Below are 57,671 nucleotides of genomic sequence, written 5' to 3'. Positions count from 1 at the left end.
GAGCCTTCCAGATCTTAAGAAGCTTGCCGTCAAGGTGCGTAAATGCACTGGGCCAGGGATTAAGGCCTCTTATAAGATTTCTTATAGCCCCTGCATCCTTGCTAAAATCAATCTTCCCCATATCCTTGGAAAGCTTGCCGCACTTGGTAGCAAGAGCTTCGTCCTGAGGAACGGGTGTGAGTTCGCCTCTTTCTATCTTGGGAAGAGCGTCTACTATGAGCTCCGCGCCAAGATCGGAAAGCTTATCGAAAAGTCCTCCGCCGGTCTCTTCTTCATCAATGGGGATTTCTCTCTGAATAAGAATATCTCCCGTATCCATACCGATTGCCATCTGCATTATTGTAACGCCGGTCTTTTCTTCTCCGTCTATAATAGCCTGCTGAATAGGCGCTGCTCCTCTGTACTTGGGAAGGAGAGAAGCGTGAATATTGACACAGCCAAACTTCGGAATATCCAGGATCTCTTTTGACAAGATCTGGCCGAAGGCCGCAACCACATAGATATCAGCGTCTATATTCTTAAGGTAAGCCACATTATCAGCCTCTTTTATCTTAACGGGCTGAAATACAGGGATGTTGTGCTTAAGAGCACAGTCCTTGACATCAGAGATCTGAAGCTCGCCGCTTCTTCCCTTGGGTTTATCGGGCTGAGTTACGACAAGAACGACTTCATGTCCGGCATCTATTATCTTTTCAAGTGCTGCCCTCGCAAAATCGGGCGTACCCATAAAAACTATCTTCATTCCTGTGCTTCCTCATTCTGTGCGATCAGATCCTCGTTATTAATTAGCTCGCCTTCTACCTTTTCCACATACATATGTCCGTCGAGGTGATCGTTCTCGTGAAGGATGGCTCTGGCAAAAAGCTCCTCACCTTCTACCACAAATTCCTCGCCGTCAAGATTGGTGGCCTTAGCCTTAACGTAGTTGGGTCTCGTAACGATTCCGGATTTGCCGGGAACGGAAAGACATCCTTCGTAGCCTGTCTGCTCTCCGCTTGTCTCAAGAATCTCGGGATTGATGAATACCATTGGTGAATCCCCTTCGGGGGAAACATCGATAACAAAAATTCTCTTAAGTACTCCGACCTGAGGAGCGGCAAGTCCCACGCCGTCAGCCTCATACATAGTTTCTATCATATCCTGTACAAGCTCTTTGATCCTTGGTGTGATCTCTTTTACTTCTTTACAACGGCGTGCAAGTACTTCATCGCCGAATTCTCTTATAGTTCTAAGTGCCATTATGGCCTCCTTTAATTTATATATTGTGTTCCTGCTTATTATAAAACGTTGCCCCCACACTTATCAAATATTTTTGATAAATACGGGGGTTTTGGAAACTAATATCCATTTACGGGATCAAAATCAAATTGCACGGAAACATCCCTTATCTTTCCGGCATCATTAAGTTCTCTTACAAATTTCTCCAGAACATCCTTAAGTTCTACAAGCATTTCATAATCATCGAGTTTAACGTACACGGCTATCCTATAGACATCGTTTATCTTGCCGACAGATGCAAAGGCAGGTCCGATAAACACAGCGTTTCGTATCTTTTGCTGTTCCATAAGGGCCCTAAGTCTGTTTGCAAACTTCATGCCTCTTTCTTCGTCTGAGCTCTGCACCTGAACGCACATCATATGCGAGATCGGAGGGTATCTTAATATATCCCTGTACGCGATCTCCTCTTCGTAGAAAGCCTTGTAATCCTGCTTGGACGCAGTTATTATGCTGTAGTGCTCAGGCTGATAACTCTGTATGATGACATTGCCGGGCTTCTCGCCGCGCCCCGCTCTTCCCGCAGCCTGCGTAAGCAGCTGGAAAGTACGCTCGCTTGCCCTGTAATCCGAGGCATAGAGCGACATGTCGGCCGCCAGAATTCCCACTAAAGTTACATCAGGGAAATCATGCCCTTTAACGATCATCTGCGTTCCCACAAGAACATCGGCTTCCTTGTTGGCAAAAGCCGACAATATCTTTTCATAGCTTCCTTTTGTTCTCGTCGTATCCGCGTCCATTCTGAGGACTTTTGCCTCGGGCCAGAACTTTTTGACCTCGTCCTCTATCTGCTGCGTACCCGCTCTAAACGAAGAAACAAACTTAGATCCGCACTTGGGACATATCTTCTTGGCAGGCTCTTCATAGCCGCAGTAGTGACAGACAAGGCGTCCTCCCCTATGCTCGGATAGTGCGACATCACAGTGCGGACACTTAAACACATGGCCGCAAGCCCTGCATGAGACAAAGCCCGCGTAGCCTCTCCTGTTGATAAAGAGCATCACCTGCTCTTTCCTTGAAAGCCTGTCCTCGATAAGCTCCTGCAATCTTATTGAAAAGATAGAACGATTGCCTTTTCGAAGCTCCTCTCTTAGATCCGCGATCTCAACCATCGGAAGCGTTCCGCCCGTTAGTCTTTTATTAAGCTCAAAGAGCTTGTACCGACCGTTCCGTGCCTTGTAATAAGAATCAAGAGAAGGCGTCGCAGAGCCAAGTACAACACTTGCTCCGTCCGGTACAAGCCTTGCCAGCTCTATCGCAGTTTCTCTCGCATGATATTTGGGCATTGTTTCGCTCTTATAAGTGGTCTCATGTTCCTCGTCGATAATTATTATTCCGAGGTTGGAAAACGGGGTAAAAAGAGCCGATCTCGGGCCTATGATGATATCTATATCGCCCGTCCTTGCTCTCTCCATCTGATCGAATTTCTCGCCCGGAGACATCGATGAATTCACAACGGATACCCTGTCTCCGAAATGCCGATAAAAGCGCATCAGAGTCTGATAAGTAAGCGCGATCTCAGGGATAAGCACTATAGCCTGCTTTCCTCTTCTTATCACATCATCAATAAGCGCGATGTACACCTCGGTCTTACCGCTTCCCGTGATCCCGTGGATCAGGTAGGTATCTCTTTTGCCCTCGTCGTAATCCTTGGAAAAAGAGCTTACAACAGCCTGCTGCTCATCGCTCAAAGTCTTTTTCCCATATCTGTCGGAAGAAGCCGCAATGGGATTTCTGTAATACTCCTCGCTCTCTATCTTGATGATTCCCTTATCGGAAAGAGCCTTAAGTGTTGCCGACGTAACACCGAGCTTACCCGTTATAAGCTCATAAGGTATTCTGTCTTCCGGATTATCGAGAAGTTCTTTTATTATCCTCTCTCTTGCGGACTGTTTCTTTCGAACGCACTCATAGTAGTATTCCGTTGCTTCTCTCAAAGGAAGTCGAAGCGAAACGTATTTATGAACCTGTCTGTTTTGCTTCTTGGAAGAAGGAAGAACCGTTCGAAGCGCCGCTATCATGGTAGATCCGTAGTGATGCTTCATCCATGCGGCAAGTCTTATCGAGATATCCTGCGCGGAGATGTTGTCTTTAACGATCCCCTCTATTTCTTTAATCTTGGCAGGGTCCCAATCCGCTTCGTCGGTAAAAGAAATAACGTAGCCCTTTCTTCTGGTATTTCCTCTTCCGAAAGGCACATAAACAGGATCCCCGATGTCGATACTGCTTCGTAAGCTTTCGGGAACCCTGTACTGAAAAGGTCTGTCGACCTTCTCATGAGATATATCTATTATGACGTTTGCATACTCACATGCTGTCAAAAAATCTCTCCTTTTATCCTATATGATAAGAGATCGAACCCACGATCACTTATCACTGTTTTCTTTTAGTATATCAGCAATGAGATCTCTTTCATCCATGGGATATTTAACTCCCTTGATCTCCTGATAATCCTCATGCCCCTTACCCGCAAGCACGATGATATCTCCGTGTTCACCGTTGTTTATCGCATAACGAATCGCTTCTTTTCTGTCCTCGATCATGATGTACTTACCGTCAGTCTTGTTCATTCCGGTCTCAATGTCCTTCATGATATCAAGAGGCTCCTCAAATCTCGGATTATCGGATGTGATGATCGTAAAGTCAGCGTACTTACCGCTTACTTCACCCATCTCGAAACGACGGAGCTTACTTCTGTTACCGCCACAGCCAAAGACACTGATAAGTCTGTTGGGATGATAATCCTTGAGCGTTGAAAGAAGGCTCTTAAGCGCCATAGCATTGTGCGCATAGTCGATCATAAGAGTGAAGTCATCGGATACCTTGACCATCTCTATACGGCCCTTAACCTTGGCCTCTTTAAGTGCCTTGGCGATCTGCTCATCGTTGCAGCCAAGATGCTTGGCAACCGCGATCGCACAAAGAGCGTTGTACACACTGAACTTACCGGGAGTTCTGACTTCGGCGTGCATGTTTATGATGCCTTCCGTGTCAAAAAATACTCCGAGTTCGCCGGGCTTATGGATATAAGCAAGGTTGATCGCTCTGATATCAACTCCCTCGGAAAATCCGTAGGTCATAGCCTCACATGTATGATCCTTCAAAATATCCTCAACATGCGGATCGTCGCCGTTTAATATGCCCATCTTACACTGCTTGAACAAAAGGCTCTTGCAGTGAAGATAATCCTCAAAATCCTTGTGCTCGTTTGGTCCGATATGATCGGGCTCGATATTAGTAAAGATGCCTATATCAAAGATAAAGCCCTGGCTTCTGTGAAGCATAAGTCCCTGTGAAGATACTTCCATAACCACGCTGTCACAGCCCGCTTTAACCATTCTATCCATATATTCCTGAAGATTATAGGACTCAGGTGTCGTATTCTCTGCATGAATGTGCTCATCGCCTATGATTACTTCGATCGTTCCGATAAGACCGACCTTGTGACCGGCGTTCTCAAGCATGCTCTTAATCAGATAAGTTGTTGTAGTCTTACCTTTGGTTCCCGTGATACCTATAGTTGTGAGCTTATCTGCGGGATGTCCGAAATATGCCGCCGAAATGAACGCCATTGCGTATCTGGTATCGTCCACTCTTACTACTGCCATCTTACAATCTTCCGGAAGATCGACATCATGTTCTGCAACGATCGCCGCTGCTTTTTTTTCATAAGCTTCTTTGGCACATGAATGTCCGTCGAAATTGGCTCCCTTTATGCAAATAAAAAGTGAACCTTCTTCGATTTTTCTGTTGTCATTAACAACGTTTTTAATCTCAACCACTGATGGATCAAGGGTTTGTGATGAATTACCCTCAGTGACCTGTGACTTAATATCACTTATCAATTCACTTAATTTCATAATAAAGCCTCCGTGTTTTTTATTAAAATTATTCTATTTAACCAATTATTTTAATACTTATTTTAGTTAAAAAAGATTAATTCTAATTTTTATAGATTTTTCACATTTTGTTCATATTTTTACGGTATTATAATAATCAAGAAGTAAGTAATTCATTTACTTACTATCTCCCCCTCATAAGAAACCGCAGACACACGCTTCGCGTGTGTTTTTGTGGTTTATGGGGTTTTTTCTTTTTCCGGAGTCTTTTTCAAGGGCCGGAACCCGCGCCAGCATGCGCCTCCTTACGTGAAATCCTCCATAATTATCTGCAGACTCTCTCTTCCCATATAGGAATTGATATCGGGGTGATAAGCTATGCTCACCTTGACCATACCGTCTTCTCTACCATTATTATACAAGTCATCAAGTATGCTCTGTCCATATCTTTCAGTTAGGAAATCGTGCCATCTTTCCATATCCCCGAAATACATCATGTCATATATCTTGCTGCCGTCCGTAACTCTGTACTTACCGCAATTCTTGTTCTTTCCGAGTATTCTTCCCGATAATAAAGCCACATCCTTCTGCGCAAAAGAAGGCTTGGGATTACCCGTTCCAAACGGTTCGAGCTTCTTAAACTCCTTTACAAGATCCATACTTGCCGCGTTTAAAGGCATCACCATATCAAGATGAAGTATCGGCTCGAAGTCCTTATCTTCAAGCTTGCAATCTGCGTTGAGCCTTTCTCTTAGTACATCTATATTCTCAACGGGGAGTGATAACCCCGCCGCCATCTTGTGTCCTCCGAACTTGGTAAAGAGTTCCTTGCACGCAGAGAGTCCCTCGTACATATCATAATTTTCAACAGATCTTCCGGAGCCCTTGGCTCCTCCGTCGAGAGCTTTGGTCAGAATGATCGTGGGTCTGTTGTACTTTTCTTTTATTCTCCCCGCAATAATTCCCGCAATAGATTCATGAACGTCGGGCATATATAGAACTATAACCTTTGGAAGTCCGCTTTTCTCCGCAGCTTCCTGAACAATAGAAACCGCTTCGTCCACTCCGTTCTTGGTCTTGTCCTTGCGGCTGTCATTGAGGCTCTTAAGGTCGCCTGCTATAACTGCAGCCTTTGCTCTGTCTTTTTCCATAAAAAGAGAAAGCGCTCTGTTCGCAAGATCAAGTCTGCCCGTAGCGTTAAGACAGGGCCCTATGATAAAGCCGTAGTGATATCCCGACAGACTTGAAGCATCAAGTCCGTTTACATTGATAAGAGCCTGAAGTCCCGCATTATGTGTATCCTTAATAAGCTTAAGAGATTGCTTTACTATAACTCTGTTCTCATCCTTAAGCTCCATAACATCACAGACCGTGGCTATTCCCGCAAAGATCATCATCTCGGTAAAAAAGTCCGTTCTCTGCTCATCGGTGACTTTCTCATCAGTACTGATATCAGAAAGCACCTGAAGGAACTTATAAGCAACTACCGCTCCGCATATCTCCTTAAACGGATACTCTCCCTCGGCTCTCTTTGGATCTATAACAGCATCCGCGGGCGGAAGAAGCTGATCCTTTTCGCCGCTTTCATTTTCTTCAAACGGAACTTCATGATGATCCGTCACAACAACGGTCATTCCCTTTTCTTTGGCATGTGCGATCTGCTCGGAAGCGGCAATTCCGTTGTCACAAGTGATTATCGTGTCAACACCCGCATCAAAAGCATCATCCACAAGCTTGACACTGAGTCCGTATCCGTCCTTGATCCTGTCGGGAAGGACACAATCCGCATCTGCTCCAAACAATAAAAGTCCCGATAAAAGAATATATGAAGAACAGATACCGTCGACGTCATAATCACCGATAACTCGTATCTTGGCGCCTTCCCTAATCTTATCAAGGATGATCTGTGCGCCCTTCTCCATATCCGCCATTAGTCTTGGATCGTGCAGGAACGAAGGTCCTGCGTTAAGATAGTTGTTTACCGTCTCGGAAGTGCAATCGATGCTTTCCGTTGCCTTAGAATTTATCAGTCTGTTCGCGATAAGTCTCGCTGTAATGTTACTTATATTAAATTCACGTGCCAATCCGTCGAAATCCGCTTTCTTATTGGCAATCATCCATTTCGCCATGAAATATACCCCTGTTCAAACTTAATTCATTATGAACAGTATAACACTGTTTGATATGAAAAAACCGCCTGAAACTTTTCAAGTCTCAGGCGGCTTATTATAATTCTTATCAATCCTTCTTAGCGAAGAATGTCTTGAACTTAGTCTTAAGGTCAAACCACATCGGTGAAGCGATGAAGATTGATGAATATGTACCGCAGATTACACCTACCATAAGAGGAAGAGCGAACATCTTGATATCCGCTACACCAAAGATGTAAAGCGCAAGTACTGTGAAGAAGGTTGTAGCTGATGTGAACAAGCTTCGTGTGATAGTCTGTGACACGCTGTTATTAACAAGCTGAGCCATTTCCTTCTTACCTGTTGCAATGTGCAAGTTCTCACGGATACGGTCGAAAGTAACGATAGTATCGTTGATCGAATAACCGATGATGGTAAGAACAACCGCGATGAATGTGTTACCTACGGAAATTCTTGAAATAGCATATGCAACAACAACTATAAGTGCATCGTGTGCAAGAGCTATGATAGCGGCTGCACCGAACTTGATATCCTTAAATCTGAACCAGATATAGATAAGCATAAGGATAAGTGCGATAAGAAGTGACTTAACAGCATCTACTCTCATCTCGCTGCTTATTGTTGAGCTGATTGTCTCAGCAGCGATGTTCTCAGCACTTACACCATACTTCTCTTCAAACAACTTCTCAACGGCTTTTCTCTGATCGATATCCATTGTAGCGCTCTTGAAGATAACCTGGTTGGTTCCGGAAACTCTCTGATGAAGAACTTCCTTAACTCCTGTTGCCTCTTTGATAGCAGGAATCATGTCGTTCTCAATCTCTGCAACAGTGTACTCTTTATCAAATGTAACATTTGTTGATGTACCGCCTACAAAATCAAGACTGTAGTTAAATGCTCCCTTACCCTGTGAAGAGTTAACAGCCATGAATACGATACCGATAGCAATAACGATGCAAGAGATCGCATAGAAGAGCTTTCTCTTTCCAACGAAATCAAATACCTTAACGGGCTTAGCCTTGCCGTAAAGAACAGGGCTCTGAAGTCCGAGACCGTAGAAGATATTGGTAATAACTCTTGTTACAACAAGCGCTGTGAACATTGAAAGGATGATACCAAGCATAAGAGTCTCGGCAAATCCCTTGATAGGTCCCGTACCGCCTGCTCTAAGAACGATCGCTACGATAAGTGTTGTGATGTTACCGTCAAGGATTGAAGAAAGCGCCTTGTTATATCCGCTCTTTCTTGCTTCATCAACAGCCTTACCTGATGCAATCTCCTCTCTGATTCTTGCAAATACAAGAACGTTGGCATCAACCGCCATACCGATTGAAAGGATGATACCTGCAATACCGGGAAGTGTAAGTGTTATATCAAATGCGGAAAGTAAGAATACAATAAGTCCGCTGTAGAATCCAAGTGCAAGTGTAGCTGAAAGACCAAGTATTCTGAAGAATACGATCATGAAGATTGCGATAAGCGCAAATCCTACAGCTGCAGCAATAAGTGATGTATTGATAGCCTCAGATCCAAGCTGAGCACCTACTACGTTTGAACGAAGCTCTTTAAGCTCAAGCTTAAGTCCACCGATACGGATCATAGAAGCAAGATTCTGAGCTGCCTCAAATGTCTTCTCACCTGTGATGATCGCCTTACCGTCTGTAAGAGCAGCCTGAACAGCGGGAACGCTTATAAATCTTCCGTCATAGTAGATACCGATAGTATCTCTATTGTTATTGAATGCCTTGGTTGTTGCCTCGGCAAATGCCTTCTTGCCTTCCTCGTTAAACTCAAGAGAAACAACGGGCTCTGATGCACCGTGCTGATCCTGCTGAGCCTTAACCTCAGATACTACTACATTTTCACCCTTAAGGATGATAGAACCTTCGGCCTCAAGCTCTTCAATTGTCTTGTTGAGCTGATAACCGGGCATAACACCTTCTTCAAGTGTCATGTTACCTTCCTCGTCGGTTGTAATACCTGAATGATATGTGTAGTTCTCATTGCCGTCCTTATCAAGGTGAGCAATGAAGTAAAGCTTACCGGGCTGTCCGAGATCCTTAAGGATAGTGTTGGCATCTGTCACACCGGGAATCTCGATGTTGATTCTGTTAGAACCTTCCTGATAAACCTGAGCCTCTGTGCTGTAATTATCTACACGCTGCTGGAGCTTGTAGATAGTATCTGCCATATCCTCTTTGCTCGGATTTTCTTCTCCGTCTACTTCGTACGTGATACTTACGCCGCCTGCGAGATCGAGTCCCAAATCGATACTGGACAATGAGCCTGACTTATCTGCTCCGAGTCCGAATACTGCTGAATAACCGATTCCCCCTAAAAGAGCTAACATAATGATCAGCGCAGGAATCCACTTTAAGCGTTTCATTATAATATTCCTCCCATATAATAATTGCTATTATTCGGCCAACGCCGCTTTTATCATAATCGCACACTCAATTCGCTTCCTCTGAAGCTCACATCCGTGCTTATATGTTGCATTGATATCCCCGTTGAAATTATATGCATTGGCAGCACATCCGCCGCTGCAATAATATCTGGCAAAACATTTTTCACACTCGGGTCTTGAATAAACATTGCTCTTCTTGAATTTATCGCGAATGTCATTCCTTGTGATACCGTCGTATACGTTACCCATGATGAAGTCTTCGTTACCTACAAACTGATGGCAGGGATAAAGGTCACCCCAAGGAGTAACTCCGAGATATTCACATCCCGATCCGCATCCCGACAATCTCTTGGCAACACATGGGCCACCCTCAAGATCTATATTGAAATGGAAGAAGTTAAAGCCTTTTCCTTCCTTATGTCTCTCAATATAATACTTGGCAAGCTTATCATATTCATCACAGATAACCGGAATATCCTCATCCTTGAATGAATACCAATCTTCAGGCTTAGCCACAACGGGCTCAACCGAGATCTGCTTGAAGCCTAGCTCTACAAGGTGCTTAACATCCTCGGAAAAATCGAGGTTGTTATGAGTAAAGGTTCCTCTTACAAAGTATCTGAGCTGGTGTCTGCTCTCCGCAACCTTTTGGTACTTGGGAACTATATCATCATAGCTGCCCTGTCCGCCGCGCCTGGGACGCATCGCATCGTTAACTTCTTTTCTTCCGTCAATCGAAAGGACTATATTGCCCATCTCTTTATTGACGTATGAGAGTATCTCATCATTAAGAAGTGTACCGTTGGTTGTTATAGTAAAGCGGAAGTTCTTGTTATGTTCTTTCTCAAGGCTTCTTCCGTACTCAACAAGCTTTTTGACAACTTCCCAGTTAAGAAGAGGCTCACCGCCGAAGAAGTCTACTTCAAGGTTTCTGCGACTTCCCGAATTCTTAACAAGGAAATCAAGTGCAGCCTTACCCACTTCTTCACTCATGAGAGCTTTTCTGCCATGATATTCGCCCTCATCGGCAAAACAGTATTTGCATCTAAGATTACAATCATGTGCAACATTAAGGCAAAGCGCCTTAACTACCGTCTCTCTGTTCTGGAAATCATCCACATAATTCTCATATACATCGTCTGTATAAAGAACCTGGGAAGCTCGGAGCTCCAAGAGTTCCTCGATGGCTTCCTTAATATCATCCTCGGAATATCTTGATGAAATATCCGTATCCTTCAATATATCTGTAAAAAGAGAATCCTTAAGCTCCGCAGAAACTTCCGTTTCATCCTCGGGCGCTTCCGCTGTACCGAATCTGCCCTTAAGCTTCTCCTCTACGACCTTAACAAGATCAAAAACTACATCATCAACAACGTGAACCGATCCGCTGTTTACATCAAGAACAATGTTGTAGCCGTTGTTCCTATATGCGTGAATCATAAAATCTCCTAGTCATGAAAAGGGTAAGCGCAAACATAGGGCAGCGACCTAGGCCGCTGCCCGTTAAACGTCTACCCGATAAATCTTTTGCAAATTATTTGCTAAGCTGCTCGCAGCTCTGATTTCCTACTGTGCAGGAAGTCTTGCAAGCTGACTGGCATGATGTCTGGCACTCGCCGCATCCGCCCTTCTTCATAGACTCTTTAAGATTTCTTGTAACCAAAGACTTTACGTGCTTCATTATATTTATGCCTCCTACTTGAAAACGTATCATACAATATCGTTTTTCGAGTTTATTAGTCGTCCTAGTATACCATATATTTTTGAATTATTAAAGCGTTTCTTCTTCCTTGGGCTTATTTACTACAAGAAGAACTTTGGTGATACGATTCCTCTTGATTCCGCGCGCCGTAAGAGTAATTCCGTTATCCAAAGTGGCGGTTTCACCGTATCTGGGAAGCCTGTCGAGATTCTCGATCATAAGTCCGCCGATGGAATCGTAATCCTCCGATGAGAGCTCCGTTCCGAGTGCGTCATTGATATCCGTGAGCTTCATATTACCTTCAACAAGATATCTGTTTCCGCCAAGATCCTTGATAAGCTCCGCTTCATCAAGATCGTACTCGTCTCTGATTTCTCCTACAATCTCTTCAAGAAGATCCTCAAGAGTAATCATTCCGACCGTCGTTCCATACTCAGACAATACAAAAGCAACGTTCTGAGTCTTTTCTCTCATCTCCATCAAAAGATCCGCAGTCTTTTTATACTCATAAGTATAATAAGCTTTTCTGAGGTGATCTTTTATCTTGAAATTCTCCTTATCCTTGATAAGAAGAAGATCTTTGACATTTATAAGTCCGATAACATTGTCCTGATCGCTTCCGTCGTAAACGGGGATTCTGGTGTACATATCCTCTTTAAAAGCTCTCATAACCTCGCTGTAATCGGCATCCGAGCTTACGCAGCTCATATCAATTCTCGGTATCATAATATCTTTTGCCAGAGCATCGCTGAAATCAAATACGTTGTAGATGATCTCTTTCTCTCCGCTCTCAATGACACCGTCCTCATGGCTTACGTCAACGTAAGTCTTGAGCTCGTTCTCGGTCATGGACTGTCTGCTTGTCGTATCGACTCTGAAGAGCTTAAGTATCGCCGTCGCTATGCCGTTTATCACAAAGGAAAAAGGCTTCATCACGGCCATTACAAAAATAACGCTTCCGGCGTACCAAAGTGCCATGTTCTCCGCATAAGCGGTGGCAACCGTCTTGGGAATGATCTCACCTAAAATAAGAACAATAAGTGTTAGTATTCCCGTTCCCAGTCCTATGGCAAAGCTTCCGAAAAGATCTGTCACAAACACTGTCATAAGCGCCGAAGCACTTAAGTTAACAATGTTATTGCCAATAAGAATGGCAGAAAGCATCTTCTGCGTATCTTCACATATATCGAGAACCTTTTGTGCTCTTTTATTGCCTTCGTCAAGAAGTGCTTTGATCTTGACTCTGTTCACGGTCATAAATGCTGTCTCCGCCGATGAAAAAAAGGCAGATAAAAGAATCAGCACGATCAGTATGATGACCCTGATAACATGAATATTCAAATAGAATCCTCCTTATCCGATAGGATTGCTGTAGAACTCTTCAAACTCTTCGTATCCCTGCTCTGTAAGCTGCTGTTTCTGGAATTTCTTGTTCTTATTCATTCTGACAACAAGAACCTGCTTACCTGCAGCTCTGTCCTTCTGTGCCTTGGAGATGATCTCCTGAAGCTTCTCTCCGCGGATTCCTTTCTCAATAAGGAAAGCAACTTTGGAACTCTCACCGGGGATCTTGAAGCCTTCATCCATCATGATCATGATGATACGCTCAAATCCGATCGAGAATCCGCATGCGGGTGTATCCTGTCCGAGGAACTTACCTACCATCTTGTCGTATCTTCCGCCACCTCCGCAGCTTCCGCCGTACTGAGGCATTGATACTTCAAATATAGTTCCGGTATAATAGCTCATTCCGCGCACAAGTGTGGGATCGAATACCATTTCAAACTGCGCAGCCTTGGTGCCTTCTACGCTGTTAATTATCTCTTTCAGACCTTCTCTTACGTCTTCCTCAAAGAAGTCTCCGAGTTTATCGGCGAGAATGCCGATAGCTTCTACACCGCTCTTACCTTCGATTATCTTAAAAAGCTCAGTGTATTTCTCGATCTTCTCGACATCTTTGGCATCGGATGAAATCTCTCCGCCGCCAAGATACTTCTTAAGCTCTTCCTCAACGCCTTCAAGACCGATCTTGTCCATCTTATCCAAGATAATGAAAACATCGTCGTACCGGTCCTCGGTAAATCCGCTGTAAGCAGCCATAGCCTTAAGGATTCTTCTGTCGTTGATACGGATCTTGAAATCCTTAAAACCGAGTCTTCCGAGTGTGGTTGTAGTTGCAAGGATAAGCTCGATCTCTGCAAGATTACTTGCTTCTCCCAAAATATCTATATCGCACTGCATGAACTGACGATATCTGCCCTTCTGAGGTCTGTCGGCTCTCCAAACATTTCCCATCTGAAGCGCCTTGAAAGGTGCGGGAAGTTCATTGGCGTGATTGGCATAAAAACGAACGAGCGGAACAGTAAGGTCGTAACGAAGACCTGAATCCGTAAGATCGTTTTCTTCCTTGGCCTCTGCAAGATTGAGTTTCTCTCCGCGCTTCATTACTTTGAAGATGAGTTTCTCGTTCTCGCCGCCCTGCTTACTGTTGAGGTTGGCAAGTGACTCTACGCAGGGAGTCTCTATAGATGTAAATCCAAATTCAGCATAAGTCTTTTTGATGATACCTATGCAATAATCTCTAAGTTTCATTTCTGAAGGGAGTATATCCTTCATTCCGGTAACCGGTTTTTTAATAAGTGCCATTTCTAACCTTCCTTATCGTATAATCAAGCATAAATTTTACACTTATAAACAAACCTTTGCAATGTTTTTAATCATGAGAAATTATGCTCCTGCAAGAATTCGATAAACTGTGCTTCAGGCATGGGCCTTGCATAAAAGAATCCTTGTATGTGATCGCAGCCGAGTCTTATTAGCTGTTTGGCCTGTTCGCCTGTTTCCACGCCTTCTGCCACGATCTCTTTTCCGAGTGACTTGATCAGCTTTATCATATTCAGCATTACCATATATGATACTTCCGATTCAAACGCCGCCTGAACAATGCTCTTATCAAGTTTAAAGAGATTAACGGGCACAGTCGCTATTCTTGAAACATTGGAGTATCCGCTTCCGAAATCATCCATGGAAAAAGCTATTCCGGCTTTCGTAAGTTTCTTGACATTGTCGTCTACTGCAGACGTGATCTCTTTTTCCCAGGTCTCAGTAATCTCAAAGTTGATCTTATCGGTGCCTATGCGATATTTCTTCAAAGTACTGAGTACACTGTCCGCAAGGTTGGTCTGAATGCAGTCAACGACCGAGAGATTAACCTCGACGTACTTAATACCAAGGTCAAGTACATTGGTCGCAGCAAGCATTTCGCAGACCGAGCTTAGTACGAATCTGTCTATTCCGAGGACCGTTCCGTTTCTCTCCGCGATCGGAATAAATATGGCGGGAGAAATGAATCCGAATTGATGATCGCGCAGTCTTACAAGCGCTTCGCAGGTATCGAACTTACCTGTAAGCGGTGAATAAATCGGCTGATAATAAACTTCCAAAAGTCCGTTTTCAACGGCTCTTCTTACTATACCGTCAATCTTTTTGTCATGCTCTGCGTACTTAAGATTAAGATCCGATACGCGAAGAACTTCTCTGTTCTGGCGTATCAGCATCTTTTTCATCTCATCTCTTACTTCCGTATACTTCTCCATGTCACCGACTTCATCGGGGAAGCCGATGGCAAAAGGACTTTCCGTAAATCTTATATCATCATCCTTAAGTGACCACGGGTCTTTAAACCTTCTTCTTATCTGCTCCGCAAGTCCCGCTATCACTTCATCTTCTGGATTGATATCTTCAAGAAGCAGGATGAACATTCCTTCTTCCGGGTAAAAGAGCGAAGCATCGGGATATATTCTCTTAAGATATGTCGCCATCTGTCCCAGCAGATTGGAAGACGCCTCAACGGATTCACTTCCTATTATCTCGGGAAGTCTGTCTATATTGATTCCGAAAACGGTAAATCTTTTCTTCTGTAAAAGATTGGTATAAACCGCGAAATTAAGCGCGTTTCTTGTTCCCGTTCCGGAAGTTCTTTCAATAAATTCACTTGGATTTTGGAAAGTATAAACGCACAGCAAAAGCGCAAGCGATGTACTAAACTCAAACGCCGCATAAGAACAGAAAAATATCTTAAGCGGAATTCCGGCTGCCATCATTGCATAATAGGTAATAAGAACTATAGCTTTCTCGCTGCTGACAGTCTTATAGAATCTGTAGATCAGATACGCCGCAAAAGCAAGATAAATAGCAGTGGAAATATTAACGGCGCCGGAGAAATAGCTTGTAAAATGCATATCTCCTTTTGCATCAAAGTAAAAGACATTTCTGGTAAACAGCGCAGAAAAAGTTGAGATGATAGAGCAGGTTGAAGGAATAAAAATTATCACGGCCTTCCACCATTTATCAACCTCTATTCTAAAGAGCGTCATTAGATAGCACATGGAAACAAGCGATATCAGATACATGAACGCCTTCTCAAGTACTGCAAGGAAGCAGTTGAAATTGTAGCTTATAAGTGTCTTGGCCCAATCCGAAGCAATCCAAAGGTTATGAAGTCCGCCGACGATATTTGCAAAGAGCACATAAAAGATGAGCATACCAAATATACGCCTTTGTCTGCCGTAATAATCCTCTTCCGATGAATGGATGATGAGTGTTATCACGCCAAGCACAATGGCGGCCATATTAAGACATATTTTAAAATCATGTGGTCTTAGCAGTTCTTCCATGGTCATCCCTTTTCAAAATAATCATCGATAAATCTCACATAAGAGCTGTCGCTCATGGGCTCGCCCAGATAATCTCCGATAAGGAAATCGCACCCGAGGCGCTCCGCCATCTCTTTTTCCTCCTTGGATCTAATATCCGAGGCGCATACAAAGATGCTGATATCATGGAAAAGATTGACGATGCCCTGTGCAAGCTTATACATCTGCTCTGAGCCGATCGCGTTTCTGATAACTTCAGGCGAAATATTTACCTGCAATATGGGAAGCGAGATTATTCTCGAAAGATTACCGTATCCGCTTCCGAATCTGTCGACTATTATCGAGACCTTAAGGTCTCCGAGCATTCTGATATTTCTTTCCGCGATGGTATTCATCGTGGTAAGGCAGGTCTCTGACAATTTAAGACTTATCCATGACGGCTCAGCCTTTTCTTCTCTGAGAATTCTCTTAACTCTTCTTACAAAGTCGTTTCTTGATATCTCACCCTGACACATTCCGACGATCGCTCTGTATTTTCCGTTCTTGTCTCCGCCGTTCCAGAATGCAAGCGATCTCGCCGCCATGCGAAGTACGTACTCATCGGTATCCATTATCGTCTGTGTCGTGCCTATATCGGGAATGTGGCTTCTTACATCAATCTCTTTTCCGTCTTTGTCATATAAAAAACAGATCGCATCGGCGTTGTAGTTGATCTTATATATCTTGGACATAAGAGGCTGGAACTTGACCACTGCTTTCTTCGCATCAAGGTTCTCTCTCGCCATATAATCATAGTCTCTGAGAAGCATCTTTTCACCGTGATTCAAAGAATCCACATCGACCACAATGTCATTAAGCTCCTCTATCTCTTCCGTGATCATATCAACCTTGGCCATGAGCTCCGCAGCGCTCTTGTAGTGATCCGGATAATTCATTACAAAGCAGTGTCCGTCGATCTTAATGGTCATTCCGGATACATCAAATGACTTCTTTGTTCTCTGTGCAAGTTTCTCTGCAAGTGCCTTCGCATTTTTAACGTTGTCACTGTGAACCATTATCGCAAAGACATAATCGGAATATCTGTAGGTGTAAGTTGTGATCCTAAGCTCTTTTCTTCCGGCACGTTTAAGGTAATCGGCAATCTTTTTAAGCACCGCCTGAGCCTGCGAATATCCGATCTCCGAGCTGAGCGCTCTAACGTTGTCGATCGAAACAAAAACCGTATAATACGGGATATTTCTTTTTATCTTAAGATCTATTCCCTCAAAAAAGGCTTTCCTGTTGAGAATATTAAGATTCTCATCAACAAGCTCTCCGGGATTTTGAAGCGTTATGAATACAAGCGCAACACTGATCGCGCTATAGAAATTCTCGATAAGAATGTCGGGATTAAAGTATTGGAAAAAGACTCCGAAAAGAGAAAGTCCGACGTAGGCAAGAACTATCACCTTGGTCTTTAATCTCATGAGCTTGTCATATTTGAGTACCAGCAGGATACCAACACCCATGTAATAAAACGCAATGAGATAGAACATTATGATAAGGTTGTCTCTTTGATACAGACCCTCTTTGGTGTAATGGAAAAGAATAGGATGAAACCAGTTAATGACAACAAGAAGTATTCCGAGCATGAACCCGAAATAAAGTCCGAAAAAGCCTTTTAACGTCCTCATATCAAAGAAAATATCAAGGACTGACATGATATACAAAAGATAACAGATACCCGACCCCAAATGTGCAATGAAATATACGGATCCGCATACCATCTCAAGCGGATTGTACCATGGGGCATCGAATGGGTGAATCTGAAGCGTCGATTCTATACATTCGGAAAGCGTAGAAGCCAAGACAGCAAAAAAAAGCAACGAGTAAGCCCTCTGTCTGTAAGCGGGTACTCGCCGTCTGGACAGAGAGGTAATTGCGATCGTTGCTAAAGTACACAAGGCGCATATATCAAAGTAATAGTTATAATGCATGCTTGGTCCTCGACACTAAAAGCATTCCGTCACTAAAATACGTTACCAATATTATACTTCTTTTTAGTCAATATTGATACGATATTGAGCAAATAAATCTATACTTTCAAGCCTATTTGCAAAGTCGCCTTTTGCATTCATCTTGGGCCAATCTTGCAGATAGATCTTGTCGTCCTTGTTAAGGGGCTTAATATCGATCTCAAATGCTGCGCAGCCGTTGGCGCCCATGAATCTGTCGAGCCCAACTTCCCACTTTTGTCCGGTGTAGAAATTATCGGCTATTATCTCGCCGTCTTTCTTGATGACCGCGCTGTCTCCCGCATAAGCTATGTGCATGAAAAGTTCGTTCATATGCGGCATTTTACCGCTGATCTTTATTATGCCTTTTCCGTTTTCGAACTCAAAAGAAGCTTCTGCGTCATTTCCAAACGATTCCTTGCACTCATATATCGCAAATGCATCACCGTCCGTAAATGTACTGCCGGCATCGCCTTTTTTGCTGCATGTAAAATTAGCGGGCTCCTTTTTAAGCTCGGGATATACTCTAAACGAAGGCTTTTTGTTTTCGCCTTTTGCCACATCAAAATAAAGCTGCACTTTGCCGTCATTTCCGGTAACGGGCATACCCTCCGAGATCACAAGGTGCTCTTTTTTACCTATAACAACTTTGGACGATGCAAGTGCTTCGCCTCTTGTAAGAACAATGATCTTATTTCCTTTGGCATCTCCTTCAATGTCAAAAGAAACTTCTCTGTCAGTATCGGTGTAGAAGACATATGCTTTATGTCCTTTGCCGTCGACATCGTTTATTATGCACATGGGAGTGGCATCTATCGTAATGAGCGCACTATCGCCTATAGGCATACCAAACGGGTAAAAGAAAAAATCACCGTCTGCGATATCTCTTTTGGCAAAAGAAGCAAGCTCGCTTCCGTCCTCTTTGTACGCCGTCGGCGCTATATCCTTATGGAGCGCCATCTTATAGCGTCTCTGATAATTATTTACAAAAAGATATCCGCTGTTATACGCATTTCCCTTGGAATCTTTTCTTTGCTTGTATCTTACGGAAGTACGAAGATCCGTTAGATTTGTGGGCTTAAGAGGATTGCCCGGCTGCTCCGTATAAGGCATGTCGCAGAGATCATCGCCGAAATCATGTATAAAGCTTGCGATCATCCTGACTTCTCTGTAGGTATCCTCCATCTGACCGTACTCTCTAAGGGGAGCATTGAAGTCATAGGAATATGCGGGAAGATCATTGGGGTATCCTGATTCTCTCGTCTCCTGAAGAGTCGTAAGCTTTCCCTTCGGATTGGTTCCGCCGTGATACATATAATATCCAAGGAGATTGGCGCCACAGCCTATCTTGGTCATTGTCATTGCAGCAGTATCAAGCCCTGTCGCGATAGGTCTTCTGTGATGCGTCACCTGAAGTCCTCCGCCGAGCTCAGCCGTAAGGAACGGGAATTTATCCTGATCAAATGTGATACCGACGCCGAGTCCGTAGTCGGAACCGATGTTGTGATCGTTCCTCTCTCTCGTGAAAATATAGTTGCCGCTTGGCTCTATCTCAGTGAGTCTTTGATCCCACGGAGCCTCGCAGTATCCGCCCATAACAGGGACCATTCCGCCCGTAACAGCTCCGCCCCAGCCGGTTGCCGTATATAAAGGCGCATCAAAGCCGATCTCCAAGGCCATAGCCTTAAGAGTCTTCATGTGCTGCTCGCCTTCTTCTCCGGTCTTTCCGCCGCAGTGTCCGTATTCGTTTTCAATCTGGATGCCTATTATAGGACCGTTGTCCTTGATAAAAAGACCTTTCACCTGCTCAAAGGTCTTTTCATAGAAAGTCCTTACATGCGCAAGATACTTGGGATCGTCGGTCCTCACTTCATAGCCGTTTTCTTCTCCGTCCTTTAAAAGCCAGTCGGGGAATCCTCCGTTTCTGGCTTCGCCGTGTGCCCACGGACCTATCCTAAGTACGTTGTAAAGGCCGCATTTCTTAACGGTCTCAAGGAACTCTCTCAGATCCCTGTCGCCCGTAAAATCAAATTTTCCTTGGATCTCCTCATGGTGTATCCAGATAACATAAAGCGAAATTATATCTATCCCGCCGGCCTTCATCTTAAGGAGTTCCTGCTCCCAATACTTTTTGGGGCATCTTGAAAAATGCATCTCGCCCATCATGGGGTACCAGCGCTTTCCGTCCACCAGAAGGCTTACGGGGTCAAAAGAAATCTTGGAGTCTTTATCTATATGCATAAAATAACCTCATCAAATTCATCAAAAAAGTTTACGAAAAGATCAGCACTCTGTGCTCTTTCGAAGCATGATCTCGTGGTTCTTAAGTCTCTGGCTTGAAACCGTCTCACCTTCTATGCTCCTTATAAGAGCTGACGCCGTGACAGCTCCCAGGTTTCTGTCGTTAAAGCGAAGTGATGTGACAGAAGGTATTGAATTTTCCAAAAAGGTACTGTCATAAAAAGATGCGACCTTGATATCTTCAGGGATCCGAACGCCCGCTTCCGAGCACTTTGCCAGCACTTCTCCGACAAATCCGTCATCCATACAGACAATGCCTTCGACATCCTTCTTAAAGATGTCTTTTATCGCATCATCAAGCTTTTGCGTGTTCTCGATATCAAGATAGACTATTCCCTCGTCGATCTTAAGTCCGATCTTCTCATGCGCATCGCGGAATGCCTTAAACCTTGTCCTTGTGATTATATGGTTCTTGGAGCCTCCTATGAGAGCAAGCCTTGTCAGGCCTTTTCCCAAAAGATATTCGACAAGCTCCACACACGCATCATAGTTATCATTGTCTATCCATAGTATGTCCTGATAATCCGTGCTTCCGACAACCACAAACGGAACGCCGCGCTCCTTTAAGTAAACCGCAGGAACATCGTCAACAAGCGTTCTTGTGAGGATAGCTCCGTCAACCTTATGGTTTTCGACTATTCTCTTTAGACCGGTGATATTGTCTTCCGCTGCCATCGTGAGCATGATGTCATAGCCGTAATTGGCTGCGATCTCTGCGATACCTACGATGAGCTTTTGGAAAAACGGGATTTCCATGGCGCTGTAGTCATCAGGCCAGACAACCGCCAGATTATAAGTCCTTTGATTACCTGAATACTTCTGATTGGCAAGCGCCTTTGCCATCATATTGGGCTCGTAGTTATTTTTTTCCACATAATCCATCACCTTATCCTTGGTACCCGAGCCTATCCTTCCTTTTCCGGAGATAGCTCTTGAGACCGTTGTCTTTGAGATTCCAAGGGCATTGGCGATATCTGATATCGTGATCTTTTTACCGGACATATCATTACCTCGTGGGGGACGAAGCAAGTGCCCAAGGCTCTATCAACCTTTAACGGCACCGCCAGTAACACCTTCAACATAGTACTTCTGAAGGAACATGAACAGTAAAGTAACGGGAATGGATATAAGCACGCCACCGGCGCAGAATCTTGTGAAATAACCCTGGTAGTCATTGGTCCATACCCATCTTGTCATCGCAACCGCTACGTTGTAGCTGGGATCATGTCCGAAAGCTACATAAGAAGCAAATACGTAGTCACACCAAGGTGCCATAAATGCTACCAATGCGGTGTAGATAATGATGGGCTTGATTATAGGAAGGATCATGGAAACGAAGATCCTTGCTCTTGACGCTCCGTCAATCCTTGCAGCTTCATCAAGAGCCTTGGGAATAGTATCAAAAAAGCCTTTGCAGACATAATACTGCATTCCGCTACTTGCTACCGTAACAAGGATAAGTCCCGGAACCGCGCCTCCCTGAGTAAGTCCAAACTGCTTTAACAGGAAGTACAGACAGATCATTGTAAGGAATCCCGGGAACATTCCAAGTATAAGCCAGAATCTCATAAGGAATGTACGTCCCGTAAATCTCATTCTTGAAAGCGCATAGCTTACACAGAGAATGATGATAGTCTGGAACAGTGTTACAAAAAACGCGATAATAAGCGTATTGGCATACCATCTTACATAATTGGTCTCTCCCGAAAACAGGAATTTATAGTTATCAAGCGAAAATGACTTAGGCACAAGATAATTAACCATTCCGCCGTATTCCGTGGCATAGCTTCTAAAGCTCTGAAGCACAAGTCCCACAAACGGGAACAGCCAGATAATACTTATAAGTATAAGGACCACATAGGTCACTGCATTTTCGATCGCTCTTTTCTTTTTCATTATTGGAATCCCTCCTCATCACGTACAGACGGAAGCCTGTTGTAAACAGATAACATAACAACGGCGGTAACGATAAATACCATGATACCGATTACGGCTGCCATCTTGTAATTGGTCTCGTTTACGGTCATCTTATAAAGCCATGTAACAAGAAGATCCGTATTTCCCGCATTGCCCTTAAGGCTCATGGACTGCGGTCTTCCCTGAGTGAGAAGATAGATTACGTTAAAGTTATTTAGGTTACCCGTAAACTGGGTAAGAAGATAAGGACCTGTTACAAACATCATGTACGGAAGCGTGATGCTCTTAAACATCTGCCATCCACTGGCTCCGTCTATCCTTGCGCTCTCATAGAGGTCCTCGGGGATATTCATGAGAATACCCGTTGTGATAAGCATCATGTAAGGAATACCGATCCAGATATTGACTACAAGGATAGTTATCCTTGCAAGCATCGGATCTGCCCAGAACGGGATGTAACTATTTATGACACCCCATTTTATGAGGTATCCGTTTATAAGTCCGTCGGGCGCAAACAATCTCATGATATACAAAAGAGATACGAACTGCGGAACGGCTATCGTAAGTACGAGGATCGTTCTCCACAGTTTTTTGAATTTAATGCCTTTTTTGTTGATGAGCATTGCAACCCCAAGTCCTAGGAAATAGTCAACGAACGTAGCAAGAAATGCCCACACAAGTGTCCATGCCAAAACTCTTACGAAAGTATAGCCCATTCCCTGACTTCCGAATGATAAGATATTCTTAAAGTTATCCAGTCCTACCCAGGTAAAAAGATTGGACGGTGACTGGTGATTCTTGTCGTAGTTGGTAAATGCGACGAGGATCATAAATGCTATGGGAAGCACCGTAAACACAAAAATTCCCGTCACCGGAATGGCGAGAAGTGTCTTATGGAAATTCTCATCAAAAAGAGACATGAAGACGGCTTTATTCGTAGGAAGAGTCTTTCCTTCTTTTAGCAAAAGCTCCTCTTTGCGATTCTCTTTTACATTCAGATACCAGATAGCTATCAGCGCCATAACCGCAAACACGCTAAGGACACCGAACAGTAGGATCAGGAAACTGTTGTCTCCGTATACGGTCTTTCTTCCTACTTTCTGTGTCAGAGTTGTTCCGAGAGTATTTATCTTGGAAATATATCCCCATCCAAAGCCTGCCATGTATACGACAAAAGCAATCTCGCATAACAAAAGCGTCACCCCTATGAGGATCTGCCCTCTGAGGATCGGACCCAGACCAAATATAAAGTATGACAATCTGGTCTTTATATCCCCTTCTTTAAAAGTAGTTCCTATCTCCCTTAACCCTGAAAGAAGCGCGTTCTTTTTCTTTTCCTTGGTACCCCGTGCCATATTCAGCTCCTTTTCTTTTAATTGCTCTTAATTATTATATAGGCTCGGAAACATTACGAATCCGAGCCCACATAGTCTTTTTATCCGTTTAATTATTTAGCGTAACTCTCACATGTTGTCTGGAAATCTGAAAGAGCCTTGTTGAGATCGTCATCACTTGATGCTGCTGAGATCTCTCCTGCGATAACAGAATCTCCGAGTGACTTGGCAAGATCCCAGTACTCTCCGGGATACTGTCCCTGAGGGATTGTGTACTGAAGCTGATCTGCAAGTGCTGAAAGAGCTACATCGGCTTTAACAACGTCAGACTGCTGAGCTTTGAGGTTTGAAGGTCCCCAGTTAACTGCTTCGTATCTTGCAAGCTGAACTTCTTCGCTTGAAAGGAACTCTGCAAGTGCATCACATACAGCGAGCTTGTTCTCATCTTCCTGAGGCTTAACACCAAGAAGCTTGAATCCACCGAATCCGCTCATCTGATATGTCTTGCCGTCTGCTCCCTCGAATGAAGGAAGCTTAGAACATGCGTAGTTGTCACCGAATACTTCCTTAACAGCCTCGGCATCCCATGTTCCGTCTACGATAGCACCAACGTCTGTTGCATTGCTGATAGCTGAACCGTTCTTGAAAGCCTTTGAAGATGTAACCTCGATGATCTCCTTAAGAGCTACAACACCTTCAGGTGATGCATAAGAAGCATTGCACTTTGTAAAGTTACCGGCATCGTCAGTCTCATATGAGAGCTGAGCGCCTGCTCCGAAGAAGAATGCTGTCTGATACCAACCGGAATTAGCTTCAAAGTAGAAGTTCTTTCCTGCTGCCTCACAATCAGCAATGATACCTTCAAGTGTTGAAGGATCCTTTACAACGCTCTTGTCATAATAAAGGAAATATCCGTTATCGGAAGTGATGGGATAAGCATAGAGCTTCTCACCAACTGTAGCTGCCGCAACGGCACCGGCGTCGTTCTCAGCCTTAACCTTCTTGGCATTCTCAGGCTCAACTTCCTCAAGTGCTCCTGCTGAAACAAGTCTTGCGATCTGGTCCTGAGCAAATACATAGATATCGGCACCTGCCTTAACGTCTGTGATCATATTGCCGGCTGCATCGCCTTCACCTGTAGCTTCAACATTGAATGTATATCCGTCAAATTCGGGATGTGCTTTCTTAAATTCATCGATCTGTGCATTTGTGAAATCAACAACCGCATCAGCAACCCAGATTTTAACCTCACCACTACCAAAGTCGCTCTTCTTGCCACCGCATCCGGTAAACAATGTAGCTAAGACTGTAGCAGCCATCAAAACTGAAACCAATCTCTTTTTCATTTTAAACCCTCCATAGTTGACATTCCGCTCGCACGTTATTGCGCAAACGGTTGCTCTAAAATTAGCTTATGACCCAGACGGTTTTTTGTCAATAAAGCACATTCTATGATTATTTCTTTGTCAATTTATATAAAATGCATATTGACTTTTTTGATTTTCGGTATCGTTACCGGTAACGTTTCCCTATTTCCCGCTCAAAACTCACGTTTTAAGAAATAAACCCCATTTTGTGCTATCTTTCCCATATTGCTCATGTCAAAAAGTTTCTTCATGAGTTCCGGAACGGAAATCTCGATTCCTCTCTCAGAAATCTTCTCCATAATGCCGGAAGAAGAAATCGGAATTACGTCAACACTTTCAAGAATCGCGGTTTCAAGGGTTTCTTCGGGATCTACATGCTCCGAAACAGATCCGGGGAACGTTGTTAACGCCTCGTTTTCATTGTCATCTTCCCACATTGCGTCCCCGGAGGATATGGATTTCGATCCGGTTTGAGTAGCCACAGCAGGCATCTGAAGCGCTCTGTTTTGCGACGCCGCACGGTTCCTGACATGCCAGAGCCTGTCGATGACATCATTTACATCAATAACCACACCGGCGCCCTGACTTATCAGGTAATTGCAGCCATCGCTAAGTCTGTCTGTCAGCCTTCCCGGGCATGCCAAAACCTCTTTCCCCTGTTCAAGTGCAGTATCCACCGTAATCTGCGTTCCGGATTTACGTCTTGCTTCGACGACTACAACGACATCAGATAGCGCGCTGATTATCCTGTTTCTCATAGGAAAAAAGTTGGCTTTGGGCTCAGTTCCCGGCGGATACTCCGATATCACTCCTCCGCTAAGGCACAGTTCCTCATACACATCTCTGTTGTCATCGGGATAGCAAACATCCACGCCGCTTCCGACGATCGCATAGGATGCACCTCCGGCCTGAAGTGCCGCCTTTTGGCTGATCCCATCAACTCCTCTTGCCATTCCGCTTATGACCTGAACTCCCGCAAAAGCAAGTCCTCTTCCGATCTGCCTTGCCATATACCTTCCGTACTCAGAGCACATTCTGGCTCCGATAATGGCTACAGCCGGCTTATCCGGATTGGGCAATCTTCCCTTCACGTACAACGCAAACGGCGGGTCTTCGATATTCTTTAGTTTCTCGGGATACTCATCATCTATTCTTGAAATAAATTTAATCCCTTTATTTTCAAGCTTTCTTCTTTCTTTTTCAAAATCCCAGACATTTCTTGATTTTATAAGTGAATCAACTTGCTTTTCACTCAAAAACATCGAAAGCTCTTTTTTATCCATGCCATATATTTCCTTGCAGGTTCTGTCTCCGCAAAGAAGTTTATCTATTGATTTATTTCCTATTCCTCGTATGTTAAATAACCAAAGCGCGTAATCATTCTCAGTTAATTTTCCTGTCATTCACTTTCCTCTCTGCTGTTCCAATATTGTCCGTCGGACATTCTATAGCTAAAAGCCTCCATCAGATGTATCTTTTCTATTCTTTCGGAGCCGTCAAGATCAGCGATCGTCCTCGCAAGCTTAAGAATTTTATGATATGCCCTGGCACTTAGCTCCATCGTACAAAACGTATGCTCCATGAAAGCTTGCTCAACAGTTCCCAGCTTACAGTATTTATCTATCTCCTTCGGAGTCATCTGCGAGTTAAAAGAAATCCCGGTTCCCGCAAATCTCTCTTCCTGAATCTTTCTTGCTCTCATCACTCTTTCACGAATCTGTTTGCTTGATTCACCGGCTCTTTTGACCTTGCTTGAAAGATCGGCGATATCCACCTTAGGAACCTCCACGACTATATCTATCCTGTCTAATATCGGCCCCGAAATATGTGAGAGATATCTCTTGATCTCATGCGGAAGACACATGCACTTGTTTCTGTCGGGATAGTATCCGCACGGACAGGGATTCATCGCGCCGACAAGCTGGAAATCCGCGGGATAAGCATAATTCCCCTTGCTTCTTGTTATATTTACAACCTTATCTTCCATGGGCTGCCTGAGCATATCAATAAGCGACCTTGAAAACTCAGGCATCTCATCAAGAAAAAGAACTCCTCTGTGCGCGAGCGAGATGAGCCCCGGCCTCGGAAGTCCTCCACCTCCTACAAGCGCCGATTCCGTCACCATGTGATGAGTGCTCATGAAAGGTCTTTTTGTAATAAGCGCCTTGTTATCGGGCATTCTTCCCGCAACGGAATAAATTGTTGTAACTTCCATGCTCTCATCTTCCGACAACGGCGGAAGAATAGTAGGAATTCTCTTTGCTATCATGCTTTTTCCCGTTCCCGGAGGTCCCACCAGCAAAAGATGATGGAAGCCCGCCGCGGCTATCTCGGCAGCTCTTTTGGCTCCTGCTTGCCCGTTTATATCGGAGAAATCAAGCTTGTCATCATAGATATCTTTTTCGGTAAAAAGACTCTTTATATCAACCTTCGTCGGTGGAATAAGCTCGTCGCGCTCCTTCTCGTTCGCAGACAGATATGCTATAACTTCCTGAAGCGAACTGATTCCCACAATCTTCATACCGGGCACTACCGCGCCCTCTTTGGCATTCTTCTTAGGCAGGATTATCGTCTTGTATCCCTTGCTCTTAGCCTTAGTAACTATGGGAAGCGTTCCCTTTATCGGACGAATGTCACCATCAAGACCTATCTCGCCAAGAAATAGGATGTCTTTTACCGCTTCCTCTTTGATATCTCCCGTCGCTGTCAAAATACCAACCGCAATAGGCAGGTCCACAACAATTCCTTCTTTTCTTATAACCGCAGGTGAAAGGTTGACCGTAATCTTAGCAACAGGAACCTTGTATCCCACGTTCTTAAGCGCAACCTTAACTCTGGCGCCGGCCTCCTTCACATCACCGCTCATAAAGCCAACCATATTGAATCCGGGCAGCCCATCCGACACATCGACCTCAACCTTCATAATGTAAGAGTCAATCCCCCTAACGGCTCCCGAAGTAATTGAACTAAACATTTACTTCCTCTTTTCTCTTTTTAATTGTTCAAGCCTTTTGTCTTTTAAAAATCAATCTTGGGAAAAATCACCTCGAACGAAGTGACCTTCTTAAAGAATTATCACGATGAATAATGTATCAAATCTTGGTGGATTTGTAAATATCTGAACCAAAAACGAAACTGCCTCCCGGCGGCATATAATCGGCAATAATTACCGCCGCTACGCTCTTTTTTCTTTTCAGGCGGCGCATTCCTCGACTTTCGTACCGCCGCTACACTTGTTTTTCTCCTCAGGCGGTGCATTCCTCGACTTTCGCACCGCTGCTACGCTTGTTTTTCTCCTCAGGCGGTGCATCTGTCGACTTTTTTACGGGTTGCAGTGCCAAACCGCATTCCGGCCCGTATTCTCTCCTCGCAATTTACGGGTTGCAGCGCCAAACTTAATTTGCTCCCGTAAATCCACCCGAATTTTTACGGTTCCGCGAGCCCAACAGCATTCTGCCCCGTAGTCCCCCCACTCGCATCGTAGGTATTTCTGCCACATTATTCCTTTCCTGCTTGATCAACGAATTATCAGTCGAGAAAAAGAATTGTCAATCCTGCGCAAAGCGCACCGCGGAGCGGCTTTGGGATTGACAATCCTTTTCCGGCTAATAAACTACGCCCAAGCAGGAGCGGGATAAAGCGCTGCCATTCTCTGATTCAGATGTTGATCGCTCCTTGCAGGAAAGCAATAAAAAAGAGCCCAGCACCAAGTGCTAAGCTCAAATCTTGCCAATATGTGCATGCCGCCAATAACGCTTCCGCGGCGCACCACCTATCACCGCAGCATCTTGTTCTGCATGGTCTCGGGATCCTGCGCAAACTGAAGAGCCATCTCGCGAGATATCTTCTGCGCTCTGTAGAGATCGAGGATGGCGTCGTCCATTGTGATCATGCCCTGCTTCCTGTACGTCTGCATATAAGTAATAAGCTGGTGAGACTTGCCCTCACGGATAAGGTTTCTCACAGCGCTGTTTACGTGAAGCACTTCGAATGCGGCATTTCTTGAAACGCCGTCCGCTGAAGGAATGAGCTGCTGGGAAATGACTGCTTCCAGAACTCCCGCAAGCTGGATCCTGATCTGTTGCTGCTGATGAGAAGGGAATACATCGATAAGTCTGTCGACCGTATTGGATGCTCCGATGGTATGAACCGTTGAGAGCACCAGATGTCCCGTCTCAGCAGCAGTTATAGCTGTGCTTATAGTCTCAAGATCTCTCATCTCGCCGACAAGGATTACGTCCGGATCTTCTCTCAGCGCCGCCCTTAAAGCATTGGCATAGCTGTTTGAATCCGTTCCTATCTCCCTTTGGTTAACGATGGAGAGTCTGTGCTGATATGTGAATTCTATAGGGTCCTCAAGCGTTATAACATGAGCTTCCCTATTGTTGTTTATCATATCGATTATGGAAGCAAGTGTCGTAGATTTACCGCTTCCCGTAGGTCCCGTGACGAGTATGAGACCTCTTTTTTTCATATATAGATCAATGACAGTCTCGGGTATCCCAAGGCTCTCGGCAGTGGGTATCTTGGTCGCAACGACTCTGAAAGCCATAGCAATAGAGCCTCTCTGTCTAAAGAGATTAAGTCTGAAACGTCCTACTCCGGGTATGGAAAAAGACATATCGTGCTGGCCGTTCTCTTCAAGCTTCTGCCTCTGCTTCTCATTCATGATCTCTTCCGCGATCTCCTGAGTGTCGGCAGGCATCATCTTGTCATAGTTGTCCATTGCTATAAGATTGCCGTTAAGTCTCATTTTGGGATGAAGACCGACCGTGATATGAACATCGGACGCCCCTCTATCTTTGGCTTCTTTTAGGATCTCTTCAATCTTTGACATAGTACCCCTCTGCATCAGACATACTCAGGCTCATCAACGGTGATTCCAAGAGCTTTCATCTTGGAAGTATCCATGATATAGCGGTTGTCCATTGTTTTCATGATATCTACTATCTCGAGATTACCATACGCTCCCGTGTTGGAGAGGTCGATAATTGTATTATCCTTAAAGCTAAGTACTGTAGGGCGAAGGAAATCAGCCTCATTGGTCCTTATTACAAGCGCCTTCTCACCCGTATTAAGCTCGACGCTGACGCCCGGAACAAGGATGTTAAGTGAATCCACAAGCGCTTTTACCACCTTGTGATCGAAAACATCGCTTCTTTGCATCATCCTTCTTATGACAAGCACCTCGGAAATAGGCGCATCGTCAACTCTCACAGCCGTTTCCTTATCAAAGATACCCGCAACAACGAGCACCTTGGCTGATATAAGAGCCTTACTCGTATCAACTATATTGTTTCTCCAATAATCATAGAGAATCTTTCTCGACTGATTGCATGCACGTCTTACATTCGGAAGGAATGAAAAAGCATCATCAATAATGGGATATCCCGCAACCTCGTGAGCATCTATAACAGAAAGCTCTTCCTGCGTGCAATTAAGCTTGGACTGAAGCTCCGCACTTAATGTGAGCTTACCGATATCGTGGATAACTCCCGCCATAACAGCCTCGTTCTGGTCGGAGAGCGATACTCCGAGCGAATGGCAGATCATGGCACTTAAAATGCCAACATTGAGTGAATGCTTGTAGATATAATCTTCCGTACTTCTAAGAGCCTGTTGGAATGTGATCTTCTTGTTCAGGTTACCGTAGCTCTTGATTATCTGAGCACAGATATTAGGGAAACGCTCCTGTTTATGGGTCTTGACGATATGTTCCATCTCATCCATTATCTCGTGGTACATGACCGTCTGGAACCGCTCAAATTCAATATCATCCTGTGTCATAGGCGGAACAGGCTCCGCGGGCTCTAAGATAAACACACCTATAAGGCCAAAGTTCTTGATGTTCTCAATACTTTGCAAGTCCTTAAGAACGTGTGCCCTATCATACAAAAGAGCTCCCTTCTTGCTATAGATCGGCCTTGCAAGCCTCATCCCCGGTCGTAACTCATCACACTTAATAAAAAGCATGCCCTCTTTCTCCTCCAAAAAAATCCTTCTCATTACTTATAATTATCATTCCAAGAATGCAAAAAATCAATGACAATCAGGTAAGTTCATCCAAAGTATTGCCATATGAAGACAGGAACTCATTTACAAAATCAAGAACCTCGGGAAGCTCCTGATAGAGACTTCTAATGGTCTTCTCCGTACTCTCTTTTGCCGTCCTGAATTCACTGTTGCCGGCTCCTATCTCAGCCATACATTTGATGAGCGCAGACAGCTTGTCCGCTGCCTTTACAAGCCTTCTCATATATTTCTCATCTTCATTATCATCTGCATTAAATATAGCTTCAAAGGATGGCCTGAGGTCATCGGGAAGCTTCTCAAGAAGCTTGTCGTCCGCGATCGCCTCAACTTCCTTGTAGGCATTCTTAAGCTCTTTGTTGAAGTACTTAACAGGTGTGGGCATATCTCCCGTGATGATCTCGGAAGCATCATGGTAAAGCCCTATGAGCGCCGCCTTATTGGCATCAAGGTGCTTGCCGTAGCGCACATTACCTATGGTACAAAGAGCATGAGCTATCATGGCAACTTCCATAGAATGCTCGCAGAGATTCTCCTGCCTCGTGTTGCGCATAAGTGCCCATCTGTCTATATATTTCATTCTCGAAATAAGTGCAAAGAAATTGTAATTCATCGTGTTCCCCTTTTCCCCATATTATTTTCAGTCCTGCGAAGGCTCTTTTGCCTGATTTAGATCAAAAGCAAAACTCCGCCATTACCGTATTGCTGACATCAAAGCCCTTCTCGGTGAGCCTTAGGTTATTTCCCACTCTCTCGATAAGTCCCAGGGTCTCGTACTTTATCAGCGGCCCTGCGTAGACGTCCTCAAGCTTTTGCCCGAATTGCCTGTAAAAAAGATCTGCATCAACGCCCTTAACGAGCCTAAGCCCAAGGAACATAAACTCTTCCATACAGGCCTTCTCAGAGAGCTCTTCTCTTTCTTCAACAACACTCTCGGAATCAGAAAGCCTCTTAATATATTCCATTATATCAGTGATATTACTAAAGCGCACATTATCTATCATCGAAGATGAACCGAGCCCCAAACCCAAGTAATTACCGCGTTCCCAGTATATCTTATTGTGATAGCACTCGTTCTTTTCCCCATCTCCGTACGCATAATTGGAGATCTCGTATCTGTGGTAGCCGCCTTCTTCAAGGATCCTCTTGGTCTCATGATACATAAGCCTGTCAGTATCCTCATCGGGAAGATCTAGGTCCATGTCAAAAAACGGCGTGCCTTCCTCAACAATAAGGCTGTAAGCGGAAATATGCGTAGGCTTAAGCTCAACTGCCTTTTTCAAAGTCGAAAGATAAGTCTCAAGAGTCTGATCAGGAAGCGCGCTCATCAGATCGATATTGATATTGGTAAAACCGGCTCTCTGCGCATCCTCATAGGTCTTGTAAAATGCGGCGCTGTCGTGGATCCTTCCCAGCGTCTTAAGTTCCTTGTCGTCAAAAGACTGTGCGCCTATGCTGAGTCTGTTGATACCGGCAGCTCTGTATGCCTTAAGCTTGTCAAAAGAGGCTGTTCCGGGATTTAACTCTGTCGTGATCTCGGCGTCCTCAGTTATATTAAATTCGGAATGTAAAAGTTTAAGAATATCGCAGATATACTCGGCATCAGGCAAGGACGGCGTTCCTCCTCCGAAGAACACCGACTTTACCGTATAGTCTTTGTACGTATCCGCATATGATCGGATCTCTTTGGAAAGAGCTTCAAAATAGCTTGATATCAGCTCTTTTTCCGCCTGAAAAGATAAAAAGTCGCAATAAAGACATTTGCGTGCACAGAAAGGAACGTGCACATATATCGACAAATCTTGGCTTGAATGCATATTGTCAAAAACCTCCGGCGCCGATGCGCTTTGGTATAAGAAATCAGTCTCCGCTGTCAAGCTTCAAGACGCTAAGGAAGGCTGCCTGCGGTACTTCAACGTTACCGATCTGGCGCATTTTCTTTTTACCTTCTTTTTGCTTCTCAAGAAGCTTCTTCTTACGGGTTATATCACCGCCGTAGCACTTGGCAAGGACGTCTTTTCTGTAAGCCTTAACGGTCTCTCTGGCAATGATCTTGCCGCCGACTGCTGCCTGGATCGGGATCTCGAAAAGGTGCCTCGGGATCTCTTCCTTGAGTCTCTCGCACATCTTGCGTCCACGCTCGTAAGCGCCGTCCTTGTGAACGATGAATGAAAGAGCATCGACCTCTTCTCTGTTGATGAGGATATCGAGCTTAACAAGCTCAGATCTCTCATATCCCTTGAGCTCATAGTCGAAAGAAGCATAACCTCTTGATCTTGATTTAAGCGCATCAAAGAAATCGTAGATGATCTCGTTGAGCGGAAGCTCGTACTTGAGGATAGCTCTTGTCTGCTCTATATAATCTGTACTTAAATACTTGCCTCGTCTCTCCTGGCAAAGCTGCATGATCGCACCGACATACTCAGTTGTCACCATGATCTCGCCGCTTACGATGGGCTCCTCCATGTAATCGATCTCGGTGGGATCGGGAAGGTTCGTGGGATTGGTAAGATCAAATACAGTTCCGTCATTCTTGTGAACCTTATAAACAACGCCGGGCGCTGTGGTAACAAGGTTAAGGTCGTACTCTCTCTCAAGTCTCTCCTGGATTACTTCAAGGTGAAGAAGTCCAAGGAAACCTGCACGGAATCCAAATCCGAGTGCCTGTGATGTCTCGGGCTCATAGAAAAGTGAAGCATCATTGAGCTGCAGCTTTTCAAGGGCATCTCTAAGATCTGAGTAATGAGCGGAATCTGCAGGGTAAAGTCCGCAGTAAACCATCGGCATGACCTTCTTATATCCGGGAAGTGCCTCTGCGCAAGGATTTGCTGAATTGGTAACCGTATCACCGACTCTTGTATCCTGAATATTCTTGATCGAAGCGGTGAAGTATCCTACATCACCTGCTGAAAGATCGTCGCTTGGAATAAATCTTCCGGGACCGAAGTAACCGACTTCAACAACCTCTGCCTCTGCGCCTGTAGCCATGAAGCGAACCTTCATGCCCTTCTTGATAACGCCGTCACGTATCCTTACAAATACGATAACGCCTCTGTATGAATCATATATGCTGTCGAAAATAAGCGCTGTGAGCGGCTTATTCGGATCTCCCGTAGGAGCGGGGATCTTGTGAACGACTGCCTCGAGGACCTCCTCGATACCTATTCCGTTCTTGGCGGAAATAAGCGGAGCGTCGTGCGCCTCAATTCCTATAACATCCTCTATCTCTTCCTTGACCTCATCGGGCTGGGCACTGGGAAGATCTATCTTGTTGATAACGGGAAATACATCAAGATCGTGATCGAGAGCCATATACACGTTGGCAAGAGTCTGCGCCTCTACGCCCTGAGTTGCGTCAACGACAAGAATAGCTCCGTCGCAAGCCGCAAGGCTTCTTGAAACCTCATATCCGAAATCCACATGTCCGGGAGTATCTATCATATTGAAGGTATACTCCTCACCATCCTGCGCCTTGTAGATCATACGCACTGCCTGGGATTTAATGGTGATACCTCTCTCCCTCTCTATATCCATATTGTCGAGGACCTGGCTTGTCATCTCTCTCATTGTGAGAACGCCGGTCTTCTCGATCATTCTGTCGGCAAGAGTAGACTTACCGTGATCGATATGCGCAACAATACAAAAATTTCTTATCTTACTCTGGTCCACAAAAGTACCTCATTTCTATGATAAAAATACAATCACCCGTCGCCTGTTCTCGGGGGACAGAGCGATTTCATCTTCATATGATACCATGACACCGGACAAAAATCTATTGACAGTTTTGGCAATATCATCTAAACTATTTACCGTATGAGCATTAACTGTCCGTGTCCGGCTTAATGCGCACACGAACTTGACAATATTAGAAAATAAATTGGAGGTAACTATGGCAAATATTAAATCCGCCAAGAAGAGAGTACTTGTTAATCAGAAAAAAGCTGATAGAAATCAGATGATCAAGTCTGCAGTTAAGACAGAAATTAAGAAGGTTAGAGCTGCTATCGAGGCAGGTAACAAGGATGATGCTGCTAAGGCACTTCTTTCTGCTACAGCTGCTATCGATAAGGCTGAGTCAAAGGGAATCTTCAAGAAGAACACTGCTTCTAGAAAAGTTTCTCGTCTCGCTCTTGCCGTTAATAAGATGGCTTGATCGTTCTTTGAACAATATATTAGATAATAACAAAACCTCATGTCTTCTCACCGACATGAGGTTTTTTATTATCTTTTTCCTTATTTTCTTTTTGAAAGTCTTTCGGCTCTCTCTCTCATTTCTTCAAGACTGCTCTTAAACTTCTCCGATACCATCGTAGGGTTTCCTAAGATAGTACGGTTTCTGTACCAGTCGTAGAAGCTCTTGATCGGCTTCGGAGTCATTCTCTCTTTTATAATACGATATTTAGCATAGAGCTCCGTGATCTCGTCTCGGAAATTATCCATATATTCCGCTGAGCCCGATATCTTTTCTTTTACCTTGTCAAAAGAGTTCTCGAGTACGTCACTGAGAGCATCAAGCCTCTCGGATATTCCGTCTGTTATACCGTTTCCGATATTAAGCGCCATATCACCGATACCTGCTGCCTTCTCACTGATACCTGAGGCAGTATTGATAATACCGTCCTTAATACCGTCTTTGACATCCTCAATACCTTCCATAACCTCTTCTCCCTTGAAGGCAATGATAACATCAAGTCTCTTCTGCATTCTCTGCATCTCACCCTTGGCCTTTTCCATATAGATAAGAACATCTCTGAGGTCGAGAGCGATCTTAAATGCCACCATGAAATCACAGCTTATATATACAGTAAGGATCATGGTCACGATAGAAAGGATATTGTAGGGGATGGATAAAAGAGCTTGCTCAACAGGTATCTGCAAAAAATGTGTAAATACAACAGTCAGTACGCCCCAAAAGAGCGTGGACTCAAGGCAGATATGTCCCTTGTAATTAAGGAACTTATCCGAATAGTCCCAGTACCTCACTTTGAAAAGACTCTCCATCGTAACTCCGGTGACGTATTCAAGGACAGTGGCACCGACACAGCCCGCGATATATACGAGCAAAATATTATTGTAGAAGGGCTTGGATACGATAAGCATCATTATCCCGCCGCTTCCGTACAATGGCAAAAAGGGGCCTCTCATAAAGCCCCTGTTTACCGGATGTTTTTGTAATATTGAAACATAGGTTGATTCGAAACACCAACCAAAGAAACTATATGCATAAAATAAGAATAGCCACTGAAGCGGCAGATAGTTGAACATAATCCCCCTCGCTTATATCATGTTCTTTTTTATTTAAAAGCAAATTCCTACGCCTGATCACTGCTGAGGATTGGAAAAATCAATAACAGGATACTCAGGTGCTGTTGTCTTTTCTACTGAAATAGCCTTAAGCACAGGGCCTTCACCGTTATACTCGGGCACGAACTCCTTAACCACTTTGGCTGTAACAAGAACCCAATCCTTCTCCTGCAGTTCATCGGTCTTGTCATAATCACATGCAAAGCCCAAAAACTGCATATCTTCAGCACAGCATGTCATAGCCATTCTGCCGGGAACAAATCTTCCCTTGGGGAATTCCGGCGGAATAAGAACCATGCCTTTAAACTTAACGTTCTTGCCATCGTATCTGTCTACGTGCTCAAGTCCGTCAAGATAAAACATGCCGTAGCCGTAGTTATTAAGCTCGATAGGATCACTGTTAAGATCAAAAGGAAGATCCTCGTCGAGAGTTACATCTACCTCTCCGTTTCTGTCTTCAAATATGATGTCTGCCTTTTGATTTATGGCCTTAACGTTTCTCTTATAAGAAGCAAGGTCTTCAATTCCGTCGCAGCGATTGAATAGTATCAGATCGGAATTACGAAGCTGCTCGGCAAGAAGTGACTTCATATTGCTAAAGTACAGTTCAAAGCTGGAAGCGTCGATTACCGTGATCTGCTGCTCAAGCTTCCACATAATGGGAAGTCTCATATTCTTGAAATTCCACATACCGTTGTACTCAATAAGAATACGCTCCGGATTGTACTTGGCATCAAGAGCGATCAGGGCATCGGGAGTAAAGTCCTCTTCATCCTCGATCATCTCGATAACGGTATTGGTGGACTTAAGAAGAGCTTCCTCATATTCGTTCTCGCCCTCTTCACATACGATAAGAAGTGTCTTGCCTCTTGTCCTGAAATAGGGCTGATTGATCGTATATCGGAAAAAGTCTGTTTTTCCGCTGTCAAGAAAACCATTGATAATATATACGGGTTTCACTTTCTTTCTCCTTAATATCATAATCTGCGGAACATCTTCTCAAGGTTAGCTTCGTTAAGCTGTGATCCGATTACGCAGAACTTACCTGTAACATCGGCTGAACCTGTTCTGACATCAGCTTCTCCGGGAACATAATCAAACTCGATCCATGTTCCGTCTGTAGAAGGAACAACGCCCTTTGTACGAAGAACAATACCGAATGTCTCTTCATCCTCAAGCTTATCGAGCATGCCCTCGATCTCTTCCTTGGTATATTTAAGAGGTGTCTCCATGCCCCAGCTGGTAAATACATCGGCAGCATCATGATGATGGTGGTGGTGATGTTCATGCTCATCCTCGTCATCATCGTGGTGATGGTGGCAGCAGTGATGCTCGTGCTCATCCTCGTCGTCATCATCGTGGTGATGGTGGCAGCAGTGATGCTCGTGCTCATCCTCGTCATCATCGTGGTGATGGTGGCAGCAGTGATGCTCGTGCTCATCCTCATCGTCATCATCGTGATGATGGTGGCAATGATGCTCATGCTCGTCCTCGTCGTCATCATCGTGGTGATGATGATGACAGCAACAATGCTCATCTTCATCCTCATCGTCGTCATGATGTGCGCTGTATACTACAGATCCATCCTCAGCTACAGTCTTGTGACTTCCGTGATGATGATGGTGGTGATGATGTTCCTCTTCTTCCATAACAAGCTTAAGAAGCTCTGCCTCAAGGTCATTGTTACCTTCGAATGTATCAAGGATCTCTTTTCCCGTGATCTCATTAAGAGGAGTTGTTATTATAGTAGCCTTGGGATTGTGCTCACGAATAAGCTCAACCGCCTGCTCAATCTTCTTCTGGTCGGCCTTGTCTGTTCTTGTAAGAATGATCGTTCCGGCATTCTCAATCTGGTTAACAAAGAACTCACCGAAGTTCTTGATATAAACCTTAGCCTTGGATACGTCCACAACTGTAACCGCGCTGTTAAGTTCCATCTCCTCAGATGTGTCCGCAATATTCTGGATAGCTCTCATAACATCTGAAAGCTTACCTACTCCCGAAGGCTCGATAAGAATTCTCTCAGGAGAATACTGCTCCATAACCTGCTTAAGACTTGTCTCAAAATCACCTACAAGTGAGCAGCAGATACATCCCGAATTCATCTCTGTTATCTCGATTCCGGACTCCTTTAAGAATCCGCCGTCTATTCCGATCTCACCGAACTCATTCTCGATAAGAACTACTTTTGTACCGTTCAGTGCTTCATTTAAAAGCTTCTTGATAAGAGTTGTCTTACCTGCTCCGAGAAAGCCCGAAATAATATCTATCTTTGTCATTTCTTTGCTCCATTCCGCACAATTCAATTGCGCAATAACACTACAACAAAATCTATTCTATTGACCTGTCATCGAAATGTCAAGGAGCTCGAAACAGTGATAATTTCTGGCATTTTCGTGTCATTGACTTTCTCCCGCGTCATAGGCATGATCTGTCTCTTCGGACTGTGTTTTTGAATTGTCCTTTACCGAATCGTCAATGGTTTGAGCCGATTCTTCCGAAGTCTCCCCGGAAAGATCGTCTGAATCAATATCTTGCATATCGCCATGATTACCTGCATCCGAAGCTGTAACAACGTCTGAAGTAGGAATACCTGTACCCAAATTATCATTATTTACATTTATATTTATATCAACATTCCCTTCATTATTTCCTGTACTTGACGTTGTTACTTCAGCGTCAGAGCCGGATGCTCCGGACGCCGCCTGCTCCATGCCTTCAGATATCGCTGCAGTCTCAGCGCTATCTGCGCCTGTGTCTACGGACGATAGCTCTTTTGCACTATCGGAAGCTCCCGGTCCGGCTGCAATCTCATCATCTCCGCTTCCAAAATCCATTCCGATAAGACTCATCATGCTTTTTCCCATTCTTGTCGAAAGAGATGCGGGTGCGATCGCATTGGATGTGTTTATCGCCGCAACCTTGGTGTTGTACTTGGCGTTCTTTCCTTGGAACTTAAGATGTGCGGAAGCGACCTGTCCGTGCGCAAAGCCGCAGCTTACGCAGTAGCCTTCGAGCTGTCCGTCATTTTTACCGCAGGAAAGAACTGTCGTCTGTTCAACATCCTCGATTTTTCCGTCTCTTTTTTTGGCTTCTTCTATTGAATAAACTTTTTCCCTATGTCGTGGGCTGTTAGCCACAAACTCTGCTCCGCAATGCGAGCATCTGTACCTGTTATTTGCTGAGCCGTCCGGATCGTCTTTAACCCAACCTCTGTCCGTAACACTCTGTTTGGTAGAAATAATATATACGGTCTGTGTTTTGTAACAGCTACTCGTGTGCTTGTGATAAACCGCGGTATTGTAACAACCGCCTTTGTCCGCTGCGCTTACAAGGCTTGCGTTAACCGTCTTGCCTTTGCCGTTCTTATGATAATGATATTCATACTCGATCTCAGCGGCCGTTTCGCCGGAATCCAGAACCATCTGCTGAGGTATGTTCTGAATGGCCTTGGCAAACTCTGCAAACGTGGCATCCTCGCCTATCTTAACTCCCTTTGTGAGCAATGCGGATGCCAATAACTTTTTTCCATTACTCACACGTTGAAAAACCTGGTCGAGTTTCTCGCTTACAGCAGTCGCCTTCGTATCGATATATTCTTTTACCCCGTTTATATCGGTTGTCATCTTGGTCTCGTAGCTGTTGAACTGCTGATCGAAGTTGTTATTTATCTCGGTAAACCTCTTGTCGCTTGAAGCGATGGCCTCATTGATCTTTTTATCATTGGAAGCGATAACTTCGTCATTTCTTTTACCCATCTCTTCTTCAAGGTCTGAGATCATTCCCGAAAGCTTACCGTACAGCTCATCAAATTTAAGATTGCTCTTTGAAAGAAGGTCTTTGCTGCTTTGATCCATTTCACTATTGAAAGCGGTAAGCTTATCAAGAAGCTCTTTGTATCGATCCATAGATTCCTTGGAAATATTCTCGTTTCCGCTGTTCACGGCTTTCTTGATCTCGTCCATGAGGTCCGTTGTCTTTTCCTTGGTGTCGTTGTAATCCTTGGTCAGCTTGTCGAGCTCTGAGTTGACCAAAGCAAACTCGGAAGCAATCTTTTCTTTGTCTGCTTTATTCTCTGAATCAATCATCTCTTTAAGAGTTTCAAGTCTTGTTTTTGTCTCACTTATATTCTGATGAATAGTTGAAAGATTTCCGGAAAGTGCTCCCGCCTTCTCGTTTACAACGTTCTTGTATTCATCGCGACTTTCGTCATCTTCTTTGTTCTTCTCAGAAAAAGACTTTATATCCTCACTGTTGTCGGATATAGTTTCATCGATCTGAGAAAGATAATCATGAAGCTCATCAAGCTTCTTACCGGTATCTTCTTTGTTCACGCGTTCGGATTCCTCGAATTTCTCCTGCGCGTTCGCAGTAACAACCGGCGTACTTAAGTAGATCAAACCTCCGCATAAGATGGTCGCTATAACTACGGACACTGCCACCACTCTTGTGTCGTGTCTTTTAAGCTTCTTAAGCAATAGCTTGACCGAATTGTTTTGTTTGTCCCATTTTTCTCTTAACTTCATATGCTTCCTTTCTGATCCTGCGCATGCAAAAAGGGCATAGAAAAAGACCTACCGCATCCGCAGTATTTTAATAATAAAAAGTGGAAATTTCTCGGATGATTATCCAAGATATGTCGAAAGAACTTCGACGAAAATTTATTATACAGAATCCCGGGCAAATTGCAAGTAAAAATTGAAAAGGCGCTTTCCGTCTACTTTGACAGCTTTATCAAATTGCAGATATACTGTATTTGAATCTGACTTTCAGAAAAAAGGTTATTCGATATTTATGATAAAAAGATATTTCACCAAAAACGACATATTGCTGATCATAGGTATGCTCATTGCCTCGGGCCTTCTTATGCTTATCTTGTTGTTATCGCAAGAACGCGGAAGCACGGTTGTTATAAGCGTTGACGGAAAAGACGTTAAGTCTTTTTCATTGGATGAAGATACAAGATTTGTTATTGACGGCTATCATGGCGGAAACAATGTCCTTGTTATCGAAAACGGAGAAGCTTATCTTGAATCCGCATCTTGTCCTGATAAGCTGTGCGTAAATATGGGCAAGATCAGTAAAGTAGGACAGTCGATCATATGTCTGCCAAACAAGGTCGTTATAGAAATTCGCGGAAAAGAAAGTGAAGAGGAATACGACGCAGTCGTTGGATAAAAGAAATTTCTTAAGTAAGTAGGAAAAATGGATATAAGAACAAAAACAAGCAAGATAACTTTATACGGAATATTTGCAGCGCTCGCTATGATACTTAGCTATGTGGAGCTTCAGATACCGGCGTTCTTCGCGGTGCCGGGAATGAAGCTGGGTCTTACCAATATCGTAGTTGTCGTGGCTTTATATGTGCTTGGAGAAAAAAGTGCATTCTTTATAAATCTCATCAGAATATTGGTCGTATCGCTTCTATTCGGAACAGTGATGAGCCTTTGGTTCTCACTTGCCGGAGGAGTCCTGAGTACTCTCATCATGATACTTCTGAAAAGATGTGATAAGTTCAGTCCTGTAGGCGTCAGTGCTGCAGGCGGTATCACCCACAACATCGGTCAGATAATGATCGCAATGATCTTATTACAGACAAAATTCATTGTCTGGTATCTCCCAGCATTGTGGCTATCGGGTGTTGTAAGCGGAGTTGTCATAGGAATCATCGGCGGAATTGTATGTGATCATTTAAAAAAGGCTACGCACTAAATGTGCATAGCCTTTTATATATAAGTGATGGTTATTTATTAAACAATACCCTGAGCCTTCATAGCATCAGCAACCTTAAGGAAGCCTGCGATGTTAGCACCTGCAACATAGTTGCCTTCAAGGCCGTACTTCTTAGCAGCATCATCAATGCTGTGGTAGATGTTAACCATGATCTGCTTAAGCTTAGAATCAACCTCTTCGAAGCTCCATGAAAGTCTCTCGCTGTTCTGTGACATCTCAAGAGCTGATGTAGCAACACCACCTGCATTTGAAGCCTTACCACAAATGAAGAGAACCTTGTTAGCCTGGAGGTACTCAGTAGCCTCGATAGATGTAGGCATGTTAGCACCCTCACATACAGCCTGAACGCCGTTAGCAACAAGCTGCTTAGCATCCTCAAGAAGGAGCTCGTTCTGTGTAGCGCAAGGAAGAGCTACATCACACTTAACTGACCATACACCCTTACCTTCGTGGTACTCAGCTGACTTTCTAGCAGCAGCGTACTCAGTAAGACGTGCTCTCTTAACTTCCTTAACTTCCTTAAGAAGTTCAACATCGATTCCTTCGGGATCATAGATCCAACCTGTTGAATCAGAACATGTAACAGGCTTAGCACCAAGCTGCTGTGCCTTCTCGATAGCGTAGATAGCAACGTTACCTGCACCTGAAACTGCAACTGTCTTGCCCTTGATATCAGAGCCGTTGCACTTAAGAAGCTCTTCTGTGATGTAAAGAAGGCCATATCCTGTAGCCTGTGTACGAGCGAGTGATCCGCCGTATGTAAGACCCTTACCTGTAAGAACGCCTTCGTATGTATCTCTGATCTTCTTGTACTGACCAAAGAGGAATCCGATCTCACGTCCGCCTACACCGATATCTCCGGCAGGAACGTCTGTATCAGCACCGATGTGTCTGTAAAGCTCTGTCATGAAGCTCTGGCAGAATGCCATAACTTCTCTGTCTGACTTACCCTTAGGATCGAAGTCAGAACCACCCTTACCGCCACCGATAGGAAGGCTTGTAAGTGAATTCTTAAAGATCTGCTCGAAACCAAGGAACTTGATGATACCAAGGTTTACTGAAGGATGGAAACGAAGTCCTCCCTTGTAAGGTCCGATAGCTGAGTTGAACTGGATACGGAAACCGTTGTTAACCTGTACCTGTCCCTTGTCATCTACCCAAGGAACTCTGAAGAGGATCTGTCTCTCGGGAGTTACAAGTCTCTCAAGAAGAGCATCTCTACGATACTCGTCCTCATTAGCTTCAATAACAACACGAAGTGACTCAAGCACTTCCTTTACTGCCTGATGGAACTCAGGCTGAGCGGGGTTCTTTGCTACGACATAGTCGTAGATCTCGTCAACGTATGACATTTTTGTTTCTCCTTCCTGTGCTGATAGCACAAAACAATATTTGCCTTTTTAAAAACTAGTATGAAAAAAGGGCGTAAGAAACCAACTGGTCTCTACGCCCCATTGCGCAGACATCACTGCCTGAATGAGATTATACACTTCATCATTTTAAAGTGCAAGAGTTTTTTAATGATATAGGCGTCACAATCCAAAAGCCCATCTCATGCTTGCATGAAGATGGGCTTTTGGATTCGTGAATCATTTATTCATCATCGTCGTCATCGTCATCTTCATCATCATGATCTTCTTCATCGTCGTTATCTTCATCTTCATGATGTTCCTCTTCCTGCTCTTCTTCCTGTGGTTCCTCCTGCTGCTCCTGCGCAGGTGCTTCCTCTTCGTGGTTCTCAGATTCTGCTTCGGCAGCCTCCTCCGGAGGTGCCTCTTTGGTCTGCCATCTGTAGAAGAATGCATGGTTACCGATCATGGTATATTCGCTTATGCGATAGTAATCCGCCCACTTCTGCGTCATAAAGAACAAGTAGTCTCCGACACGGGCTCCCGCAAGCACTTCCTGGGCTGCCCTTATACAAGTGGAATTGGGACCGTTTGCAATAATAAATTCAACCTTACCGGATCTGTAAGGAGCAAACTGGTTGGGCTGGGTTATTACACTGATAACATCATTGGGGAAAGCCGAGCTCTTAACTCTGTTCATAATAACAGAACCGACACCGAGCTTACCTGTATATGATTCACCGTCAGACTCCGCCTGTATTGTAGCCGCAAGCCATATAAGCTCGTTATCGCTCGCAGAATAAGATCCCGAAGTATCTTCCTTGGTGCGCGCAAGTCTCTCGGCGATCTGCTGAGCGAGAGCAGCCTGTGCGGCAGCCGTCTTAGCTTCCAGAGCCTTCATCTTCTTATCTAGTTCGGCAAGCTTCTTATCATAATCGTCAAGCTTGGTCTTTTCGGAAGAAAGAGAACTGTTCGTTGTATTAAGCTGTCCCTTTACCACACTTGTAAGTCCGGCAATCTCATCATGTTTTTCATCAAGCTGAGACTGATATGCATCAAGCTCTGCTTCTTTTTGTTCAACGACCGCACTCTTGGCCTCTATATCATCCTGTATGGCCTTAAGTTCTGAGATTTTTCTTTTATCATAAGCCACTATGGCATTGATATATTCAAATTTGGTAAGGAGCTCTTTCATCGTACCCGATTCAAGCATAAGTCTCAAAAGGCCCTTACTTCCGCCATTCTCATAAGTTGATTGCATACGAAGCTTAAGGAGCTCATAACGTTCCTTTTCCTCTTGTCTGGCCTCCTGAAGCTGCTTATCAAGCTCTACTATCTCTGCGGAAACTACGGCAAGCTTCTCTTCTGTAGCGGAGATCTCGGAGTCTATTGTGTTTAGTTTGTTGGAATATCCATTGATCGTAGATTGCAGAGCACTGCTCTGATCTTGCAGATTCTTTACATTGGATTTGGTCTGCTCCTTTTCGCCCTGGAGCTGCTTGATAGCGTCCTTGGTCTCCTTACTCTCTTTCTCAAGATTGGAGATGGTCGCTCTGGTCTCTTCTTCCGTACCAAGCCCATCTGTCTCATCGGCATAGGAACTAAGCGGAATATTACCCCATATTATGGCAAAAAGAAGCATCCATACAAGAAATTTTTTCTTCATAATAATCATCATGCTATCAGCTTAGTATTATTCTGTAGTCTGCTCATTGGCAGCGTCTGAACCGTTATCCGTCTGATCATTGCTTTCGGAAACCTGAACATCATTGCTTTCGATGGCCGGAGCTTCTAAAGAAGCATCAGTAATAACATCTTCATCGGGGAACTTGATATTATTGCTGTTACGGATAAAGTCCATCATATTGAGTATCTTAAGAGTCTCTTCATGCGGCATCTGAGGGCACTCAAGCCACTTCTCGGAAATAGCCTTAACGCATGCCTCAACCTCGTACTCATATCCTGTCTTTTGCTTGGGTCTCTTGTAATACGCCAGCTTCTTGTATTCGCTGTCATATACGGTGATACCCTCTATATTGTTGATATTGTCAACAACAATAAATCCCTTACTTCCGTAGATAACGCCTCTTCTGTCACTGACAGAAAGCGCGGAAGCATTGAGGACAGCCATCTTGCCGTTCTTATAGCGAAGTGTGATGCTGTCGTGAAGATCCATTCCATACTCGTTAAAAGAGCACATGGAAACAATATCGGTAACATCATTACCAAATACCATTGATGCAAAATTAAGTGTATATACACCAAGATCAAGAAGTGCTCCGCCTCCGAGCTCCGGAAGCTTGATCCTGTCTTTCTCCCTAATGTTATATCCGAGATTGGCGGTCAGCATTGTGGGCTCACCGATGACATTGCTTGCCATGATCTCTTCGAGCTTGGCTCTCATCGGATGGAATCTTGTCCACATAGCCTCAACAACAAGAAGCTTCTTCTCCTCTGCGAGCTTGAAAACTTCCTCTGCCTGGCGTTCGTTTAACATAAATGCTTTCTCGCAAAGAACGTTCTTTCCGTTCATAAGCGCAAGCTTTACATTCTTGTAATGCTCTGAATGAGGTGTAGCAACGTACACAAGATCTATCTTGGGATCGGCAAGAAGCTCCTCGTAACTGCCGTAAGTTTTTTTAATCCCATAGGCCTGTGCAAATCTGTCGGCGTTTTCCTTGGTCCTGGAACCAACCGCATAGCACACGGCACCTCTTACATTCTTAAGAGTTTCTGCCATGATTCCGGCAATCTTTCCGGTTCCCATAATAGCAACCTTAACACGTCCAAACATAAGCTATACCTCCCCTAATAATATCTTGACGAAATGTGCACAGCGGCACATTTCCAATGTAAGCATCTCTCTTACTCTTTTATGAATTCAGTCTTGATATATCCGGTCTTATTCTTGAACTCAACCTTGGACCACTCAGAACCAACTTCAACAACATTGACGGTCTCAGCCTTGTAGATCGTTGCAAGAACGTCACAGTCTGTATTCTGCTCTTTTCTTAGTTTAACGGTATCTGTTACTTCGTGTTTACCCTTTGATATAGAAGAAGATTTACCTTCGGCCTTATTGTCAGAAGTATCTTCAGCCTTTTCATCCTTATTCTCGGATGTATCGGTATTCTCGGCCTTCTCCTCCGTATCGGCTTCCTGAGTATCGGAATCATCCTTCTTGGGAGCCTCTATTGTTTCTTCTCCTACAACCTCAAAGAATTCAGTTTTAACAAAAGCCTCTTTGCCTTCGTACTCAATCTTACTCCATCCGTTGGCACGAGCCTCAAGCTGCTTGAACTCCTGGTTTGTCTCGGTCTTACCGATAACTTCCGCTGTCTCGGAATCTGAACTTCTGATATTGATAACGCTTGTAGCCTTGATCGTATACTGTGTGATTGTCTCAGGCTCTTCCTCTTTTTCCTCGGAAGAAGCTTCCGCAGCACTTTCTTCACTCTCGTTAGCTGCCTGTGCCGATGCAAGAGCCTCACCGACTGAGATCTGAAGACCGGATCTCATATTGTTAAGGAGCTCGGCAAGCTTCTCATCGCCCTGAACCATCTCATTGTACTGAGTAGCGACCTTGTTGTTGAGATCGATAACATCGGCCTGTACATTGACCTGCTTGATATACTGAAGCACAGCCTCATCCGCGATGTCTCTGCTCATATACAAAGAGCCGTCTTCTGCGGTACAGATATAAAATGTCTCAAGTCCGGGTACCGGCTTATCATAATCGTAAAGCTTAACTTCATTGTAAACATAAGTAATGCAGCTTCCCTCTACCGGGCCGGGTTTGGAATATACTTTGATATTCTCAAATGTCTCGATGTAATCGGAAGCGGCAACTGCTTTTAATACCTCTGTATCATCGAGTCCCTTGTATATCTGCTTGATAGTATCCGCATCACCATCGGCTGAAGCCTTATAGTACTTCTCGATAAGAGCGTTTACTTCGGGATTCTCTTCCTCACTCATTGTTGCATCTGTTACGGCATACAGCTCTTCCTGCTTGGCATTCTCATCTGTCGCTGCCGCCTTCACAGCTCTGTGATTGGCGCTAAGTGCTATTGCTACGGTAACTATTACTGCTACTCCAAGTATTATAGGCATAAGCAATTTCTTATTATCTTCAAGGAATGCGATTATACTCTTCTTCTCATTACGCCAGTTTAATAGATCATTTTTGTTGTTCTTTTTTTTCATAACCAAAACCTCTATATTTCCCCGTTCAAGAGGGTATTTCTTGTATTTCTCGATGCACCCGACAGGAATCGAACCTGCATTAAAGGCGTCGGAGGCCTCCGTTCTATCCATTAGACTACGGGTGCATGCATACTTCACTATCATACCACAAGATGCCCAAAAACGGAAGCCGCCCATACGGGCTTAGCTACGCATGATGCGGTCCCATGGGCTTTATCTTACTTATCTCCTTTGCAAATGCTGAGTTTATCAGACTTGCGATCATATAAATACACGTTGTTACTTAGAATATCCATAGGCGGGATATCATGAGCATTGACGTCCTCCAATATCTCATGAATGATATCGTAACCATTCTCCTTGCCCTTAGCCGAGACGACGATGACTTCATGTACCGATGCGGGAACAACATATAAATCCGTGCCAAATCGTCTTGCCAGGTCTTTAAGTACTCCGGGATAAAAAATTGCCCCCGCACCGAAAAAGTTATCCTCATTACTCACAACGAGCATCCTGTCCGGATTCTCGTATCCGATTATCCTGATATTTCGGATTTCCTCAAGAGTCTGTATTATGTTGCGGATCTTGACGGGAGCAATCTTCACTGCGTTCTCCATCACATTTTCCCAAAGCTCTTTTCTCGTTATATCCCAATATCTTAAATGATTGTTCTTGATAAGGACATTTCCGTTTCCGCCGTCATCATCAAAAACATATATCGGAACAAGTGCCAGATCCTCAAATTGCCTGTATGGAACATCGGACAATACCCATTTGTTTTTCTTTAAATTTAAAAGCTTAAAAGAAAGCCTGTCAGCGACATCGGAAAAGTCCGTGTATATTTTTTCTATTATTTTTTCAAATTCTTCTGTATTCATAAAGTCCTCTTTTCATAATTTTGGTAAAAGAAAAAGCAATAGAGACATACATCTCTATTGCCTATATTAGTTTCTTTATGAATAAGTATGACTTTACCAAGCGTCAGTAAGGTCGTCAGATTAAACTCTTGAAAGATACTCGCCTGTTCTTGTATCGATCTTGATAACGTCTCCCTCGTTAACGAAGAGAGGAACTGCTACTGTAGCACCGGTCTCAACTGTAGCGGGCTTTGTAGCACCTGTAGCTGTGTCACCCTTGAATCCGGGCTCTGTCTCAGAGATTGCAAGCTCTACGAACATAGGAGGCTCAACAGCGAATACGCTTCCGTTATAAGACATAACCTTGCATACTTCGTTCTCTTTAACGAACTTGAGAGAGTCACCGATCTGGTCTGATGTAAGACCGATCTGCTCATAAGTCTCTGAATCCATGAAGTTAAAGATATCTCCATCCTGATAAAGATACTGCATATCCTTCTTGTCGATACGAGCTGCGGGGAACTTCTCAGTGGGACGGAAAGTTGTCTCCTTAACACCACCATTGATGATATCCTTGAGCTTAGTTCTTACGAAAGCAGCGCCTTTACCGGGCTTAACATGCTGAAATTCAATAATCTGACATACATTGCCATCAATCTCGATGGTCATACCATTTCTGAAATCACTTGCAGAAATCATATAAAAATCCTCCTAAATTACATCACATCAAACAACTAGTTTATATTAAACTATAAGATTTGATTTTTCAACTGTTTTTTTGGTTAATATACACGGATCACCAATCGGAATCCCAATCGGTATATCCCGAATCCCAGTTACCCGAATCCCAATCGGAGTGAGAACCGGAATCCCAATGCGAATCATAGCTGTTGTATCCGCCATAGCTGCTTCGTCCGCTGCTACCGCCGTGATACCCGCCTCCGCCGCCTAAAAGAAGCGATAAAATGATTGCGATAATTCCTATTAAAATTCCCAGTGGATTATATTCTCTAGAATCGTTCCTGTCATATCCGCCGCGTCCGAAAGTCCTGTCGTTATCAACTTTGAAAGAGTCGTTGTTATCCGGAGTAAAATTCGAAAAACCACTGCTTTCATATTCATCCATTCTGCTGAAGCTGTTTAAAAATCTGCGACCGTCACCGACCTCGTATTTATTTCTTTCTCTCTCTGCCATGTCGGCGGCATATTGAAGTTTTTGATTGGTAATCTCAGACTGAAGACGATCGTACAGTTCAACAACCGCAAACTCCTCGTCTTTTCCCTTATATCGAACGGCTCTGGTCCCGTCGGCTTTATTCTTGTAGACTACAAACTCTCCCGTAGCCTCGTCCTTATATATACCAAAAGCCTTAGGTCCTTCATAATTATAGCCTATAAAGAATCTTGTCTTACTCTCGGTAAAACCGTTTCTCTCACAATAATCTTTCAGTTCCTCAATTGTCTTGGGTATTCCACCCTCTGCATAACTTGTACTCATGTATCACTTTCCTTTATAGAGCTCTTTATCATATTTGAATAATATGGATCTATCCCCTTTGCGGATATTTCTCTCTGAGCCGTGTGCTCCGCTCCCGAAAAAATATCCGTGTTGAATCTGTTGTGTGAAGCTATATTATCAGCTATCATGCTCCCTATATCAAACTTAGGAAACGGAATCGAAGTGTCGACCCTCTGTACATTCGCTGTCCCCATATCTTTTGTCTGCGGAGCGTCTACCGCCGCAACCTGCTTTGCCTGCGTAATCTGTTTCGTAGGCGATATATCAGATCTTATATATTTCAAAAGATCGTCTTCCGTAATCCCATATTTCGATGCAATCTCTTTTACCGTGGTATCTGATGTTATGTCATCGAGACTCTTCCCCGTCTCGTCTGAAATAGCCTTATCAAGATACTTTTGGAATATCCCGCTTAAGCCTGTATCAAACGCATTCTCGCTCTCTTTCTGAGTAAGAAGCTTGCTTGTATCCGATATTGAGCTTAAGTAATTGTTTACCGCACCTGTTATCGAAGAAATATCAAATGCCATTTCATCCCCCTCAAAAAAGTTTGTCTTTCCCTCATATATTCAAACATTCAAATATTCTTATATTCAAAACGATCAGTGCACGATCACCGCCGTACCGATCTCAATCATGTCATAAAGCTGATACGCCACATCTTTGGGAAGATTGACGCATCCGTGTGATCCGTTCTTCTTGTATATCTGTCCTCCGAACTTACCTCTCCAGCTTGCATCGTGAAGTCCGCAGAAGGTAGTAAATCTCATCCATCTGTCGACCCAGACGTTCCATGTGGGACCAACAAGATTTTTGCCGGGAACCTTGGCGCGAAGCACAAATCTTCCTCTGGGAGTCGAATTGCCGGTGCTCTCTTTACCGGTAACGCAGGGCGATGTAAGCACAGCCTCACCGTCAACATAATAAGTCATTGTCTGATTCTCGATATCAACGTCAACGTATGTATCGATCGTGGTCGCCGGCACACCTGCCGCCTCTTCTTCCGCGTTCTTAAATCGTCCCTCATCCATACCGAAATTGAGGTAGTGATTATACAGCTCTAGTACATCATCACCGAATGCCTCATGAACATCGGGATATTTGGCCGCATAATACACCGCGTCAAAACCGCTCGCGAAAGAAGGTGTTGCGGTCACAAAGCTCAAAATAAAAGCCGCGAAAATAATTGTGCTTACTTTAATAATAATATTTCTCATGCCAAGCTCCTTTGGCACATGCAAGCATGTACGCTGTTTAGAATTATGACACCCATATCATATCAACATTATAAGCCAATTCTTCGCGGTTTTACATCATTTTTTTATATAATCCATTGCTTCGAGGTAGCCGTTTAACCCATGTCCGTATATCTGCTTGTCACAAGCAGGCGCCGTTACTGAAATCTTGCGGAATTCTTCCCTGGAACTGATGTCGGAAATGTGCACTTCAACCTTGGTGATATTCTCTATACTCTTAAGCGCATCGTGGATCGCATAGCTGTAATGTGTATACGCACCGGGATTAATTACGATCCCTTCGGTTCCGTCGCTGTAGGCAGCCTGAATCCTGTCGATTATGGCACCCTCATGGTTGGACTGATAGAGCTCAACCTCATCACCTTCCGCCTTCGCCTTTTCTTTTATCATATTGCAAAGATAATCATAGTCCTGATTGCCGTAGACCGCCTTTTCTCTGATTCCGAGGAAATTGAGGTTCGGTCCGTTTATAACCAAAATTTTCATACGCTTCTCCCATTATTAATATCTTTAGTCAAAAGATCTTTTGACACCGTATCATATCCATGTGACTTTGAGATTTCTGTACTGCGCAGCCATCGCGCCTTCCTGTTTGAATCCGATCCGCCCGCCCGTAAGAAGCTCTCCGCACTTAAGGCCGTCATCGGCAAAACCGAGGATATCCATGTCATTTATGGCAAAAGAGACTTTGTCTTTATTCTTTACAACAGTCATCTTGTACCAAAATCCGTCGCTATCCCCTGATTCATTCACACCGCTGAAAACCTGCGCTACAGCATCGGGAAGAGGATCTGCTCCTGAAGCGACTTCCCACGTCTGCACGGGGTCGCTCTTAAAAAGCTTACTCACATGAAAAGCCTTGGACGCCGCGCCTTTTCTTCTATAAAAAGAAAGCTCAAAGAAACTTCCGCTGCCGGGTTCTTCCTTAGCAGCATCGTCACTTTGCGCGTTCTTACAAGCAAATATCAAAGACGCTCTTCCGCATGACGAAAGAGGCATAAATTCCCACTCAATACGGACATCAGAAGGAAAAGAGCCTGTGCATAAAAACGCAGCCTCGCCTTCCTGATCCTTGGTCTCTATCTTAAGCGCCCCTTCCGGAAAAGATATATCGGCGTTTCCGTATAACTCGAAGTCCCGAGCAATATCTTTTTCCGAAAGAGAATTGTCTAAAATCAGCTTAGCCATAGTGTTTCCTCATAAAGTAATACCATGTCTAATTCATCCGCATACGCGGATTCGCGTCGTCTGTTACATTAAAGCTTTGCGATATCCACAAGCTCAAGTCCTTCTTCAGAGTTGGTTGTCTCAAGACTTGTTACAAGAGCCTTGGCTGTATCGAGAGCAGTGATAACGTTAACACCTGTCTCGATCGCTGTTCTTCTGATAAGGAATCCGTCACGTGTCTTATCTCTTCCCTGTGTAGGTGTATCGATTACAAGGTCGATCTTGTGACCGAGGATAAGGTCGATGACCGTAGGTGATTCCTGAGAAAGCTTGTTGATCTTTCTTGCTTTTACACCGTTGTCATTAAGAGTAGCGGCTGTAGATCTTGTCGCGTAAATGATATATCCGAGCTTCTCATAACGTCTTGCAATGTCGATTATCTCGCCCTTATCGGAATCCTTAACGGTGATGATCATCTGCTTATATTTCGGAAGCTTAACTCCCGCTCCGAGGAACGCCTTGTAAAGTGCTTCATTAAAGTTCTTGCTGATACCAAGGCACTCACCTGTTGACTTCATCTCAGGTCCGAGGCTGATCTCGGCTCCTCTGATCTTCTCAAATGAGAATACAGGCATCTTGATCGCTACATAGCCGGCTTCAGGCTGAAGTCCGGGTGTGTAGCCAAGGTCCTTAAGCTTCTTACCGAGCATAACTTCTGCTGCAAGATCAACGATCGGAATACCTGTAACCTTACTGATGTAAGGAACGGTACGTGATGATCTGGGGTTAGCCTCGATAATATATACTTCATCGCCCACAGCTATGAACTGTACGTTTATAAGTCCGATTACGTGAAGAGCCTTTGCAAGTCTTCTTGTATATTCGGCGATTGTCTGCTTAACCTTATCCGAAAGAGACTGTGCGGGATATACGGAGATTGAGTCACCTGAGTGAATACCGGATCTCTCGATATGCTCCATGATACCGGGGATAACGATGTCTTCACCGTCGCAAACGGCATCAACCTCTGTCTCAACACCCTGAAGGTACTTATCTACAAGGATAGGATGATCCTGAGCATATCTGTTGATGATGTTCATGAACTCTTCTATCTCTGCATCGGAAAGAGCTATCTGCATGCCCTGTCCGCCAAGTACGTAGGAAGGTCTTACAAGTACGGGATAACCAAGACGGTTGGCAACTTCTTTGGCTTCTTCCGCTGTGTAAACGGTAGCACCCTGAGCACGCTTTATCTGTGTCTCTTCAAGGATCTGATCAAAGATCTCTCTGTCCTCGGCTGCGTCTACATCCTTGGCATCCGTTCCGTAGATCTTAACGCCCATCTTCATAAGGTCCTGAGTGAGCTTGATGGCTGTCTGTCCACCGAACTGAACAACCGCTCCGTCTGGCTTTTCAAGTCTTACAATATTCTCTACATCCTCGGGTGTAAGAGGCTCAAAGTAAAGCTTATCAGCTATATCGAAGTCAGTACTTACAGTCTCGGGGTTGTTGTTTATGATAATTGTCTCAAAACCGGCTTTCTTAAATGCCCATGTTGCGTGAACAGAGCAATAGTCGAACTCGATACCCTGACCGATCCTGATAGGACCTGAGCCAAGTACAAGGATCTTTTTCTTGCCGCTGTCAGCCTTAAGTGCTGCCTCATCTTCAGAATCGGGTCCGTTGTAAACCGAATAGTAGTAAGGTGTCTCAGCCGCAAACTCAGCTGCGCAGGTATCAACGATCTTGAATGTAGCCTTGATATTGTATTCATATCTAAGCTCTTTTAACACGTCCTCAGAGAAACGTGTGAGTCTGCTGATAACCGAATCGGGATACTCAAGACGCTTAGCTTCAAGAAGTGTCTCAAAGCTGATGATCTTCTTAGCTTCCGCAAGGTCTGCGTCCTTACCCTGTGTATTCTTCTCACCGATCCTAAGAAGCTTAAGCTCCATCTTAACGAGTGCGTGAAGCTTATCAATGAACCAGATGTCGATGAGTGTGATGTCATGGATCTGCTCGTGTGAGAAGCCTCTTCTGAGAGCCTCGGCGATAACCCAGATTCTCTGATCGTCTACAACTTTAAGACGCTCTGTAAGCTCGTCGTCGTCAAGCTCTGAGAAGTCATAGCTTGTAAGGCAGTCAACGTGCTGCTCAAGTGAGCGGATAGCCTTCATCATGGCACCTTCAAAGTTGGTGCAGATACTCATTACCTCACCTGTTGCTTTCATCTGTGTTGTAAGAGTTCTCTTTGCAGTGATGAATTTATCAAAAGGAAGTCTCGGGAACTTAACTACGCAGTAGTCAAGTGTAGGCTCGAAACTTGCATATGTCTTACCTGTGATGGCGTTCTTGATCTCGTCAAGTGTGTAGCCGAGCGCGATCTTGGCTGCGACCTTGGCGATCGGGTATCCCGTAGCCTTGGAAGCAAGCGCGGATGAACGGCTTACACGAGGGTTAACCTCGATTACGCAGTACTCAAAGCTTGTGGGGTGAAGAGCAAACTGTACGTTACATCCACCTGTGATCTGAAGCTCGTCGATGATGTTGAGAGCCGCGCTTCTGAGCATTTGGTATTCCTTGTCGGAAAGTGTCTGAGAAGGAGCCACAACGATGGAGTCACCTGTATGTACACCGACGGGGTCGATGTTCTCCATGTTACATACCGTGATGCAGTTTCCTGCAGAGTCACGCATTACCTCGTACTCGATCTCTTTCCATCCTGCGATGCATCTTTCTACAAGAACTTCGTTTGCACGTGAAAGTCTGAGTCCGTTCTCAAGTATCTCCTCACACTCAACCTGATTGTGCGCGATACCGCCGCCTGAACCACCGAGTGTGAACGCGGGACGAAGAACAACGGGGTAGCCAATCTTGTTGGCAAACTCAACACCGTCCTGAACGTTGTGAACAACGAGTGAAGCAGCGCAAGGCTCACCGATTCTTTCCATGGTGTCCTTGAATTCCTGCCTGTCCTCAGCCTTTCTGATTGTCTCTGCAGTTGTTCCGAGGAGCTTTACGTTATGTGACTTAAGAAAGCCTGACTCATCAAGCTCCATACCAAGGTTAAGTCCCGCCTGTCCTCCAAGTGTGGGAAGGATTGAATCGGGCTTTTCCTTTTCGATTATCTGCTCAAGGACTTTGACTGTGAGGGGCTCGATATAAACCTCGTCGGCAATGTCCTTATCTGTCATGATGGTAGCGGGGTTAGAGTTTACAAGGATAACCTCTACACCCTCTTCTTTAAGTGAACGGCAAGCCTGAGTTCCGGCATAGTCAAACTCTGCTGCCTGTCCGATCACGATAGGTCCTGAACCGATAACCAGTACCTTTTTAACATCTTTATTCTTCGGCATCAGTTCTTACCTCCTACTTTTCCTTTTTTCATCATATCTATAAATCTGTCAAACAGATAGCTTGAATCCTGCGGTCCGGGACATGCTTCAGGATGGAACTGCACTGTGAAGATGTTCTTACCAACATAGGCAAGTCCCTCATTGGTTCCGTCGTTAACGTTTATAAACGCAGGCTCAGCTATGTTCTTATCAAGCTTATCCATGTCTACTACATAGCCGTGGTTCTGAGATGAGATGTATACGCGGCCGTTCGTAAGGTCTTTTACCGGGTGGTTACCGCCTCTGTGTCCGTACTTCATCTTAAATGTATCCGCACCCGTTGCAAGCGCCATAAGCTGGTGTCCAAGGCAGATCGCAAAAATAGGTGTATCTGAATCATAGAGTTTTTTAATCTCTTTAATTACATCCACGTTCTCCTTCGGGTCACCGGGGCCGTTTGAAAGCATGATTCCGTCGGGAGCGTCCTTAAGGATCTCCTCAGCGGTTGTATTTGAAGGATATATTGTAACATCACAGCCTCTTGCAGCAAGTGAAGCCGCAATGTTCTTCTTGGCTCCCACATCGAGGAGCGCAACCTTAAGACCTTTGCCGTTAAGCTCTTTTACAATCGCAGGTCTCTTTTCTCTCTTGGAGTGATCGCCCGCAAGGTCAGCCTTGAAGTTATCTGCATTAAATACGGCACTTCCTGAAAGAGGTCCGTTCTCAGAAAGATCGGATACGCCCTTTAGAACTATCTTTTCCTTGCAGGATACTTTGCTTACAACGTCGCCTGTTGTGTATGCGTGGAGCTTGTCCTTGATGCTGTCGAATGTAAGGTTTTCATTGGTTGTGATGATACCGTTCATGGTGCCCTTTTCTCTGAGAATCCTTACAAGTTTTCTTGTGTCTATTCCTTCAATTCCGGGAATCTCATATTTTTCCAAGAATTCCTGGATTGACATGTCGCAGCGGAAGTTTGAAGGGATGCGTGAAAGCTCTCTAACAATTACAGCGTCAACCCAAGGTCTTTCCGACTCCATATCGTCAAGGCAAACGCCGTAGTTTCCTATAAGGGGATAAGTCATGCAAACTGCCTGTCCTGCGTAGGAAGGATCTGTAAATACTTCCGTATATCCCGCCATCGATGTATTAAAAACTATTTCACTTATAACATCCTTGTCGGCTCCGAAGTGCTTGCCTTCAAAGATGCTTCCGTCTTCCAAGATCAAAAAAGCTTTCATTTATTTCCTCCAGATATAACTCAATATTTCTTACTTAAAGTACTTAACACCACTCTCGAATATCTTGATGTCCTGCTCACCGAAGATATTAACGGCTACGCCGTCGCCTCTTCTCTCTGAGTGAGCCATCTTTCCAAGGCATCTTCCGTCGGGTGAAAGGATACCCTCAACAGCTCTGTAGGAACCGTTGATGTTCCACTCATCATCCATTGTTACGTTGCCGTCGAGATCGCAGTACTGTGTTGCGATCTGTCCGTTCTTAAAGAGTGTATCAAGTACATCATCGGGAGCAACAAATCTTCCCTCACCGTGTGATGCGGGGTTAGTGTATACTCCGCCGAGCTTAGCTTCCGAAAGCCAAGGTGAGTTGTTTGAAACAACCTTGATGTAAGCCATCTTGGAAATGTGTCTTCCTATTGTATTGAATGTAAGTGTAGGAGAGTTCTCATTCTGTCCTGTGATCTTGCCGTTAGGTACAAGGCCGAGCTTGATCATAGCCTGGAATCCGTTACAGATTCCGAGCGCAAGTCCGTCTCTGTTATTGAGAAGGTCTTCTACAGCTTCTTTTATCTCTGCGTTCTGGAAGGCTGTCGCGAAGAACTTAGCACTTCCGTCAGGCTCATCACCTGCTGAGAATCCGCCGGGGAACATGATGATCTGTGCGTTTGCGATAGCTTTTTTGAACTCAGCTACAGACTCAACAATATCCTCTGCGTTTCTGTTCTTGAATATC

Annotated in this window: 45 protein-coding genes and 1 tRNA gene (2 of these 46 only partly in view); 3 read left to right on the top strand and 43 right to left on the bottom strand. The window is 44.4% G+C overall.

Going from position 1 to position 57,671, the window contains the following annotated elements; genetic code table 11:
- The 24 genes from fmt to lepA all read right to left on the bottom strand — a co-directional run.
- Positions 1-742, bottom strand: the 5' portion of a protein-coding gene (fmt, locus tag D6856_RS07470; RefSeq protein WP_120686383.1) for a methionyl-tRNA formyltransferase. Its footprint begins 224 nt before the window's first position; only the first 742 of its 966 coding nucleotides appear in the window; its start codon is at positions 740-742; its stop codon lies off the left edge, out of view.
- Complete coding sequence (gene def / locus D6856_RS07465) at positions 739-1,239, bottom strand: peptide deformylase (RefSeq protein WP_092241894.1); 501 nt, start codon at positions 1,237-1,239, stop codon at positions 739-741. Before def ends, fmt begins: the two co-directional genes overlap by 4 nt.
- Positions 1,240-1,337: 98 nt before the next feature.
- Positions 1,338-3,596, bottom strand: a complete 2,259-nt coding sequence (gene priA / locus D6856_RS07460) for a replication restart helicase PriA (RefSeq protein ID WP_120686382.1) — start codon at positions 3,594-3,596, stop codon at positions 1,338-1,340.
- Positions 3,597-3,641: 45 nt separating this feature from the next.
- Positions 3,642-5,135: a UDP-N-acetylmuramoyl-L-alanyl-D-glutamate--2,6-diaminopimelate ligase gene (locus tag D6856_RS07455; RefSeq protein WP_120686381.1), complete on the bottom strand. Its 1,494-nt coding sequence runs from the start codon at positions 5,133-5,135 to the stop codon at positions 3,642-3,644.
- A 284-nt stretch (positions 5,136-5,419) separates the two neighbouring features.
- A complete protein-coding gene (gene recJ, locus D6856_RS07450) occupies positions 5,420-7,243 on the bottom strand; it encodes a single-stranded-DNA-specific exonuclease RecJ (RefSeq protein ID WP_120686380.1) in 1,824 nt (607 codons plus the stop codon).
- Positions 7,244-7,352: 109 nt separating this feature from the next.
- A complete protein-coding gene (secD, locus tag D6856_RS07445; protein ID WP_092241883.1) occupies positions 7,353-9,650 on the bottom strand; it encodes a protein translocase subunit SecD in 2,298 nt (765 codons plus the stop codon).
- A gap of 30 nt (positions 9,651-9,680) precedes the next feature.
- Entirely contained in the window at positions 9,681-11,111 is a 1,431-nt protein-coding gene (gene scfB / locus D6856_RS07440; RefSeq protein WP_120686379.1) for a thioether cross-link-forming SCIFF peptide maturase, read from the bottom strand.
- A 94-nt stretch (positions 11,112-11,205) separates the two neighbouring features.
- Positions 11,206-11,352: a six-cysteine ranthipeptide SCIFF gene (scfA, locus tag D6856_RS07435; protein ID WP_013281386.1), complete on the bottom strand. Its 147-nt coding sequence runs from the start codon at positions 11,350-11,352 to the stop codon at positions 11,206-11,208.
- Between the two features lie 90 nt (positions 11,353-11,442).
- On the bottom strand, positions 11,443-12,714 hold the full coding sequence (locus D6856_RS07430; RefSeq protein WP_092241876.1) for an HlyC/CorC family transporter: 1,272 nt from the start codon (positions 12,712-12,714) through the stop codon (positions 11,443-11,445).
- A gap of 12 nt (positions 12,715-12,726) precedes the next feature.
- Positions 12,727-14,019 (bottom strand): histidine--tRNA ligase, encoded by a 1,293-nt coding sequence (hisS, locus tag D6856_RS07425; protein WP_120686378.1) that lies wholly within the window; start codon positions 14,017-14,019, stop codon positions 12,727-12,729.
- Positions 14,020-14,090: 71 nt separating this feature from the next.
- On the bottom strand, positions 14,091-16,049 hold the full coding sequence (locus D6856_RS07420; protein WP_158588861.1) for an EAL domain-containing protein: 1,959 nt from the start codon (positions 16,047-16,049) through the stop codon (positions 14,091-14,093).
- A gap of 2 nt (positions 16,050-16,051) precedes the next feature.
- Positions 16,052-17,893 carry an EAL domain-containing protein gene (locus D6856_RS07415; RefSeq protein ID WP_158588860.1) on the bottom strand — a complete coding sequence of 614 codons (1,842 nt, stop codon included), beginning with the start codon at positions 17,891-17,893 and terminating at the stop codon, positions 16,052-16,054.
- A 174-nt stretch (positions 17,894-18,067) separates the two neighbouring features.
- Complete coding sequence (locus tag D6856_RS07410; protein WP_120686375.1) at positions 18,068-20,263, bottom strand: beta-galactosidase; 2,196 nt, start codon at positions 20,261-20,263, stop codon at positions 18,068-18,070.
- A 42-nt stretch (positions 20,264-20,305) separates the two neighbouring features.
- The gene (locus D6856_RS07405; RefSeq protein WP_120686374.1) at positions 20,306-21,325 is read right to left on the bottom strand and encodes a LacI family DNA-binding transcriptional regulator; all 1,020 of its coding nucleotides are present in this window, start codon (positions 21,323-21,325) and stop codon (positions 20,306-20,308) included.
- Between the two features lie 42 nt (positions 21,326-21,367).
- Positions 21,368-22,219, bottom strand: a complete 852-nt coding sequence (locus D6856_RS07400) for a sugar ABC transporter permease (RefSeq protein WP_120686373.1) — start codon at positions 22,217-22,219, stop codon at positions 21,368-21,370.
- Positions 22,219-23,595 (bottom strand): carbohydrate ABC transporter permease, encoded by a 1,377-nt coding sequence (locus D6856_RS07395; RefSeq protein WP_120686372.1) that lies wholly within the window; start codon positions 23,593-23,595, stop codon positions 22,219-22,221. The genes D6856_RS07400 and D6856_RS07395 overlap by 1 nt, the downstream gene beginning before the upstream one ends.
- Positions 23,596-23,687: 92 nt before the next feature.
- Entirely contained in the window at positions 23,688-24,920 is a 1,233-nt protein-coding gene (locus tag D6856_RS07390; protein WP_120686371.1) for an extracellular solute-binding protein, read from the bottom strand.
- 194 nt (positions 24,921-25,114) lie between these two features.
- On the bottom strand, positions 25,115-26,344 hold the full coding sequence (dprA, locus tag D6856_RS07385; protein ID WP_120686370.1) for a DNA-processing protein DprA: 1,230 nt from the start codon (positions 26,342-26,344) through the stop codon (positions 25,115-25,117).
- Complete coding sequence (locus D6856_RS07380; RefSeq protein ID WP_120686369.1) at positions 26,341-27,915, bottom strand: YifB family Mg chelatase-like AAA ATPase; 1,575 nt, start codon at positions 27,913-27,915, stop codon at positions 26,341-26,343. The genes dprA and D6856_RS07380 overlap by 4 nt, the downstream gene beginning before the upstream one ends.
- Before the next feature lie 801 nt (positions 27,916-28,716).
- Positions 28,717-29,778, bottom strand: coding sequence for a type IV pilus twitching motility protein PilT (locus D6856_RS07375; RefSeq protein WP_120686368.1), 1,062 nt, complete (start codon positions 29,776-29,778; stop codon positions 28,717-28,719).
- Positions 29,779-29,792: 14 nt separating this feature from the next.
- Positions 29,793-30,914: an HD-GYP domain-containing protein gene (locus D6856_RS07370; RefSeq protein WP_158588859.1), complete on the bottom strand. Its 1,122-nt coding sequence runs from the start codon at positions 30,912-30,914 to the stop codon at positions 29,793-29,795.
- A gap of 76 nt (positions 30,915-30,990) precedes the next feature.
- The gene (gene yfbR, locus D6856_RS07365; RefSeq protein ID WP_120686366.1) at positions 30,991-31,584 is read right to left on the bottom strand and encodes a 5'-deoxynucleotidase; all 594 of its coding nucleotides are present in this window, start codon (positions 31,582-31,584) and stop codon (positions 30,991-30,993) included.
- 61 nt (positions 31,585-31,645) lie between these two features.
- Complete coding sequence (gene hemW / locus D6856_RS07360; protein ID WP_120686365.1) at positions 31,646-32,788, bottom strand: radical SAM family heme chaperone HemW; 1,143 nt, start codon at positions 32,786-32,788, stop codon at positions 31,646-31,648.
- Between the two features lie 43 nt (positions 32,789-32,831).
- The gene (gene lepA / locus D6856_RS07355; RefSeq protein WP_120686364.1) at positions 32,832-34,640 is read right to left on the bottom strand and encodes a translation elongation factor 4; all 1,809 of its coding nucleotides are present in this window, start codon (positions 34,638-34,640) and stop codon (positions 32,832-32,834) included.
- A gap of 220 nt (positions 34,641-34,860) precedes the next feature.
- Between lepA and rpsT the strand changes: the two genes are divergently transcribed.
- A complete protein-coding gene (gene rpsT, locus D6856_RS07350; protein WP_092241825.1) occupies positions 34,861-35,124 on the top strand; it encodes a 30S ribosomal protein S20 in 264 nt (87 codons plus the stop codon).
- 80 nt (positions 35,125-35,204) lie between these two features.
- Here rpsT and D6856_RS07345 read toward each other — a convergent pair whose 3' ends face one another.
- The 4 genes from D6856_RS07345 to D6856_RS07330 all read right to left on the bottom strand — a co-directional run bounded on the left by D6856_RS07345 (position 35,205) and on the right by D6856_RS07330 (position 40,801).
- The gene (locus D6856_RS07345) at positions 35,205-36,236 is read right to left on the bottom strand and encodes a putative ABC transporter permease (protein WP_120686363.1); all 1,032 of its coding nucleotides are present in this window, start codon (positions 36,234-36,236) and stop codon (positions 35,205-35,207) included.
- Positions 36,237-36,293: 57 nt separating this feature from the next.
- Complete coding sequence (locus tag D6856_RS07340) at positions 36,294-37,235, bottom strand: TIGR03943 family putative permease subunit (RefSeq protein WP_243114049.1); 942 nt, start codon at positions 37,233-37,235, stop codon at positions 36,294-36,296.
- Positions 37,236-37,252: 17 nt separating this feature from the next.
- Entirely contained in the window at positions 37,253-38,554 is a 1,302-nt protein-coding gene (locus D6856_RS07335) for a GTP-binding protein (RefSeq protein WP_120686361.1), read from the bottom strand.
- A 120-nt stretch (positions 38,555-38,674) separates the two neighbouring features.
- A complete protein-coding gene (locus D6856_RS07330; RefSeq protein WP_120686360.1) occupies positions 38,675-40,801 on the bottom strand; it encodes a hypothetical protein in 2,127 nt (708 codons plus the stop codon).
- Positions 40,802-41,069: 268 nt separating this feature from the next.
- Between D6856_RS07330 and D6856_RS07325 the strand changes: the two genes are divergently transcribed.
- Together D6856_RS07325 and D6856_RS07320 are read left to right on the top strand one after the other, a co-directional pair.
- The gene (locus D6856_RS07325) at positions 41,070-41,453 is read left to right on the top strand and encodes a NusG domain II-containing protein (protein WP_120686359.1); all 384 of its coding nucleotides are present in this window, start codon (positions 41,070-41,072) and stop codon (positions 41,451-41,453) included.
- A gap of 27 nt (positions 41,454-41,480) precedes the next feature.
- Positions 41,481-41,987, top strand: coding sequence for a Gx transporter family protein (locus D6856_RS07320; RefSeq protein WP_120686358.1), 507 nt, complete (start codon positions 41,481-41,483; stop codon positions 41,985-41,987).
- Between the two features lie 38 nt (positions 41,988-42,025).
- Here D6856_RS07320 and gdhA read toward each other — a convergent pair whose 3' ends face one another.
- From gdhA to D6856_RS07245, 15 genes are all read right to left on the bottom strand, one after another.
- Positions 42,026-43,360, bottom strand: a complete 1,335-nt coding sequence (gdhA, locus tag D6856_RS07315; protein WP_092248475.1) for an NADP-specific glutamate dehydrogenase — start codon at positions 43,358-43,360, stop codon at positions 42,026-42,028.
- 241 nt (positions 43,361-43,601) lie between these two features.
- Positions 43,602-45,023, bottom strand: coding sequence for a cell wall hydrolase (locus D6856_RS07310; protein ID WP_158588858.1), 1,422 nt, complete (start codon positions 45,021-45,023; stop codon positions 43,602-43,604).
- A gap of 27 nt (positions 45,024-45,050) precedes the next feature.
- Positions 45,051-46,151, bottom strand: coding sequence for a Gfo/Idh/MocA family protein (locus D6856_RS07305; protein ID WP_120686356.1), 1,101 nt, complete (start codon positions 46,149-46,151; stop codon positions 45,051-45,053).
- 71 nt (positions 46,152-46,222) lie between these two features.
- Positions 46,223-47,563: an SH3 domain-containing protein gene (locus D6856_RS07300; RefSeq protein ID WP_120686355.1), complete on the bottom strand. Its 1,341-nt coding sequence runs from the start codon at positions 47,561-47,563 to the stop codon at positions 46,223-46,225.
- Positions 47,564-47,616: 53 nt separating this feature from the next.
- A tRNA-Arg gene (locus D6856_RS07295) sits at positions 47,617-47,688 on the bottom strand.
- A gap of 93 nt (positions 47,689-47,781) precedes the next feature.
- On the bottom strand, positions 47,782-48,441 hold the full coding sequence (locus D6856_RS07290; protein ID WP_120686354.1) for a DUF5688 family protein: 660 nt from the start codon (positions 48,439-48,441) through the stop codon (positions 47,782-47,784).
- A 120-nt stretch (positions 48,442-48,561) separates the two neighbouring features.
- A complete protein-coding gene (efp, locus tag D6856_RS07285; protein WP_092248490.1) occupies positions 48,562-49,119 on the bottom strand; it encodes an elongation factor P in 558 nt (185 codons plus the stop codon).
- Between the two features lie 97 nt (positions 49,120-49,216).
- Positions 49,217-49,918 (bottom strand): hypothetical protein, encoded by a 702-nt coding sequence (locus D6856_RS07280; protein ID WP_120686353.1) that lies wholly within the window; start codon positions 49,916-49,918, stop codon positions 49,217-49,219.
- The gene (locus D6856_RS07275; RefSeq protein WP_120686352.1) at positions 49,915-50,469 is read right to left on the bottom strand and encodes a hypothetical protein; all 555 of its coding nucleotides are present in this window, start codon (positions 50,467-50,469) and stop codon (positions 49,915-49,917) included. Before D6856_RS07275 ends, D6856_RS07280 begins: the two co-directional genes overlap by 4 nt.
- Positions 50,470-50,541: 72 nt before the next feature.
- Positions 50,542-51,156, bottom strand: coding sequence for a L,D-transpeptidase (locus tag D6856_RS07270; RefSeq protein ID WP_120686351.1), 615 nt, complete (start codon positions 51,154-51,156; stop codon positions 50,542-50,544).
- Between the two features lie 96 nt (positions 51,157-51,252).
- Entirely contained in the window at positions 51,253-51,681 is a 429-nt protein-coding gene (locus D6856_RS07265; RefSeq protein WP_120657306.1) for a type II 3-dehydroquinate dehydratase, read from the bottom strand.
- A 51-nt stretch (positions 51,682-51,732) separates the two neighbouring features.
- On the bottom strand, positions 51,733-52,383 hold the full coding sequence (locus tag D6856_RS07260; protein ID WP_120686350.1) for a DUF1961 family protein: 651 nt from the start codon (positions 52,381-52,383) through the stop codon (positions 51,733-51,735).
- 68 nt (positions 52,384-52,451) lie between these two features.
- Positions 52,452-55,718 (bottom strand): carbamoyl-phosphate synthase large subunit, encoded by a 3,267-nt coding sequence (gene carB / locus D6856_RS07255; protein ID WP_120686349.1) that lies wholly within the window; start codon positions 55,716-55,718, stop codon positions 52,452-52,454.
- Entirely contained in the window at positions 55,718-56,938 is a 1,221-nt protein-coding gene (locus tag D6856_RS07250; RefSeq protein WP_120686348.1) for a carbamoyl phosphate synthase small subunit, read from the bottom strand. The genes carB and D6856_RS07250 overlap by 1 nt, the downstream gene beginning before the upstream one ends.
- A gap of 30 nt (positions 56,939-56,968) precedes the next feature.
- Positions 56,969-57,671: the 3' end of a phosphoribosylformylglycinamidine synthase gene (locus D6856_RS07245; RefSeq protein WP_120686347.1), read on the bottom strand. The gene runs 3,104 nt beyond the window's last position; only the last 703 of its 3,807 coding nucleotides appear in the window; its start codon lies beyond the right edge, outside the window; it ends in the stop codon at positions 56,969-56,971.

It is taken from the genome of Butyrivibrio sp. XB500-5, assembly GCF_003625505.1.
Lineage (GTDB): Bacteria > Bacillota > Clostridia > Lachnospirales > Lachnospiraceae > Butyrivibrio.
The sequence above is the reverse complement of the archived record's forward strand: the minus strand, read 5'-3'. Positions and strand labels throughout refer to the sequence as shown.

Coding starts and splice junctions, on each gene's coding strand:
- def (WP_092241894.1), bottom strand. CDS start 1,239: ATGGCACTTAGAACTATAAGAGAATTCGGCGATGAAGTACTTGCACGC.
- D6856_RS07455 (WP_120686381.1), bottom strand. CDS start 5,135: ATGAAATTAAGTGAATTGATAAGTGATATTAAGTCACAGGTCACTGAG.
- recJ (WP_120686380.1), bottom strand. CDS start 7,243: ATGGCGAAATGGATGATTGCCAATAAGAAAGCGGATTTCGACGGATTG.
- secD (WP_092241883.1), bottom strand. CDS start 9,650: ATGAAACGCTTAAAGTGGATTCCTGCGCTGATCATTATGTTAGCTCTT.
- scfB (WP_120686379.1), bottom strand. CDS start 11,111: ATGATTCACGCATATAGGAACAACGGCTACAACATTGTTCTTGATGTA.
- scfA (WP_013281386.1), bottom strand. CDS start 11,352: ATGAAGCACGTAAAGTCTTTGGTTACAAGAAATCTTAAAGAGTCTATG.
- hisS (WP_120686378.1), bottom strand. CDS start 14,019: ATGGCACTTATTAAAAAACCGGTTACCGGAATGAAGGATATACTCCCT.
- D6856_RS07420 (WP_158588861.1), bottom strand. CDS start 16,049: ATGGAAGAACTGCTAAGACCACATGATTTTAAAATATGTCTTAATATG.
- D6856_RS07410 (WP_120686375.1), bottom strand. CDS start 20,263: ATGCATATAGATAAAGACTCCAAGATTTCTTTTGACCCCGTAAGCCTT.
- D6856_RS07405 (WP_120686374.1), bottom strand. CDS start 21,325: ATGTCCGGTAAAAAGATCACGATATCAGATATCGCCAATGCCCTTGGA.
- D6856_RS07400 (WP_120686373.1), bottom strand. CDS start 22,219: ATGAAAAAGAAAAGAGCGATCGAAAATGCAGTGACCTATGTGGTCCTT.
- D6856_RS07395 (WP_120686372.1), bottom strand. CDS start 23,595: ATGGCACGGGGTACCAAGGAAAAGAAAAAGAACGCGCTTCTTTCAGGG.
- D6856_RS07390 (WP_120686371.1), bottom strand. CDS start 24,920: ATGAAAAAGAGATTGGTTTCAGTTTTGATGGCTGCTACAGTCTTAGCT.
- dprA (WP_120686370.1), bottom strand. CDS start 26,344: ATGACAGGAAAATTAACTGAGAATGATTACGCGCTTTGGTTATTTAAC.
- D6856_RS07380 (WP_120686369.1), bottom strand. CDS start 27,915: ATGTTTAGTTCAATTACTTCGGGAGCCGTTAGGGGGATTGACTCTTAC.
- D6856_RS07375 (WP_120686368.1), bottom strand. CDS start 29,778: ATGTCAAAGATTGAAGAGATCCTAAAAGAAGCCAAAGATAGAGGGGCG.
- D6856_RS07370 (WP_158588859.1), bottom strand. CDS start 30,914: ATGCTTTTTATTAAGTGTGATGAGTTACGACCGGGGATGAGGCTTGCA.
- yfbR (WP_120686366.1), bottom strand. CDS start 31,584: ATGAATTACAATTTCTTTGCACTTATTTCGAGAATGAAATATATAGAC.
- hemW (WP_120686365.1), bottom strand. CDS start 32,788: ATGCATTCAAGCCAAGATTTGTCGATATATGTGCACGTTCCTTTCTGT.
- rpsT (WP_092241825.1), top strand. CDS start 34,861: ATGGCAAATATTAAATCCGCCAAGAAGAGAGTACTTGTTAATCAGAAA.
- D6856_RS07345 (WP_120686363.1), bottom strand. CDS start 36,236: ATGTTCAACTATCTGCCGCTTCAGTGGCTATTCTTATTTTATGCATAT.
- D6856_RS07335 (WP_120686361.1), bottom strand. CDS start 38,554: ATGACAAAGATAGATATTATTTCGGGCTTTCTCGGAGCAGGTAAGACA.
- D6856_RS07330 (WP_120686360.1), bottom strand. CDS start 40,801: ATGAAGTTAAGAGAAAAATGGGACAAACAAAACAATTCGGTCAAGCTA.
- D6856_RS07325 (WP_120686359.1), top strand. CDS start 41,070: ATGATAAAAAGATATTTCACCAAAAACGACATATTGCTGATCATAGGT.
- D6856_RS07320 (WP_120686358.1), top strand. CDS start 41,481: ATGGATATAAGAACAAAAACAAGCAAGATAACTTTATACGGAATATTT.
- gdhA (WP_092248475.1), bottom strand. CDS start 43,360: ATGTCATACGTTGACGAGATCTACGACTATGTCGTAGCAAAGAACCCC.
- D6856_RS07310 (WP_158588858.1), bottom strand. CDS start 45,023: ATGAAGAAAAAATTTCTTGTATGGATGCTTCTTTTTGCCATAATATGG.
- D6856_RS07305 (WP_120686356.1), bottom strand. CDS start 46,151: ATGTTTGGACGTGTTAAGGTTGCTATTATGGGAACCGGAAAGATTGCC.
- D6856_RS07300 (WP_120686355.1), bottom strand. CDS start 47,563: ATGAAAAAAAAGAACAACAAAAATGATCTATTAAACTGGCGTAATGAG.
- D6856_RS07290 (WP_120686354.1), bottom strand. CDS start 48,441: ATGAATACAGAAGAATTTGAAAAAATAATAGAAAAAATATACACGGAC.
- efp (WP_092248490.1), bottom strand. CDS start 49,119: ATGATTTCTGCAAGTGATTTCAGAAATGGTATGACCATCGAGATTGAT.
- D6856_RS07280 (WP_120686353.1), bottom strand. CDS start 49,918: ATGAGTACAAGTTATGCAGAGGGTGGAATACCCAAGACAATTGAGGAA.
- D6856_RS07275 (WP_120686352.1), bottom strand. CDS start 50,469: ATGGCATTTGATATTTCTTCGATAACAGGTGCGGTAAACAATTACTTA.
- D6856_RS07270 (WP_120686351.1), bottom strand. CDS start 51,156: ATGAGAAATATTATTATTAAAGTAAGCACAATTATTTTCGCGGCTTTT.
- D6856_RS07265 (WP_120657306.1), bottom strand. CDS start 51,681: ATGAAAATTTTGGTTATAAACGGACCGAACCTCAATTTCCTCGGAATC.
- D6856_RS07260 (WP_120686350.1), bottom strand. CDS start 52,383: ATGGCTAAGCTGATTTTAGACAATTCTCTTTCGGAAAAAGATATTGCT.
- carB (WP_120686349.1), bottom strand. CDS start 55,718: ATGCCGAAGAATAAAGATGTTAAAAAGGTACTGGTTATCGGTTCAGGA.
- D6856_RS07250 (WP_120686348.1), bottom strand. CDS start 56,938: ATGAAAGCTTTTTTGATCTTGGAAGACGGAAGCATCTTTGAAGGCAAG.